Here is a 55655-nt window from a genome sequence, read left to right as displayed (position 1 = left end):
CCCGGAAAGCGATCAAAGAAGTCGGCGGTGGGGTTGAGGCTGACGCGGGCGAGCATGTCGTGGGCCTGTTTTTCAGCCTCGGCGACGGTGGCCAGCCCGTGGATCAGCAGCGGGTCGGCGATGCTTTTGCCTACGGTCATCATCGGGTTGAGGCAGGCGTGGGGATCTTGAAACACCATTTGCAGCTGCCGCCGCTGCTGCCGCATGGCTTCGCGCGACAGGGTGGTGAGGTCGGTACCGTCAAAAACTACCTGGCCCGCCGTAGGTTTCACCAGTTGCAGAATGGTGCGCGACAGAGTGCTCTTGCCGCAGCCGCTCTCGCCCACCAGCCCCACCACCTCGCCGGGGTAAATCTCTAGCGTTACCCCGTCCACCGCCTTGATCACCTTAGACGTTTGACCGCCCAACAGCCGAGCGATCGGGTTGGCCTCTAGGGTGTAGTGCTGTTTTACGTCTGTCAGCCGCAAGATGGGGTCTACTGCGCTAGCGGTGTAGGCCAACCCCTCGGCCTGCTGCATTTCCAGGGCCGACTCCACCAGCGATCGCGTGTAGTCATCCTGCGGGTCTTGAAACACCGCCGCCGCCGTGCCCTCTTCTACTATGCGGCCTTTGTACATGACGGCGACGCGATCGCAGTACTCCGCCACCAGCGACAGATCGTGGGAGATCAGCACCAGTGCCGTGCCCAGCTCGTCGCACAGCCGGGTCAGCTCATCGAGAATCTGAGCCGACACCGTCACGTCCAGGCTGGTGGTGGGCTCGTCAGCGATGATCAGCTTCGGCTCTAGAATCATCGCCAGGGCGATCGCCACTCGCTGGCGCATGCCGCCGCTAAACTCGTGGGGGTACTGGCCAAACCGGCTGGCGGGAATGTTGACCTTTTCTAACACCGCGATCGCCCGCGCCTTGGCCTCACCGTGGGATACCTCAGAATGGTGGGCTTGTAGGGTCTCGATGCAGTGATCGCCGATGGTCATCAGCGGGTTTAGCCGCGTCATCGGATCTTGGAAGATCAGGGCGATCGCCTCCCCTCGAAACCGCCGCAGCCGCTGGGGGCTAAAGTCGAGCACCGACTCGCCGTTAAACCACACCCGCCCCTGGAGCTCTGTCGCCTGGGGCAACAGCCGCAGCGCTGCCCGCCCCAGGGTGCTCTTGCCGCAGCCGCTCTCACCCACCAGGCCCAGCTTTTCGCCAGGCGATAGGTCTAGCGAGACCCGATCCACCGCGCGATCGCCCTGACCAGGGTAGGTGACCGAGAAAGATTCGAGGGCAAGGAGAGTATCGGGCATGGAGTGGTTGAGGGTAGGTGAGTGGGTGATGTAGGTGAGTAGGTGGGTTAGGTGGGTTGAGATTTGCTCTCCTACCCACCTACTCACCCACTCACTCACTGATCAACTCGTCGCATCAAATACGCCACCCCAAAATCCCCATTTGGGTGTTCTTCCAGCAGGTTGGCCAGCTCAAACACTCGCTGGGCAATGTCTGGGCCCAGTTTGTCAATGGTGGCCAGTTTTTCTCGCTCGCTGTGCTCTAGCTCGCGCACCTGGGCCTGCCAATCGGCAGAAAAAATATAGTCAATGTGGGCCTGCAGCTCTAGCTGCTGCAAGATCTCCCACTCGCCGCCATCGCACCAGATGCCGGTGCAGTTGGGGCAGCGCTCTACATAGAACGATCCCTGCTTGAGGGTAATGCGACCCCGCACCAGGTAGCTGCGGCAGTCGGGGCACAGGGCCGCCCGGTTGTCGAGGGCAGCGGGCTCAAAACCGGTGTGCAGCGACAGCGGCAGCACCGCCACTTGAATAGGGGCCTCGGGGTCAATCTGCTGCTGTTGCCAGGTGACATAGTTCTCCGGCGGAATCCACGCGCCGCCACAGCTCGGACAAGCCTTGACCGCCAGCTCTGGCGCTAGCTGACCGTCTTGCAGTTCAATTTCCCCTTCCTTTGGGCACTGATACAAAGCACCTACTCCCAACCATCAACCCAACAAGCCCCTAATATTAAACCACCTGGGCTGGGGCGTTAAACCTCATTGGCGATCGCCTGCGCCATGGCCTCGCAAAAGCTCAGCAATTGGCCCAGTTTTTCGACCATCTGCCGCTGCCGCTGCTGAGCCGTGGTGGACTGGCGGGCCGCCTGTAAAAAGGCCACATCCATCGCCAGCAGCCGCAGGGTGCGGTTCATTTCGGTCAGCACGGGCTGGGCGCTGGGCAGATCGTCTCCCAGAGGCAGCATCTGGTGCTGAAAGTGCTGCTGCGTCAGCAAAAACTGGGCCTGCAGAGCGCCCCCGTCCGGGTTAGCAGACTGTGCCAGGGCCATTAGGGTCTGGAGGTGCGATCGCAGCGTTTCCAGGGCCTTCTTCATCGATAAATCATCCCTTCAGGGCCGTATCGGTAGCGGCTTGCCAATGTTTTACGATAGCTAGAGATAAATTGCTGATTCCCCTTCTCGGGGACAAATGTTAAGGTTAATACATAACTATCCATCAACCCCCAGTCAGCCTTAAGTATTTATTGCGGCCTGGGCAGTAGATGGGATTTTTCTCAAAGTTATGGTGTAGGTTATCTCTATCTCGGCGCGCTGCTTTGTTGTAGCCCCGTTACCTGGGCCTATTGACAGAACGTTTGTACGATTTCTGTTTGCTTTTTAAGCCTAATTTATATAGACCGGTGGACGTCCTCCTCTGTCGGAGGGCGGTACTATTTTATCCACAATTCATCTCTATTGAGTCTTGCCGAGCACTCAAAGCGAGTGTTCAAATACAAATTCTCGTTTTTGGCGCTTTTCTGGTTCACCCGCAATCCCTGATAGGTCACTGGCACCCTTATGACTGCAACAGTTCATCCCCCCCTACCCGATGACTGCACCCTGCCCGGTTGGCTCGAAACCTGCGTGCTAACCCACCACGATGACAGTCATGATGACCCAGCCCACGACCCCGAAGATAAATCTAACAACCTGCTGGTGTGCCAGGCCTTTGAGTTTGCCTACACCCTACACAAAGGCCAGTACCGAGCCTCGGGCGAGCCCTACATTTGCCACCCCATCGCCGTAGCCGGGCTGCTGCGGGAGCTGGGCGGCGACAGCGCCATGATTGCCTCCGGCTTTCTCCACGATATTGTCGAAGACACAGACATCACCCCCGAAGAACTTGAGGGCCACTTCGGCGATGAGGTGCGACAGCTAGTGGAAGGAGTAACTAAGCTGTCGAAGTTTAACTTTGACAGTAAAACCGAGCGCCAGGCCGAAAACTTTCGCCGCATGTTTTTGGCCATGGCCCAAGACATTCGGGTGATTGTGGTGAAGCTGGCCGATCGTCTCCACAATATGCGTACCCTAGAGCACCTCAGCGACGAAAAACGCCGCCGCATCGCCCGCGAAACCATGGAGATCTTTGCTCCTCTGGCCAACCGCCTGGGGATCGGTCGCTTTAAGTGGGAACTCGAAGATCTCTCCTTTAAATATTTAGAGCCCGATGCCTACCGGCAGATGCAGCAGCACGTCACCGAAAAGCGGGCGGATCGGGAGGCGCGGCTGATGCAGGTGGCCGAAACCCTGCGGCAGCGCATGCACCAGGCCGAGATTCAGGTGGTCGATGTCAACAGTCGCCCCAAGCATCTCTACGGCATCTACCGCAAGATGGAGCGGCAGCAAAAAGTCTTCAGTGAAATCTACGACATCGCCGCCATTCGCCTCATTGTGGGCACCAACGAAGACTGCTACCGTGCCCTAGCCATCGCCCACGACGCCTTTCGCCCCATTCCAGGCCGCTTCAAAGACTACATTGGCCTGCCCAAGCCCAACCGCTACCAGTCGCTGCATACGGTGGTGATTGGCCCCAAGGGCAAACCCATTGAGGTGCAGATTCGCACCCTAGAGATGCACCACATTGCCGAGTACGGCATCGCTGCCCACTGGAAGTACAAAGAAACCGGCGCTTCCACCAACACCCGCATCAACGCCGACGACGAAAAATTTACCTGGCTGCGGCAGCTGCTGGAGTGGCAAAACGATCTCAAAGACGCCAAAGAATTTCTCGAAAATGTCAAGGGCAACCTGTTTGACGAAGATGTCTACGTGTTCACCCCCGATGGCGATGTGGTGCCCCTCAGCCGGGGGGCGACTTCCGTAGACTTTGCCTACCGCATTCACACCGAGGTGGGCAACCACTGCGCCGGGGCTCGGGTCAATGGCCGCATCGTCACCCTCGACACGCCGCTAGAAAATGGCGACATCGTTGAAATCATCACCCAAAAGAACAGCCACCCCAGCCTCGACTGGCTCAATTTTGTCGTCACTCCCAGCGCCCGCAACCGCATTCGCCAGTGGTATAAGCGATCGTACCGCGACGAAAACATCGCCCGAGGCCGCGACATGCTCGAAAAAGAGCTGGGCCGCAGCGGCTTCGATGCCCTACTCAAGTCTGAACCGGCCCAGATGGCCGCCGAGCGCTGCAACTACCAGAGCGTTGACGATTTTCTGGCGGGGCTGGGCTACGGCGAGGTGACGCTCAATTCCTTTGTCAATCGCCTGCGGGAGGCCGTCAAGGCCAAACAGCCCCTAGAGGCGCTGTCACCCGAGTCATCGCTGCAAGATTCTGACCAGTTTTTAGCGGAGGCTGTCACCAGCCGCCACCGCCCCGCTCCCTCCAAAGCCCCCATTTTGGGGATTGAGGGTTTGGTGCACCACATTGCCGGCTGCTGTAACCCGCTGCCCGGCGAGCCGATTACGGGCAGCGTGTCGCTGGGCAGCCGGGGCATTGCCATCCACCGCCAGGGGTGCCCCAACCTGGCGGAGATACCGGGCGATCGCATCATCCCCGTCAGCTGGAACTGTGGCGAGCACAACGGCACTCGCCAGACCTACCCGGTGGAGGTGCGAATTGAGGTGATCGACCGCGTGGGCGTGCTCAAAGACATTCTCTCGCACCTGTCAGACCTGCAAATTAACGTCCACAAGGCCCAGGTCAAAACCTTCCCCGGCCAAACCGCCGAGATTGATCTGGGGCTCGATGTCAAAGACCACGCCCACCTCGAGCAAACCTTCGGGCAAATTCGCAAAATGACCGACGTGCTCAAGATCCGCCGTATGAGCGGGGGCGGTTAGCCGCCGTGGGATAATGTGGGTTTGCACAACGGTACAAGCACCATGGAGCAGGCAACTCCCCAGGCCATTCAGCGAGTCGGCGTTATCGGCGGCGGGCAACTCGCCTGGATGATGGGGCCAGCGGCGCAGAAACTGGGCCTAGATCTACTGGTGCAGACGCCCCAGAGCACCGACCCAGCCGTGGCGATCGCCCAATCCACCATCCTTGCCCCCGTCGCCGACGTTGCCGCCACGGTTGCACTGGCGGCCCAGTGCGACGTGATTACCTTTGAGAACGAGTTTATCGACTGCGAGGGGCTAAAGGCTCTGGCCCAGCAGGGCACCGTCTTTCGCCCCGATCTAGACCTGCTGGCCCTGGTGCTCGACAAGCGCCACCAGCGAGAATTTTTTGAGCGGATTGGCCTCCCCAACCCCCGCTACGACTGGTTAGAGGGCGACGAAAACGAGGCCGAACTCGCCGCCAAGGCTGAGGCCATCGGCTTTCCCTTGGTGATGAAAACCCGCCGCCTGGGCTACGACGGCTACGGCACCGCAGTGATTCAAGCTGCCGCTCAGCTCAGCGCCACCTGGGCTAAGTTCAACCGCGCCCCGGTGCTGCTAGAAGAATTTGTGCCCTTTCAGCAGGAGCTGGCCATCATGGTGGCCCGTTCTGCCCAGGGCGATATTGCGGTGTACCCCACCGTAGAAACCCAGCAGGTTGACCAGATCTGCCGCCGCGTCTTTGCCCCGGCCAGGATTAGGGACGGGGTGGCCAGCCGCATGGAGGGCATTGCCCGCACCCTGGCCGAGGAGCTTGAGCTGGTGGGTATCGTCGGCATTGAGTGCTTTCTCACCCAAACGGATCGGGTGCTCGTCAATGAAATGGCGCCCCGCACCCACAATTCGGGCCACTACACCCTCAATGCCTGTGCGACCTCCCAGTTTGAGCAGCAGCTGCGGGCCGTGGGCGATCGCCCCCTCGGCCCCACCACGCTTAACTGTCCCCAGGCCGTCATGGTCAACCTGCTGGGGCTAGACGAGCCTGAAGCCAGCCACCACCAAAAGCTTGAGACCCTGAAACAACGGCCTGGGGCCACCCTGTACTGGTACAACAAAGCTATTCGCCCTGGCCGGAAGCTGGGACACATCACCCTGCGGCTCGATGCTGGCGCAGAACCCAGGGATGCCGCCGCAGCGATCGAGGCCATCTGGTACGGGGTATAACCCACCTCCCACCTACCCACCTCCCACCTACCCGCTCAGGACACCGTTCAGCGACCCATGCCCTACTCCCTAGACCAGCTCAACGCCATGGCCGAGGCCGACTTTGTGGCAGCCCTCGGCCCCGCCTTTGAGGAAACACCTGCGATCGCCGCTCAGGTCTGGCCCCTGCGCCCCTTTACCTCTGTGGCCGATCTGCACCAGCGCATGGTGGCTGTAGTGCGAACCATGGCTCCCGCAGACCAGCTGGCCTTAATCAACGCCCACCCCGATTTGGGCACGAGGGTTGCCATGGCTGAAGCCTCGGTATCAGAACAGAGCAACGCCGGGCTCACTAGCCTCACCGCCGAGGAATACCACCAATTTCAAGCCCTTAATCAGCAGTACAAAGTTAAGTTTGGCTTTCCCTTTATCTTGGCGGTAGCGGGGCACACCAAAACTTCAATTTTAGAGAACTTTATGGGGAGACTACGCAATTCTACGGATGTAGAGATGACTACCGCTTTACTGGCAATTGAGGAAATAGCCCTAGCGCGCCTCAACAGCTGGATTAACCCCGATTGAACCCCTGAAGGTCTGCGGAGCGCAACATAAGAGCTTTATAAAACGCTGAAGCCTTCCGAAAATGATTAAGATTGCGTTTCCTACGTAAGTACCACCATGGACTCACGCGGTAAGCATGATACCTTTGGCAGAGACTCAGGCAATCCTGTAGTAGTCATGGTGGCCGCTCGTGGTTACAGAGCTAATCTGTAATTTCGCCTTGGTCAAACAATAGGTTGACCCAGCCATCTGTGAATACATCTATGCATGCCTGTAGTAAACGTCATGCTAGTCGTAGGTTTTTGAAACCTTGTCTGGCGCTGTTCGGGAAGGTTTATTGATAAAACCTGAGCTTTCTCTGGCCCTGTAGTCAGACAAAGCATTTTGAGTGATTATGATTGCCCTCACGCTAAGGGTAGCAACTGAGTATCTTTGGAGGCACCGAGTCATGGGTTTTACTTTCTACGCTGGACTGGCGGCTGAAATACCTATTTATACAGCTGTAGACCATAGATCTTGGAAAGGCAATTTGATGTGTGCTCAGTCTCCAGGAGTTTTTTTGTGACAGGTCTAAAGAATCGCCTTTCTCAAGCTTTCAAACCTGCTTAGAAAGATGCGATCGCATTAATCGCATTAAATGCCGCTGTCCACTCTACAAATTTCTATGGTCAATCCACCATGACACCCTTAGATAGTCAAGCCAATACTTCAAAATTCCACATTTTAACCAGCACAAAGTTTGACTTTGAGCACTTCGTTACCCGTGCCGCCCTAGGCCATGGGCCACGACACACTATTTGGCAGCTCAAAGAAAGGCTCAATGCTCAGGTTCATCAGCCAGATTTTGACGATGACAGTCTGGTTAATGGCCTCGATAAATTCCTAGCTAAAATCATTGGTAGACCGCACCATTGGGCCTTGGCAAGACAGGTTTTAGCCCAGACCGGCTCCGATGACGTGATCTACTGCTGCGGCGAAGATAGTGGTCTACCCTTAGCCCTCCTCGCCTCGTTCAAGAAAGATCGACCCCGGCTGGTCGTGAACGTAATGTGTCCAGAACGGTGGCGGCCTAAGCTGCTGCTCAAATGGTTTCAGCTGTATCGCAGCATTAATGCATTCACCGTGAACACGGCTCTCAAGGCCCAAACCCTAAAAGACATGCTCAACCTGCCTGAGGATGGCGTAACTTGTTTGGCCGAGCAAACCGACAAGCAGTTCTTTTACCCCGAACCTGGCACGATAGAAAAGCATCGTCCACTGATCGCCAGCGCTGGGTTAGAGCAGCGAGACTATGTCACTCTCGCCAAGGCTACCCATCAGTTAGATCTAGACATCAAAGTCTGTGCTGTGTCGCCTAACGCCACCTCTAAGACGCGGTGTAGAATTCCTGAGCCACCGCCCCAAAATATGGAAATGCGGTATTTCGACTGGGTTGAACTGCGCGATCTCTATCGCAGCGCCGATATTGCCGTAGTCAGCTTAGTCAACAACACCTACTCCGCTGGCCTGACGGTGTTAATGGAAGCCATGGCCTGCCGCAGACCGGTGATCATCACCAAAACCATGGGCTTGGCCACAGAAATGGCTGAGCAGGGTCTCGTTTGGGGCGTACAACCCGACTCTCCTGAAGAGTTGAAGGCCGCTATCGTACATGTCCTGGGCCATCCTGAGGAGGCGAGCGCTAGAGCCGAGGCCGCTTACCAGCACTATTTGGAAAACCACACCAGTGAGCAGCATATTGAGCAGGTGACTCGCCTGCTGCAGCGGGTCGCTAGCAGCGTGACCCCAGACCAGCCTATGGTCATCCAGGCAAGACCCGTTTAGTGGTCGGCTTAGGCCGGTGGTCATCACCACAAACCCGCAAACCCGCTGACCTATGGCCAGCGCTAAGGTGCCTGGGTTAAGACAACACATCGACCCAAAGAATAGGGAATGTAGATCAATTTCTACATTCCCTATTTTCTATTTTTATCGGCAGACTGCCCTTAAAAAGCAGCATTTATCTAACCTAATGTGATCTGTAGCGGTCTTCAGATGGCTAGGGAACGCTATAGTGTTTAACGATAGACGCTAAGTAAAGATTTTGACCGGATCCCTAGCCTCTATCGCTTTGGAGCAGTCAGATAGATCGAGTAGGTACCGATGCAGGAGTGGAGTCTTCCCTTAACTCAGCCCTGTCACACCCGTGGAAAACCCATGATTAATGCTGTGATAACCTACACGACGCTCTGATATTGAACCGCCAATATCGGCCACCAGGGTCTAGCTCAAGCGTAACTTAACGGAAGGCTAGTCAGGTGTTTTCCCTGATCAGCTTAGGTCAATATCTTGAGAGTTATAGCTGAGTATCGATAAATTTTCTTGCTGCTTGCCAACGAGGTTGTGACCATGAAATGGGCGATCGCTGCACCATTTTTAGATATTGACAATATTGATACCGCTAACTGGCTAGAGCCCTTTGTGCCGGGAGGTGATCACACATTTCAGCTGATTCCGCGACAAAAACCGCTGCCAAAATGGCACGATCGCAAATCTAAATTTACGCCCATTGACGATTGGCTGGTCTATATGAGGCAGGCGGCTGACGCCCTCAGCTCCGACGCCGATGGCGTTATTACCGTCTTTCCTCAAGTGGCTTCGGCAGTGGGCTTGCAGCAAAAACTGAGATTTTCTCACAAGCCTGTGGTGGCCTGGCTGTTCAACGTGGGTACCTGTAAACCCGGTCTGCGGCAAAAGCTCGCCCAGATCAGCCTCAGCCAGATTGATTACTTTGTGGTGCACACCCGCAAGGAAATCGAGATCTACAGCCAGTGGTTAGGCCTACCCGTCGATCGCTTTGAGTTCGTGCCCTACCAGGTGCCCGACATTGCCATCGACTACGAAGAAGATCGCCAAACGCCGTTTATTGCATCTCTGGGGTCGGCCCATCGCGACTTTTTAACATTATTTAACGCGGTGCAAGCGCTCAACATTAAAACCGTAGTGGCCACCGGGAAAACCGCTGTGGAAGGCATGACGATCCCGCAGCAAGTTGAGCTGCCCTTTGGCATTAGTAAAGCCGAATGCCTGCGCCTGGCTCAGCAGGCCAGACTCAATATTGTGCCGCTCCAGCCCAAAGAGGGGGTTACGGCGGCGGGGCAAGTCACCCTGGTAGAATCCATGATGATGGGTCGTCCGCTGATTGTGACCAACGTCTACGGTGCTGAAGACTATATTATTCATGGCGAAACGGGGTGGCTGGTGGAGCCTAACTCCCTTGAAAGCATGACTGAGGCGATCGATCTCCTGTGGCATGACGAGGCGCTGCGCCAGCGTCTCGGTAAAAATGCCCGTGCCCACGCCCTAGAACACTTTTCTGACCCCTGTGCGGGGCGGCATTTAGAACGCATTCTCACCCAAATCAGCCAAACCAGAAAGCCATCGGCTGCCACGGCTTTGCAGTGGGCCGAATAAGGGTGGCGGAGACCTGAGGGCTGCAGGGGCGCATTGCTATTGAGTGCGCAGGGTGCGCAGCCGGTTGATAGCCGCCGCCAGCTCTAGGCCCCTGAAATTCACCAAGTCACCCATGGGCCACTCGGTCAAGCTATCTAGACCGTACTGGTCTAGGTCGGCCATAACGGCGGCGATCGCCTCAGCCAGAGGGGTTTTCGTCGTCATGTGGTAGCGCTGGGCGTAGACGATCGCCGCCGCGATCGCCCGCACCTGCCCCGGCTCCACCAGCTGCTCTACCGCCGACAGGTCGATGGCCTCGGTGCCGATCTGGAGCTGGTCAACATCCCGCACCCGTAGCTTGACGCTGCGCTTGCCCTGGCTGGGGTCAATGCTGGCGGGCTGAATGATGCGGGGTGTGGGGCGGCCAAAGCTGGAACCGCCCTCGCCCTCGCGATCGGTCTGGTACTCCGCTGCGATCGCCTTAGCCCGCTCGGTCACATCCTGGGGGCAAAACTCGTCCATGGCGATTACGGTGTCGGCCACATCGAAGTAGTCGCCGCTGCCCCCCATCACCAGCACCGCCGAGATGCCGTAATCGGTGTAGAGCTGCCGCACCTTGTCGATGAAGGGGGTAATCGGTTCGCGATCTTTGGCAATTAGGGTCTGCATGCGGCGATCGCGAATCATAAAATTGGTCGCCGAGGTGTCTTCATCGACCAGCAGGGCCGTCGCCCCGGCTTCCATTGCCTCGATAATGTTGGCCGCCTGGGAGGTGCTGCCGCTGGCGTTGGGCGTCGAGAATTGCTGGGTCGATTTGCCCTGAGGCAGACTGCCAATAAACGGTGAAATATCCACCCCAGCAATGCTGCGGCCATCTTCGGCCCGCACCTTGGCCGCTGCCAGCTCCGTCACCACCTGCTGCCGCCCATCGCCGGGAATGTGGTTGTACACCCCCGCCTCGATCGCCCGCAGCAGGGTCGATTTGCCGTGGTAGCCGCCCCCCACAATTAGCGTAATGCCCTGGGGAATGCCCATGCCCGTCACGGCTCCGGCGTGGGGGCAGTGCAGCGTCACCCGCAGCGACTCAGGAGATGTGAAGGGAATCGCCTGTTCCGCCAGGGGACGTTCATCGACGCCGCTGCGCCGGGGAAGGATTGCGCCATCGGCGATGAAGGCGATGAGGTTATTGGTGGAGAGCTGCGATCGCAGCGCCTCTGCATCCACCGCCGTATCGGCATGGTGCTGAATCTGCGCCCCATCCAGCGCCCTGTAAAACAAGGTCTTCCCAACCAGATCGGGAACAGCCTGACACAGCAACTCCGCCGCCTGTCGCCCGGCAATCCGCCGCCCAAAGGCCGGTAGACCCACGGTGAGCCGCAGCTCAACCGCGTCCGCCGTCACCCGCGCCGCACTGCGGTTAAGAATCGCCTGGCTGGGTCGCACAATGCCAATCAGGCCACTCTTTCCCGAGCCTGATGTGCGATCGCGTCCCTGAACTGTCCGATGAAACTTGCGGGTGAGGTAGTCGGCCAGAGCGATCGCCCGACAGGGCAATTCCCACAGATTCTTAGGAAACCCCGCCACCGCCTGGGGCACCACCACCCGCACCCGACTCGGAGCCGCAAAGGGATCCCCCTGCACATGGTCAATGTGCAGCACAAACTCCCCAAAGTCATATTCTCCCTGAAGCGACTTGTACGCCCCGTAGCCCTGACCATCCAGACGATGGAGTTGGTCATGGAGGTTGTTGGAAGTTGTCATACCCACCGCAGATACCATCAACCCCAGTACATTACCGCACGCTCCGTGGAAGATATGCCAAACAAACCAGTTCTAGGATCCAGTTCTAAATTTTGAATTTTGAATTCATACCCCGTATTAAAAACTCAACACTCAAAATTAATCACTCAAAACTCCCCCACCTTCCCCACCTCACCCTATCCCCCATGACCCTCGACTCTTCACCACCGCCACCGCTACCTCCATCGCCGCCACCATGCTGCTGGCATCGGCAATTCCCTTGCCAGCAATATCAAAGGCCGTGCCGTGGTCTGGGGAGGTACGCACAAAGGGCAGCCCCACGGTCGTATTCACCGCCCTGTCAAAGGCCATCAGCTTCACCGGAATCAGCCCTTGATCGTGATAAAGGGCCAGGTAGGCATCGTGGGCGGTTTCTAGGGCACGGCCATCGGTGCCAAACCAGGCCTGTCCAGGGCGCACCCACATCGTATCAGGGGGAATGGGGCCGTCGATCTGCACCTGGGGATAGCGCTGGCGCTGCTGCTCTAGCCAGGAAATTAACCAATCGGTTTCTTCGCGGCCTAGCTGCCCGCTTTCGCCGCTGTGGGGGTTGAGCCCGGCCACGGCAACGCGGGGCTGACCCAGTCCAAAGTCTTGCTTCAGGCTGTAGATCAGCAGGTCGAGCTTCTGGGTGAGCAGCGCTGGTGAAAGGGCCTTGGGCACCTGGGCCAGGGGAATGTGGGTGGTGGCCAGCAGGGCGCGCAGCCACCAGCCGGTGTGGGGCGACTGGGCCACAAAGGCCATACCGAAGCGATCGCACCCGGCCCCCTCCGCCAGCAGTTCGGTTTGACCAGGGTAATGGTGCCCGGCGGCTTTCCAGGCCGATTTAGCGATCGGGCCAGTGACGATCGCATCGTACTGCCCCGCGACGGCACCCTTAATGGCGGTTTGCAGGTAGGCAAAGCTGGCGGCCCCGGTGGCGGCACTGGGCTGGCCCAAGGTGACTTTATCTAGAGACAGCGGCGGCGGAATCTCCACAAAATCTAGGCGGTCTAGGTCTGGGAGCGGCCCGGCGTAAGGAGATGCCTGGATGGCCTTGGCGGTTTGGAGGAGGAGCGATCGCGTCCCCAGCACGGTGATGTCTGCGATTGCCGCCCAATCCTTGGCCCCCAGCGCCTTGAGGATAACTTCAGGGCCAATGCCCGCCGGATCGCCCAGGGTGATCGCCAGTCGGGGGCGGGGCAAAGATAGGCGAGACATGGAAGCTGTGGGGGCAGTCATAGCGCAGGGGGGTGATACCAAACTGGTCTAAAATGAGGGCGGCTAGGGGATAAGCCAATCCCCGGCGGGCTGGGCAACTGGCTCAATTACTATAGTGCTGTGGAAGGAGAGCGTATGGGCGGCGAAATTTTTAATACGGCGATCATTATCTTTACCCTGACCCTGGTGGGCCTGGGAATTGGGTTTCTGATGCTGCGAGTGCAGGGCGGCGAAGAGTAGATTTAACTCCGGGGGTGTATCTGGTGGAGCCATCTGATATTCTTAGAGGAAGTTAAACTTTTGTATCAATTCCCTCATGAAAGTATTGGTCGTTGGCGCTACTGGCACCCTTGGCAGGCAAATCGCCCGCCGTGCCCTGGATGAGGGGCACGAAGTCCGTTGCCTGGTGAGGAGCGCCCAGCGAGCCGCCTTTCTACGAGAGTGGGGGGTGGAATTGGTGCGGGGCAACCTCTCCAGGCCCGAAACCCTACCCCCAGCCCTTGAAGGTGTGGATGCGGTAATTGATGCTTCGACGGCCCGCCCCTCGGAGTCGGTCATGCAGGTTGACTGGCAGGGCAAGGTCAACCTGATCAACGCCACCCGCGACGCAGGCGTTGGGCGATTCATCTTTATCTCAATTCTTAACTCCGAAAAGTTTCCCCATGTGCCGCTGATGAACGTCAAGCGCTGCACCGAGAAATTTTTGGCCGAGTCGGGGCTCAACTATACCATTCTCCAGCCCTGCGGCTTTCTCCAGGGGCTAATCGGTCAGTACGCCATCCCCATTCTCGAAAAGCAGCCGATCTGGGTGATGGGCGAAGCCGCCCCCATCGCCTACATGGATACCCAAGACATCGCCCGGTTCGCGGTCAAGGCTCTGTCGGTGCCTGAAACGGAGAACTGCAGCTTTCCCCTGGCGGGCACCCGCGCCTGGGGTGCCTACGAAATTATGCGCCTGTGCGAGCGCAAGTGCGGCCAAGAGGCCCGAGTCTCCCGCATTTCTCTAGAGCTGCTGCGGGCGATTCGCAAAGTGGCGGGCTTTTTTCAATGGGGCTGGAATTTCGCCGATCGCCTCGCCTTTGTGGAGGTGGTCGCCGGTAGCCAGCCGCTGGATGCCCCCATGGATGAGGTTTACGAGGTCTTTGGCATTCCCAAAGATGAAATCACCACCCTCGAAGACTACATGCAGGAGTACTTCAGCCGCATTATGAAAAAGCTGAAGGAACTCGATTACGACAGCGAAAAAGCCAGCAAGAAAAAGCTGCCGTTCTAATACCGCTATGCGGAGTTCAAAATGCAAAATTAAAAGTGAAAAATCCTTAGGGCACAGGTATTTCAAGCATTCTGAACAGTAGGGTCATTTCTGCCGCAGCGTACTAGTCTGTGGTTGGGGAGTTCGCGAGGGCTTCTAAGAGGCTGTGGTAGGCAGGTTTAGCTCGGTAGTCGCGATCGAACAGTAGAGCTTCGCCCCAGCCATCGAAGTAACCGGGCACCCATGAGTAGCGATCGCTGAAGCCCCAGGTGACAAACGTGTTGCAGTTTTCGGCTTGCAGGCAGGTTTGCAGCATGGCTTGATAGACCTCAGCCTGTTGATCACCATCGCTGGCGGTGGCGGGCTGCTGAATCCGCACATCCATTTCAGTAATGTGCACCTGAAGGCCCAGGTCGGACAGCCGCGCCATATTGGCCGCGACCTCCTGAGAACTGGGGGAGGCGTTGGCTTGAACATGCATTTGTAGCCCCACCCCGTGAATGGGGACGTCTTTGGCCCGCAGCGACTGCACCAGATCATAGATGGCGTCAGACTTAGCGTTTAGCCCTTCGCCGCCGTAGTCGTTGTACATCAGCAGGGCATCGGGGTCGACCTCGTGGGCCCAGCGAAAGGCCATATCGATATAGTCGGGGCCGATGCCGCGCAGCCAGAGGGTGTCGCGCAGGGTGCCGTCATCGGCGATCGCCTCGTTTACCACATCCCAAGCCGCTATTTGGCCGCGATAATGCCCGACAACGGTTTTGATGTGGTTTTCTAGCAGCGCCACCAGCTGATCTCGGCTCCAGTCTTTTTGCTCTAGCCAGTCGGGTAAGGCCTGGTGCCACACCAGGGTATGCCCCCTGACCGCCATTTGGTGCTCGGCGGCAAAGGCCATCAGGCGGTCGGACTGGCTAAAGTCAAACTCGCCGGAGCGCGGTTGCAGCCGCTCCAGCTTCATATCGTTTTCGGCGGTGACCAGGTTAAACTCCTGGGCTAAACGGCGGCGATACCGGCGATCGCGCCCTAGAGCCTTGAGATTGACGGCTGTACCCACGTACAGATCTCGCTCTCGCGCTAGATCTGCCAGGGTCGGCCCGCCGCCTAACCTGAGCCAGCGGGCTAGGGCACAGTGATGGGTTCGAGGTGTTGATCCCTGAGCCAGCAGGCTGTGAGGTGCGATCGCCATTCCCCGGCCCAACCACAGTACAACGCAGGCAAAGACCGCGAGAAACATCAGCTTGGGGCGTACCATAGGGCGGATTTTCCCATATCTTCTAGAGCACGCGTCCTACAGCATCCGTCGGCATACCCCAAACAAAGAGCCGGTCATCACAGATTAGGGTTGCTTGGTATTCTGGTGTGGCTCCAGCAGCCCCGCTTCGCGCATGAGGCGAGGCCAGAGCAGCACGAAAAACCCCATCCAGGCCCCAATCGGCAGGGCCACCAGGGCCGTAAGCCAGAGGCGATGGAGAGATTAGCCAGCTACCGCCTACGATCGCCACCCCCGTCAGCACAATTGACCAGGGCTGACACCACCACGGTTTGAGCTGCCAGGGACTAGTGATGGGCGTCGATTCAGTCATAGTCTCATACCGATTTTGGATTTGTGATTTTGGAGCGGGTAGCTTCGGTATTCTAAGGCTTGTCGGGCAGCCGTTTGTAGCCTATACAGGTCGCTCGGGCCAAAATCCAAAATCGCAAATCTAAAATTGACCTACCCGGCTTGGCAGCGATCGCACAAGCCCCGCACCGTCACCTCATAGCCCTCGACCTGCCAGCGGGGACTGAGGGTTTGCAGGTTGAGGCTGGAGAGGGTCTCCCAGGGGATATCGGCGATCGCCCCGCAGCTCTGGCAGCGAAAGTGATGGTGAGGGCCAACATTGGCGTCGTAGCGGCAGACCCCCTCTTCGAGTAGCACTTCGCGGACGAGGTTTGCCCCCCGCAGAGCCTGTAGGGAGCTGTAAACCGTCGCCTGGGACGACGTCGGCGCGTCCTGGTTGAGGTCGTGAAGAATGTCGTCGGCGGTGGGGTGGTCGTAGCGACCCAGTAGATTGGCATACACGGCAAAGCGCTGGGGAGTGACGCGCAACCCCCGCGACTTCAGCATAGTGACGATTTGATCGGCTTGGGACGACATATTCCCTGGCTCCGGAACTTCAACGCAGCGGCAGCTTTGCTCAATCTAGGCGACAGCCCAGACGGTAGCTTGACATACTACGATAACCTACCCTTAACAGATTAGCATTCTCATCTAAGAATCAGTCTGGCTTTGCAATAATTCTAGATTTTAGGCTAGTATACCTATTGAAGATTTCTTAACTCGGAATTATTCTGAGCTAAGCAGCAATGGCTGAGACCGCAGTTAAGTTGTTGTAAGACCAAACAAAGAGGTAATTTATGGTTGCGTTTGTTGCTACTGGGCAGGTGCCCGACGTTACGTTTAAGACCCGTGTGCGAGATGAGTCAGTCGGTGGGCCTAACCCCTACCGCTGGCAAGATCTGACCACCAGCGATATCTTCGCTGGCAAGAAGGTTGTGGTGTTCTCTCTGCCCGGCGCGTTTACCCCCACCTGCTCCTCTAACCACCTGCCCCGGTACGAAGAGCTGTACGAAGAGTTTAAGGCCCACGGCGTTGACGCTATTGTCTGTGTCTCCGTAAACGATGCCTTTGTGATGTTCCAGTGGGGCCAAAAGGTCGGCGCTAAGAATGTCTTCCTGCTGCCCGACGGCAATGGCGAATTCACCCGCAAGATGGGCATGCTGGTAGACAAGTCCAACCTGGGCTTTGGCATGCGCTCCTGGCGCTATTCCATGCTGGCCAACGACGGCAACATCGAGAAAATCTTTGTGGAGCCCGACTTCGGCGACAACTGCCCCATCGACCCCTTCGAAGTTTCTGACGCCGACACCATGTTGGCCTACCTGAACGGTACCGAGTCTGCTGGTGTTTCCGAACCCCGTCTGGCCTTCGTGGGCTAATCGCCCTCTGTCTCACCCTCGGTGAGTGTTAGGCAAAGGGGGTTGTGCAATCCCCTTTGCCTTTTTAGATCGGGCCAATCGGAGCCAGGCACCGTCTACCGATTGCAATTGGTAGTCTCTGGGCCGGGCTCTCTCGACTGGGTTGATTCTTTAGAGATCGCCAGATCGCACTCAATAACAGAGATTGTTCAGACTCCTCAGCTACCGTCCGAATCAAGTTCTGGTACGGTACAGGCTGTGCTCATTAAGGTCTCTGTTAATTCTCATCTCGATTTTGGCAAAACCTTTTAGCCTAGAGGTGTGGGCCTTTCGCCGCCTAGGCTCTATTGCAGTCCTTTCGCTCTATTGCCACTATGAAACTCTCTCGCAAAAACCTCCACGAACGCACCGACCAGGTCTATGACGCCATCGTTGTCGGCGGTGGGATGGGAGGGTTGTCGGCGGCTATCTATTTGGCCCGCTACGGTCTTAAGTGCCTGGTGATTGAAAAGGGCAAGGGGCGATCGCTGTGGATGCAAGAGGTGCGCAACGTGGTCGGCTTTGACCCCGACACGCCTGGACGCGAAATTCTCAACCACGGCGTTCAGCAGGCGGTGGACTGGGGCGCAGACTACCTGCGTGGCTACGTCGAAGATGTCGTCGATGAGGGCGACCAGCTAGCGGTGCAGGTCAAAGTGGGCAAAACCGACAGCATGTACCCTGTGTTTCGCACCAAGTACCTAATCGCGGCCTCGGGCGTGATCGATGTACTGCCTCAGCTCGACGACATGCAGAACGTCTATGACTACGCAGGCTACACCCTGCACGTCTGTATGATCTGCGACGGCTTCGATATGTGGGATCAAAAAGCGGTGCTGATTGCCGGCAAAGAGTCGCAAATTAACGCCGCCTTTGTGCTCGACTGGTTTACCCCCTACATTTCGGTACTCACCCACGGCCTCTGTACCGTTGGCGACGAAATGCGGGCTAAGTTAGCCGATTACGGCTATCCCCTCTACGAAGCACCGATCGCTAAGTTCCTCGGCGAGCACCACAAGATGAGTGGTGTAGAGCTGACCGATGGCACCGTCATCGAAGCCACCACCGGCCTGATCAACATGGGCTCGGTCTACCATAACCACTACCTCAAAGGCATCCCCAACCTGGAGTGGGATGGCGAGAACCTGGTGACCAACAATATGTGCCAGACCACCCACGATCGCATCTTTGCGATCGGTGACCTCAAGCAGGGCGTCAACCAGGTAACCGTGGCCGTGGCCGACGGCACCCTGGCGGCCACCCAGATCTGGCGCACCATTCGCCGCGCCAGCCCCCCCCGCAAGTGGGAAGAAAATTTGGTCAAAGAAGCGATCGCCTCCTAGTACCGCTATGCGGAGTTCAAAATGCAAAATGCAAAGTGAAAAAGCCTTAGGGTATAGGCATTTCAAGCATTCTGAACAATAGGGTCATTTCTGCCGCAGCGTACTAGGCCGTTCTCACCGATTTAACTTGCCCCACCGCCCGCCCCTTTCCTAGGTGGAAAGGGGTTCTCATTGAGTGCGAGAGCTTAACCCATGCAGGCAATCAAAGGCTATCTCAAGGCGCTGGTGACCCCCCAGATGGCAAAGCGAGCGGTGCGAGTTGCCCTGCTGATTGGCACCCTGCTGTTTGTGATCAACCACGGGGCGGCGGTGCGATCGGGCACCATGACCCAAGCCCGCTGGATCTCCGCCGGATTGACCTATCTGGTGCCCTACGGAGTGAGTGTTCACGGGCAATTTATGGGACGAGGGGGCAGTAGAAGTACCGAAAAGTAGGCAAGGATCGGCATTTCTAACCGACACCCATGGAAATACGATCCCTAAAGAGTTTTTCGGCAAAGAAGATACGCCCAGGTAAGGGCGCAGGGCCTGCGCCCTCGAAAAGCATCGAAATTCTCAGTTATTTTCGTTACCAGAATCTTTCTAACCTTTCAAAATGTCACGACCAATGGATCATTGATCCGCAGGGCAACAACAGTTGCTCGTCCCCAAACACCTTTACCCAACACTTCATTCTCGCTCCAGACAACGTGCCCATGCCAACCGCACCGCCTCACACGGACGTGTCCAGGAGTTGGGGGAGTCCCACAATAAAAATAGTGAGGTAATTTTCTGTGCTGGTCATAGAGTACTCAAGTTTAAATTCAAGGGGAATCTAAGTCTTAGATTCCCCTTGAATTTAGCTGGCTACAGCAGCGTGGGCATGCTGTCGTCGTGGGCCGAGTTGGGTTTGTTGGTAATCCATACTGACTGGTAAGGTTTCAAAATATAGGCCATATCTAGATCAGGAAATCTGTCGTCACTGATCAGGTCATACCAGTCGTCGGTGCTGACTAGGTTGAGGTCGCTGAGGCGCAGTTCTTGGGGTTGGTCGCTGAGGTTGTGCACCGAGAAAATGCTCTGGTCGCGGGTCAGGCTCTGCCGCCAGAAAGCAAACAGGGCGGAATTCATTGGGTGCAGCGTGTACTGAGTGGCGTTGGGATGAAACGCCGTCTGCTGGCGGCGAATCTTGATCAGCCGCTTGAGTTCCGTCAGAACCTTAGCGTGGGGAGTGGTTGGGTCGGCTAGGGCGGCTTCTAGCTCCTTCAAATCCCACTTATAGCGGTTGATGGTGCGGTTGTGGCCGGTTTCGTCTACCCCTTCGGCGTAGTTGTGGGTAGCTAGCAGGCTGTGGATATAGAAGGCCGGAATCCCCTCCAGGGCCAGCATGATGGTCTGGGAGCAGAGAAAGCGCTCTACCTGCCACTGGTCTTCACCTTTCACCGTGCCCTTGAGGGCATCAAACAGCGAAATGTTGATCTCGTAGGGCGACTCGGTGCCGTCGGGGCGGCTGCGCATGCTAATTTTGCCGCCAAAATTGCGCATGGCCGCGATCAGCTGCTCGTACTCATCGGCAGCCAGCAGCCCCTCGGCGGGGCGCATGCCAATGCCGTCATGGGAGGCGGTGAAGTTGAAGTAGGCGCAGCCGATGGGGGCGGGCGGCATGCTCATCATCCAGGTTTTGAGGTGGTCTGAGCGGCCCTGCATGAGCGCATTCAGCAGCAGCGGCGGCAGGCTGAAGTTGTAGATCATGTGGGCTTCGTTGCGGTTGCCGAAGTAGCTCAGATTCTCGCGGTTGGGCACATTGGTCTCGGTGATCAGCGAAATGCCGGGGTCAACTAGCTGCAAAATCTCGCGGAACAGGCGCACCATGGCGTGGGTTTCGGGCAGGTGCATGCAGTTGGTGCCGTGCTTTTTCCACAAAAAACCCACCGCATCGAGGCGAATGTAGCGCGCTCCGGCCTCAACGTAGGCCAGAATAATTTTGACGTACTCAATCAGCACATCGGGGTTCTCAAAGTTGACATCGACCTGGTCGGCGCTGAAGGTCGTCCAGACATGCTTTTCCCCTTCTGTAGTTTCTACAGGGGTCAGGAGTGGCGAACTGCGGGGCCGCACCACCTGGGACAGATCTTCGCTGGGATCGGCGGTAATGAAATAGTTGCGGCCAGGAAGTTCGTTGTGCTTAAACTGCTCAAACCACTCGTGCTGACTGGAGATATGGTTGATCACCAGATCGGCCATCAAGTTGAAACTGGTAGCAATGCGCTTAATGTCGTCCCAGCTGCCCAGTTCGGTGTTGACCTTGAGGTAGTCGATGATGGCAAAGCCATCGTCAGAGCTGTAGGGAAAAAAGGGCAGAATGTGGACGCCGGTAATAGTGTCGTACAGGTGGGTTTCGAGAAACTCGGCCAGTACCGACAGGGGGGGGCGATTCCCGTAGGGATCGCTCCGCGAATCGCCATCGATGATGGTATCGCCATAGGTAATCAGCAAAACATTATTGTGGTTCCACTTTTTCAGATCTTCGCGGCCTGAGGGGCACAGAGTGTCTTTAATCAGGGCAAAGATTTCGGTGGTCAACCACTCGGCGGTTTCTGGGGGGTAAACTCTTTCGAGCAGGGGTTTAATATTGTTGGTCACGCGGCAAAAAGGTGGGCTATCTACAGGAATATCTAGCTTACTTATAGAGTAATTTTGAGGGGGCGTCTGGGCCGCAGTGTTCTGCGGATGGACAGGGGCAGATTGTTTAGTACGATTTTTAGCGACAGTCATATTAACCTACAGTTTTCAGTAGTGGTTTACGGTAGTCTCGGCAGCAAAAAGCAGTCGCCGCCGAGGAAATATCTTCCTCGAACAGCACATATCGGCAAGCATTGATCGCCTATCTAACTGAGCTAACGGGAGCCAGCTCAGGGGGTGTGCGGCCCAAAGCATGGCGGGTAACGGCAGCTCCATCCCTTTGCCCCGTCGTAACAGCTAGGGGAAGTGGATGGCGCGCCCGTCTTGGCTATCTCTGGCGCAAGAGCTGTGGCCTAGGGCGTGAGTTACCGCCCGGTGAACTCAGAGAATTCCCGCTGTCAGGTCAGATCGGCCATGGAGTAACCGTGGCCCTGGAAGATTCCATCTAAAAAAATATCCGCTTAGGGGCGAACTCGACCCACTGGGCTGGTCGCAGTGAAACCCTGGACAGGTTTTAGGTGGAAACCTGCTGATCTCGATACCAGATCTCGATAACAGAATTTGAGTGACGACTTTTCAGACTAGAGGTTGCCTTTATATCGGCGCGAAGGAGCAGAGTGCCTCTCCCGCTTTTTCTTCCCTGGGATAGTTCTGATGGTGGCATAGGTTACCGAGCACCGTCGGCGCTAAGCCGTGAAGTTCATCGCTTTTTAGGTATATCTTCGGAGTCTTCACAAAGCCTTAAGCACAGGGCTTCAAGTGGACGGTGTACTGTACACTGCTGGGGTGTTTGCGCTGCGAGTGATCTATGGATGCAGTTGAGATTGTAGAGCGTTACCGCAGGGGCGATCGCACCTTCTCGGGCCTTAGGCTCGTAGACATTGAGCTACTACAAGCCAATCTCAGCGGGGCCGACTTTAGCCACAGTGACCTACGCCAGGCTCGCTTGGGCCGCACCCACTTTACCCACAGCAGCTTTATTCAGGCCGACCTCAGCGAAGCCCTGCTGTGGGGAGCCGACTTTACCAAGGCTCAATGTGCCCAGGCTCAACTGCGCGATGCCGACCTCAGCGGGGCCGTGTTTGTCAACGCCAACCTGAGGGGCGCTAACTTAATCAAAGCCATTCTCTGCGGCGTCAATTTTCAACACGCCGATCTATCTCAGGCGCTGCTTATTGACGCCGACCTACGCCCCACCTCTGACCAGCAAACTAATTTAATTGGAGCCAGCTTGCAGGGGGCTAATCTGAGCTACGCCCACCTCAGTGGAGCTCAGTTGGCCCAGGCCAATTTGAGCGGGGTCAAACTCTGTCGTGCTCATCTGGGGCAAAGCTTTCGGCCCGATGCCCCCAAGACTGACCTCAGTGAGGCCAACCTGCAAGGGGCGGATCTGAGCTACGCCGACCTAACTGGCGCAATTTTGCGCGGGGCCAATCTACAGGGAGCTGACCTAATGGGGGCAACCTTGACCCACGCTGATCTAACTGGAACCATTCTCCCGGATGAATTAATACAGGACTAATTGACATGGGTTGTCGCCGAAAGATTTTGGCAGTAGACTTAACCCAAACCCTCTGTCTTGCGCGTAATTGAGAGCTTAACAATTACGCAAAGCTTGTATGAAGTTGATGTATGTTCATGCCAATTCTTAACAAGTCATACTTCTACACCGATATCTATCAGCCTTTGCTGAAGGGGTTGCGCTTGGCCCGCTTAAGCCGAGTTTGCCTGCCGGTCATGGCGGTGAGAATCCCAGGCGGCTTGACTCCCCCCTAAACAAGTAATTTTTCAGAAGTAATGCGATCGCACTGATTGATTAAGCGCAACATTCCCAGCATTTCAGAATGTTCCGTTCAGTTTCTCTCCAGTAATTGACGTTAGCTAAGCCAAGCAATATCAGCTTTTTGCCTGGCTGATGTTAGTTTTGCCACTGGCTAAATTTATCAGTGCTGTAGTCGCCTCTATTTTTAACAGCCAAATTGACTTGCGGTAGCAGATTGTCTGCTCTTTGGGATGCGGTTAGCACAGGAATGAACATTCTCGTGCTGTACGTCCAAAATCTGCATGTCAATGAACCAGGGGCTTAAATTCCTTGCCTGAGCTGACTCTGACAGGCCAAATTTATGCCGTTGAGGACTAGTACTTTGATGCGGAAATCATGCCTGCGGCAAGCCAATGGCTGGCGCAATGGTGAACAAATTTACGCCGCGAAGTACTGGCATTGCTCAGATATGTATACCTAGATTTTCTGGGAGCAAAGAATTACGAGTAAGCCTATTTTGATAGATGAATTTGAAAGGTTAAACCCCCTTATTAGGCTACATCTGTCTCTTGAAATCTAAAACTTAAGAAGACCCGAATAACCTTCCATGGTAGAGGAGTCTCGGAATTTAACATTTTTCAAAGCCTTTGATTTGCAAGTCTCTATCGACTAAAACTGAGAAGAATGTTCCTCAACTAGGTTAACGCATACATTAACAGGAAAACTGAGTAAGACAGGAGGACTGAAAATGAGCATCCGCAGAATACATCAGCGCAATCATGACGAGTCAATTTATAGAGAACTTGAAGCATGAGTTATTTAAGACGAGGGCTTGAGTCGGTCATAACGGGAAGCTTGAGTGCCTTTCCAACAAAAGCTGGAAAGGTGATAAGAGTCATAGGGTTTCGGCCTTTATTTAAGCAATTAGATAGTTCTGTAACAATCGGATCGAGAGTTCGATTCAGCGGCACAAGCCGTATTTCTATTGAAAAAGGTGCTTGGATCAATCAATACGCTGAGATTCATAGCATGGGCAATCTCATTCAGATTCGGGCCAATGCGTCTATCGATCTCGGAGTGAGCATTAGAGATTGTGGACATCAGGGTCAATCAAGCGGCGTTGTAATTGGAGAAAACTCGGGGTTGGGGCCTTACTGCTGTTTAGCAGGGCCTGGAGCAATCAATATTGGCAGCAACTGCATGATTGCATCGCACTGCTGCATATATGCCAATAATCACGGGTTCGATGATTTAACAAGACCTATGCATTCTCAGCCATTAACTACGTTAGGCATAACGATTGAAGATGACTGCTGGCTAGGTACGGGAGTTAAAGTGCTTGACGGAGTAACCATTGGCACAGGGAGTGTGATTGGAGCTGGGGCCGTTGTTAGCCGTGATATTCCCCCATACTCGATAGCAGTGGGGGTACCCGCTAGAGTAATTAAAACCCGTAAAGAACAGTGTTCTACTAGCCCAGATAAAGGATGAGAACTCATTGCGTTAAGAAGCCGATTGCTAAAAGCCTTGCCGTCAAAGCTTCGCAAAGTTGTTTTTTGTCACAATGAATCACAGCTCATTTGTTGATGCGTACAAGACTTACTAAGTTTGCAAAGAGAACGGAGTTCCTGCAATGAAAATTGAAATCAGCGAAGGGCCTAGATCTGAAGATATTAAGCCTCAGAACACAGAGATCGTCAGCTCCAATAATTCAAAAAAACATGTGCTCAGGAAACTCATATTTTCCCTGCTTGAGCCAATTCCTCGCCCTTTGGGAACAGTAGCAAGAAAGCTTCTTTACCCTCTTCTATCTAAGACCTGGGGAAAAGACCCTTATATTCAGGCATGGGTTGAAATTCTTGGTGCCGACCATGTTATTGCTGGCGATAATATCCGTATCCTCAGATATTCTATTTTGAACTGCGATTTTGAGAATAGCCTACTGAAGTTGGGTAAAGATGTTTCCCTAGACCGAAATGTTAGCATTCGTCTAGGAAATAACTGCACCATTGATATTGGTGAGAGAACTTATATAGGCCCCTTTACCTGTGTGTCTGGGCCTGGCAACATTACCATTGGTCGTGAATGTATGATTGCCTCTATGGCCGGTATTTATGCCAAACAACATCGCCATGTGGGCTCTAGGACAAAAGGCATTACGATTGAAGACAAATGCTGGATTGGTACCGGGGCCAAAATCTTAGATGGGGTGACGATTGGTTACGGCAGTGCCATTGGCGCTGGGGCTGTGGTAACAAAAGATATTCCGCCCTACTCGGTAGCGGTAGGGGTGCCTGCTAGGGTTCTAGAAAACCGCAGAACTAGCCCTGATGGCTAGCCTCTTTAAATCAGAGAATCAGGGATCTTAGGGGCTGGGCAGGGCGAAGTGTGCCTTCATGGCAATAGGTTTTGTGGGTTTTGCGATTCCGGCACGGATACCCGTTCCGAGTCGGCTCCCATTTCTGGGATGCTGCAGGCTATAGGCTTCGCGAATCGCCCCAGCCAACCTGCGGCGTTGCTCGATCATCGAATCGTACCGCGCAAGGCTTCTGCATTTAGTGGCTTAATTAGATAAAGTCGCAGCAGGTCGTCCACAATTCCAATCACCAGGGGCAGTTTGCGGATCTGCTTGAGCCATTGAGGAGCAGCGCTTTCTGCCAGCTGCTTAATTTTTAGGTTGCGAGCGGCGGCCCGTTCCAGACGCGGAAAAAATTCGGGGTGTTCGACATTGAGATAGACGGGGAAGGCGCGGGCGGCGGTGTCGTTGGTCTTGCGGACGACTTCTTTGTCGAATTCGGTGGCGTCTAGACCCAGCATTTCGTAGAATTTGGCCCGTTCGTGCACCGTCAGGCTGTGGGTGGCAAAGACCGAGAGCAAGAAGAAGCGGCTCCAGAGGCGGCCCTGCCAGGTTTGCCACATGGCAGGCTGCGATCGCACCAACGCCTTAAAGATATCCCCATGGCGGTTTTCATCCTGACACCAGCTCTCGAAGTAGTTGAACAGCGGGTAGAAGCTGTTCTCGGGATGCTGCTCTAGGTGGCGGTAGATGAGAATATAGCGCCAGTAGCCAATTTTCTCAGACAGGTAGACGGCGTAGACAATCCACTCCACCGGGAAAAAGGTGTATTCGCGGGTTTTGGTCAGCTTGGCCAGGTCGAGGGAAATGTGGAAGTCCTGCATACACTTGTTGAGAAACCCGGCGTGGCGGGCCTCATCGCGGGCCATGAGGCTGAAGATTTCACCCAGCACCGGGCTGCGATCTTTGATGCGCCGCGACAGTTCCTTGAACAGCAAAAAGCCCGAAAATTCTGAGACGCACGATCGCTCCAGGTAGTCGATAAACGCCTGCCGCTCTTCCCCTTGTATCTGATCCCACCCTTGCTTGAAGGAATCGTCGCGGCTGAAATGGTGTCGGTTGTAGTCGGCCCGCATCTCCTCCAGCATAGTCTGGAGTTCTTCTGCCTGTAGCGACAGATCCATCGTGGCGGCTTTGTCAAAGTCGGTGGTGTAGAACCGGGGCGATAGCAGGTTTTCTTCAATAGCGGCTTTGACCGAGTTGTCACCGGGCTGGGGTGCGGACTTGGGGAGGGCAGTCACCATGGGAATTTACGGGTCTAAAGGATTGAAAGACACTTTATCACTAGCTAGTGATTGATTGTCAATGGGCGATTGACAGCAGATTAGGACAGGCCCAAGCTCAGAATTGACGTTCTATATCCCAAGAGGCTATAGAGTCAGAGCTCTTGCTGAAAGGGAGAAGTAGGCGACACTCGAAAGACACAAAACTTAAAGCAGAAAAGTTGACTATCCGCTTCATAGCTGTATAGTGATGAAAAGATTTTTAACCGCTCACCCAGGTAAATTCCTATGACTGACCTAGCTCAACGGCTGCGCGAAGGTACCCAAATCTCCCATACCCTGTCTGAAAACACGGCGTTTATGAAGTGCTTTTTGAAGGGTGTGGTCGAGCTAGAGCCCTTTCGCAAGCTCACCGCCGACCTCTATTTTCTCTACAGCACCCTAGAAGCTGAGATGGCTAGCCATCAAACCCATCCCGTGGTGGGGCCGATGGTGTTTGCCGAACTGCTGCGCACCCGGCCACTAGAGGGCGACTTGGCCTACTACTACGGCGATCGCTGGCAGCACGAAATCAGCGCTACCCCAGCGGGCCAGCGCTATGTCAATCGCATCCTTGAAGTTTCGGCCACCAATCCGGCCTTGCTGGTGGCCCACGCCTACGTGCGCTATATGGGCGATCTCTCGGGGGGGCAGGGGCTGCGGCACATCGTGCGATCGGCTCTGAATCTGCCGCCGGATAAAGGTACCGCGCTCCACGAGTTTGATGACCTGCCCACGATCGAGGCGAAGCGCGACTTTAAACTCAAGTACCGCGAAGCGCTGAACGCTCTGCCGGTGGATGAGGCGCTAATTCAGCAGCTAGTGGATGAGGCGAACCTGGCCTTTGCGCTGAATCGCGATGTGTTCCATGAGCTGGAGCCGGATGTGCGATCGGCGGTGGGCGATCACGTGTTTGACCTGATTACCCGACAAGATCGGCCCGGCAGCACTGAGCCGCACCCCCACCACGGCATGGTCGCCCTGGTGGCGACAGAGTAGGCGAACGTAGGGTGCATATCGCTCGGGCGAGGCTAACGCCAACGCGAAGCAATGCACCATTTCCACAGCTGTATCAAGACCGTAGCGTAGGGGCGTAACATGCTACGCCCCTACAAATCAGGGGTATTCATTCGGGATTTGGTATTACCCCCTTCTATCCACCCCCTACCCTTTTGCCCTTAACGCCCCGTCACGACGCCCCACATGTAGTCTTCAAAGGAGCCTTCGCCCAGGTCTACGGAGATAAACCTCCCCCAGCTGTAGCACTTAAAGCGAATGTGGCCGCTGTCGTGCTTATACCAAACGCCGTTGTCAATGCTGAGATCGCCTTGGTAGGCGATCCAGTGGTTGGGGTAGGCCACGGTGGGTGCACTGCCGCCGAGCATGGCGGCGTCGATGAGGACAAAGGCCACACCCCCCTGGCGGTGGGCGGCGTCTGCGCTTTTCATGGCGTCAAATTCGCCGTAGACAAAGGTGGATTCAAAATCGACTTGGCTGTAGCCCAAAATTTCGGAAATCCAGCCCTTCATTTCCCAGGGGGTGGTGATGCCAGCGACGTTGTTTTCGAGGCTGCCAGAGTCTCCCGTCACCGGAAAGATCAGGTTCTCGGCATCGCGCAGGGTGGCAATCAGCATCCAGTCGGCGGCGGACATGCCGGAGCGAATTTTGCTCTGGCGCAGACCATCGGAGGGGCGCACGGTTTTAGTGCGGCCACGGAACTGGCCGGTTTCGTAGAGAGAGCGGCAGAAGTCAACATAGCGGACGGGCTGTTTAGACACCAGCTCAAACACAATGGCGGTGGGGCCGCAGAAGGGGGTGTAGTTTTGGTTGATGTTGAGCGGGTTGGCCACCGTAGCGCGAAGGTCTTGAATTAGCTCGGCTTTGCTAATCTGGGGCCATACCCCCGGCTGGGTGGATTGCTCAAAGGCGGCGATCGCACTGGCAACCGGGTCGACATCGGGTATATCGACGACCTGGTAGCGCAATTGGTAGTTGGCCCCATCGCGGGTAAACGTGGCGGTAGCGCCCGAGGTTAACCCAGTGGTGATGCGCGCAGAGCCCAAAAAATCGTCGGCGTCGGGAGAATCTTCGTCCCAGAGCTTGATTTCTACACCATTGTTAAAGGTGTAGGTCTGGTTGAGAGCCCAGGTGTGGCCATCGTTGAGGCTGCGTTTGAGGTGGGGCTGTAGCGTGCCGTCAACGATAACTTCGAGGCGGCACTCGTCGGCACCCCAGTCTTCGGTTTCGTTGCACTTGAGCTGGCCCAAAATCAATTGACGCATAAAGGAAGTTCCTTAGGGTGAATAAGTTGACTCTAAAAACTTCACCCTGGCCCCGTAAATTTACTGACCCAGCCCGCAATTTAGGGTCAGAGAAAAATTTGGCATAACGCTATCTAGACAGCCAGCCCTAAACGGATTAAACAGCTCTACACAACGCGTTCAGCCTTTGAGAGAGCTGGACATCGCTGCTAGTTAAGCCTCTCGATGCGTTCAGGCAAGCACCATAGGCTATGCCGCTGTCCTGGATTCAATCAAGCTGAGGAGCAGAACTCGAAGTCGGCACAGGATCGGCAGATTGCAGCAGTTGATTTAGTTAGGACATTTTGATAAGCGGAATCCTCTGTTAAGGAGACTTCTGAAAAAGAGTTTCCCTAATGGTGGGCAGTGCCCACCCTACAGCGGCTATAGTCGCTGGATTGAAGCTGGTATCTTCTTTCCTGGAAATCTCCTAAGAGCACATTGCACGGTGTCACGCACTGTAAAGTTGCCCCCAAGGCGACATTCCTACGTCAAACCCGTCCTACCCGAATGGACGTCTGCAATAGCTTCAAAAGACCGACCAGCTGCTTGTATTTCATCCATTAATCACTTTATAGTCATTAAAGCTTTTGCCTCGGTATGTGCTCACCCCCCACAAGAGGTTCAGTGAGCTCCAGCAGTTGTCTTTAACATTCAGTCTATGAGGTTGCGCTCTGATGACGTCTTTACTCCCCCTAGCGATTGGTATCCATGCAGCGCCCTATCCCATCGTTCAAGGCGGCATGGGTATTCGCGTTTCTGGCGCTGGTTTGGCGGCGGCGATCGCCAATGCTGGCGGCATCGGTGTCATCTCTGCCGTCGGCCTGGGGATGAATTCTTCCTACTTTGATATGGAAGAGAAGAATCCTAAAACCCGCCAAACGCAGTTCTTTAAGGCCAACCGCCTGGCGCTGATTGACGAGCTACAAAAGGCCCGTGCCCTGAGTCCAGAGGGCATTCTCGGGGTCAACATCATGGTGGCGGCGCGAGACTATGAAACCCTGGTGCAGACCGCTATAGAGAACGGCGTCAACCTGATTTTTTCTGGCGCAGGGTTGCCCTTGACCCTGCCTGCCCTCACCGCCCATCATCCTGAGGTGGCCCTGGTGCCGATCATCTCCAGCGTGCGCGCGGCTCAGGTGATCTGTAAAAAATGGCAGCGTCAATACAACCGTCTGCCTGACGCCTTTGTGGTCGAAAATCCTCAAGCGGCGGGGGGCCATCTGGGGGCCAAAGCTGAGGAATTGGGCGATCCGGCGATCGCCCCAGAAACCGTGATTCCAGCGCTGGTGAGCTACCTGGCGGAAAATTTTGAGCAGCCCATTCCGGTGATTGCGGCGGGGGGAGTGTGCGATCGCCCCTCCCTCCTCCACGCCCTATCGCTGGGAGCCAGCGGCGTCCAAAGGAGTAGTGAAATTTAATCTACTTGGCCGCAGCACCGGCGGCGGCCAAAAGTTGGGGCAGGCCAATTTCGCTGCACACTTCATAGAAGGAGGTGACCGGCGGCGTCTCAAACAGGTGGGCAATTTTGCCCAGGGTTTGCTGATAGAGATCGCTCTGGTGGTCGTCCATATCCTCAATGCTGTCCCAGAGAATGATGGCGATGCCGCGATCGCTGCCGGGTTCTTGGAGCAGGTAAGCTCCTTGAAACCCTTTGGTGTAGGTTGAAACCGCCTTTTCGTAGAGCTGGCGGGCTTCGCTAAAACAGCCGGGTTTAAATTCACCAATGGCCACGTAGGCGTACTTGTGGCGGAGAAAATCGTCGAAGTCGGTCATAAATGGAAACGATCCTTGGTCTTGTCGTAGATCTAGTGTCGATCAAATGGTGGCCACCGACACTTTTTCTTACCCAGGCTTTAGATTCTGTTACCGATCTTCTAATAGGCGCTGGCCCCAGGCTTTGAGTGCCTGCCCCAGGCGCACTCGGGTGTGCTGCCAGCCCTGCATCAGGCGCTGGCCCCAGCCCTTGGTCTTGGGCAGCGTCACCACGATCGCCCCTGCTCTATAGGCAACCTGCATCTGGCGATCGATCACCGTTGCGGGCAGCGGCACCGTCTGCTGAAAATAGTTAATGCCCAAGCTCTGAATCAGCGGGCTGCGATAGCCCGACTGCCGCTGACCCGAAAAGGTAAGCGACTTTTTGGTGGCCCGCACCTGCACAGCCTGGGGTTCGACCCCAGGCAAAAAGGCCGTGACCACCAGGGCCTCGGCGGTGTCTTCAATTTCGACCGAGGGCACCTGCACCCGGCCTGAGGGGGCTAGGCCCAGGGGCATGAGGGCAGCGGCGATCGCATCCATCTGGGCCTGGGCCGCACCCAAATTCCACATCGACTGCTGAAACGGCGATTGGTGAGATGACTGCCCGGCGACCATAGCTCTAACTCCCTGTTTTCTATACTTAAATCATCGCGGTAAAGCCGCTGTTCGACAGGTTGGGAAAGCCCCCAGACCCGGTGGGGTATAACCGCCATGTCTCCTACTGCGCCCAGGCTGTTCCATGAAAGGCGGTTCCATCAAAAAAATCCTCCACATCGACATGGATGCCTTCTACGCCTCCGTGGAGCAGCGCGACTTTCCCCAGTACCGGGGCAAGCCCCTGGTAGTGGGCGGACGGCCTGAGCAGCGGGGGGCCGTGGCCGCCGCCAGCTACGAGGCCCGCCGGTACGGCATTCACTCGGCCATGCCCGCCCGCATTGCCCAGCAGCGCTGCCCCGAGCTGATCTTTGCCCGCCCCCGCTTCGAGGTCTATAAAGAAGTGTCGGGGCAAATTCGAGAAATCTTTCACCGCTACACCGACCTGGTCGAGCCGCTGTCCCTCGACGAGGCCTATCTGGATGTCACCACCAACGCCCTGGAGGAACCCTCTGCCCTGGTACTGGCCCGCGCTATCAAGGCCGATATTCAGGCCGCTACCCAGCTCACGGCGTCTGCTGGCGTATCGGTCAACAAGTTTCTGGCCAAAATGGCCAGTGGGCAGAACAAACCCGACGGTCTGACGCTGATTTTGCCCGACCAGGCCGAGGCCTTTGTCGCCGCCCTGCCCATCGAGAAATTTCACGGCATTGGCTATGTGACCGCCCGCAAAATGCACGCCCTGGGCATTGCCACTGGGGCCGACCTGCGCGACTGGGCCGAGGCTGACCTGGTGCAGCACTTTGGCAAGGTGGGTCACTTCTACTACCGCGTCGCCCAGGGCCAAGACGATCGCCCCGTCAACCCCAACCGCATTCGCAAGTCGATCGGGGCCGAGCGATCGTTCTCGCCCGACCTGACCCAGCTGGTGGATATGCTGACCGCCCTAGATCGGGTTGCCAACGAGGTCATTACTCGCCTGCAAGAGCAGCCCCGCCGGGGCCACACCCTGACCCTCAAGATCAAGTACGCTAACTATCGGCAGATCACCCGCAGCCGTACATTTGTAGCGGCGATCGGCCCCGAGTCGCCGATTTTGCCCTGGGCGGAAGAGATGCTCTTGGCTCACCTGGATCGCGATCGGCCCGTGCGCTTGCTGGGGCTGACTCTCTCAAATCTAGAACCGATCGGCGAACCCAATTATGTGCAGCTTTCGCTCGGAGTCTAGCCCCCCGAGAGCCAGAGACCCTGTAGATACAGGCCAAAAGCTAGGGAATTGCTGGTTCTGGAGAAGATCGACAGAAACAGCCCAGATCCTAAGACCTGGACTGTTTGGCGAGCGGGGCAAGTTAGCGATTAAAGACGATCGCTAATTGCCCCGCTGGTCGCGGTTGTAGTTGATCAGTTCGCCAATGGTGACGACGCCATCGCCATTGTGGTCGGCGGCGAGGTCATTGAGGTGAGTCTGCCCGGCACTGGCCGCAGAAACCATGGCTAGAGTGGACAGTACAATCGTCAAACCAGATAGTAAATAGCGTTTCATTAGGGTTCTCCTTTAGCAAAGCGGCTAGGCTTTGCTGGCTTGTGGTCTACGGTTTCTATGGTGCAGACCCAGGCTGAGAGCCAAATAAATGTAGCCTAAAATACTATTAGTACTGCCTGAGAAAGAAATTAAGCGGCTTTTATTGGCTAATCTTTTTGGCCCAACCCCTGCCAGAGCATGGCTTCGCTGGGTATGACGGGCGCTTGGGCTGAGGTTTCGGCCCGCTCGATCGCAACCAGGGTAGACGCGGCACCGACAAAGGTGGCGGCGGCAAAAACAGCGGCAGTCGTGGCGACGACCTCTAGGCGGTGAAGGGCGATCGCCACTCCAGGATCTTGAAATCTCATCGGTTAGCCCAGGAAATAATCTCTTCTTAGTCTATCATTTTGTAGCTAAAGATACAGAAATATTTGAAATCTATCGGTTTGCCCCCTGGTGGGCCGTATTGCAGTAAGCGCATCGCGGCAGCGCAGAAAAGCCATCGGAGCGAGTGTTTTGTAAACACTTACACAGAGCACCTTTGGGTTCGCCATTAGTCTTTGTTTATGAAAAAGATTTATTTGTAGGCAACCCGTTTTATCAGTGATTTCAGCTTGCTGGTTTTAGGCTTGCCTGCGTTTAAGTTTTCCAACGCGGATGAAAATGTTCTGATTTTTCATTCATAGGTAGTCTGTTTGCAAGGGGATGTAGGCCTGCGATCGCGCCAGCTCATTGCAGGTTTTACTGCGGCCAAATCAGGCTTCCGAAGTGATTATCTAATTTTTGGAGTTGAGTCATCATGGCTGGATTATGGTCGTTTAGCGGCAGGTATAAAATCCTGCACATGACGTGGTTTGCCTTCTTTCTAACGTTTGTGGTCTGGTTTAACTTTGCCCCCTTGGCCTCGGCCATCAAAGCTGACCTGGGGTTGAGCGATCCACAAATGCGCACCATCGCCATTTGCAACGTGGCGCTAACGGTGCCCGCCCGCATTATTGTTGGCATGGTGCTCGATCGCTTCGGGCCGCGCATTACCTATTCCTGCCTGCTGATCTATGCGGCGTTTCCCTGTATGGCCTTTGCTCTGGCCCAAAACTTTGAGCAGATGGTCTACTCGCGCCTGGCGCTGAGCATTGTCGGCTGCGGCTTTGTGATCGGCATTCGCATGGTGGCCGAGTGGTTTGAAGATAATGAAATTGGCCTGGCCGAAGGTATTTATGGCGGCTGGGGCAACTTTGGCTCGGCGGGGGCAGCGTTTACGCTCCCCTCGATTGCGGTAGCTCTCGGCTTTTTGACGGCGGGCCAGGTGAACTGGCGACTGGCGATCGCCCTGACCGGCATTGCCGCCGCCTGCTACGGCGTTGTTTACTACTTCAATGTCACCGATACGCCGCCGGGCAAGGTCTACCAGCGCCCCCCCAGCAGCGCCGGTATGGAAGTCACCAGTCAGCGCGACTTCTGGTTTTTGCTGGCCACGAATATTCCCCTGGTGGGAGTCCTCGGGCTGATTGCCTGGCGCTTGACCAAGGTGGACTTTATTGGCAGTCAAGCCCTCGTGGTGATTGGGGTGCTTTTAGTTGGGCTCTACCTGTTTCAGTCCTACAACATTTGGCAGGCCAACAGACCGCTGATGACCGGGGCCAAGCGCTATGCCCCCGAAGATCGCTACAAATTTTCCCAGGTGTTTAACCTAGAAATGGCCTACGTGGCCTGCTTTGGGTCTGAGCTAGCGGTGGTGTCGATGCTGCCCACCTACTTTGAGCGCGGCTTTGGGCTCACCGCCGCCGCTGCTGGGGCCGTTGCCGGTATGTACGCCTTTATGAACCTGGTGGCCAGGCCTGGGGGCGGCCTGCTGTCAGATAAGCTGGGCAGCCGTAAGCTGACGCTGGTGGTAACGATCGCGGGCACGGGCCTGGGCTACCTGCTGTTCAGCATGTTTGGCCAGGGCATTCCCATTCTCTTTGTAGTGCTGATGACCATGGTGGCGTCGTTCTTTGTGATGGCCGCTGAGGGGGCCACCTATGCCATTGTGCCGCTGGTCAAGCCCCGCATTACCGGGCAGATTGCCGGCAATGTGGGAGCCTACGGCAACGTCGGCGCGGTGGTTTACCTGACGGTGTATAGTCTTTTGCCCCAGGGTGTCGCAGGAGACAAGCTGTTCTTTCAAATGCTGGGCTGTGTAGCGCTGATTGTGGCCTTTTTGAACGCCTTCACCCTGAAGGAGGTGGTCGGTTCCCATGCCGAGCACGGGGTATCGATACCCGCAGGTGTGCCGGTGGAGCAGGGCGATCGCCTGTAGCCATGAACTCCGTAGGGGCGTAGCATGCTACGCCCCTACCCAGCCTGCACATCTAAGTCTTGGTGTGTTCGCGCAGCGTCCCCGGAGGGGAATCGCGCTGGCAAACGTGTGATTGCACCCCGTCAAATACTCATGAGGGCACGCCATGACGGCATCTGTAGATTTTGAAAGCGCTACTTCCCCCGTCGAGATTGCCCCCCGTGAACTCGACTACGCCCAGACCATGCTGGCCGCCGCCGCCATTGGTATTGTGGGCGGCATCGTCGCTACCACCTACTATGTGGTGCTAGAGGGGTTTATGCACCTGGTCTGGCACACCCTGCCTGAAACGCTCGAACCTTTTTTTACCGAGAGCTTTCCCGCCACCAACTACGTGTGGATTGCGGCCAGCGTGGGCGGACTGCTGGTGGGTCTCACCCTCTACCTAATGGGCCTGCCCGGTGAGGTTTCCTTTGTTGTTGAGAAGGTGCACGACCCTGGCCGCATCGACATTAAGCAGAGCCCGGCCATGGTGGTGGCGTCGCTGTTTTCGATTGTGGCGGGGGGCAGTGCGGGGCCAGAGGCCCCGTTGGTGCAGGTCAACGGCAGCGTCGGCGGCTGGATGGCCCAAAAGCTGGGCCTCACCCTACGCACCACGCGGATTTTTACCTTCTGCGGTATGGCGGCAGCGCTCGGGGCCTTCTTTGGTGCGCCCCTGGGCGGGGCGCTGTTTGCTCTAGAAATTCCCCATCGGCGGGGGTTGGAGTACTACGAGGCGCTGATTCCGGCTACCCTGGCGGCGATTCTGAGCTTTGTGGTGTTTCGCCTCACCACGGGGCTTTCCATCGGCGGCATGTACCACTTCACGTCGATCCCGCCGCTAACGCTGATGAATTTGGCCGAAGGGGCGGTGCTGGGGGCGATCGGAGCGGCGGTGGCAGCGCTGTTTGTGCTGATATTTCGTGCCGTAGGATTGCTGACTCGCCCGCTGGAGCACCGCACTATTTTATTGGCTACCCTGGGGGGGCTTTCCATTGGGCTAATTGCTCTGGTGTTTCCCCAAACTCTGTTCTTTGGCGAGCGCGAAATTGAGACGATTATCGAAACCGGCTCGACCTTTGGCATTACTATGCTGCTGCTGATTGGTCTGGCGAAAATGCTGGCGATTAGCTGCACGCTGCACTCGGGGTTTCGCGGCGGGTTTATCTTTCCGCTGTTTTATATTGGGGCGGCGGTGGGGCTGGCGATCGCCCTCGGCTTTCCCCAGGTGCACCCCACCATTGGCATGGTCTGCATGATGGCGGCGGTGAATGTGGCCATCACCAAAACCCCGATCAGCACCACGGTCATTCTCAGCGTGCTGTCGGATACGGCCATGGTGCCAGTAATTGTGATCGCCAGCCTGACCAGCTTTTTGCTGACGATTAATTTGAATATGATTAAAACCCAGCGGGCTCGCCCGCTGAATGACCAGGGCGATCGCATCCCAGAGAGTGCCGCGCCGCAGCTCCAACCTCAGGGATAACCCGCTATTGCCCAGCGAGTTAGTCTTAATCGTGCGACCTACTCCTCAAAGCGGCTTGTGGCGTCGCGATCGCGATCGTAGCGTCGCGTGAGCGGAAACGGCGGCAGCCAAGCCTCGCGACGGATGATCCAGTTTTCGTAGGTGGGCATCAGTTGGTCAGGGGCATCTAGGGAGCCTAGATTTACTTCAATTTCGTCTGCGGTGCGGGCAAAAATCGACGAGCCGCAGCGGGGGCAGAAAAACCGCCCCTCGTAGTCGCGGGTTTCGCCAGCGATGGTTACCGCATCCTGAGGAAATATCGCCGCAGCGTAAAACAGGGCACCATGGTGCTTGCGGCAGTCGAGACAGTGACAAAGGCCAACCCGGTACGGGCGTCCCATGGCCACAATGCGGACGTTGCCGCACAGGCAACCGCCGGTGAATTGCTCCATTTTGTTAGGTGTCACTTGGCTTTGCTCCGGGAAACCACTCTGTATGCTGATCCCCTTGCCGACCGAAATAGGTGACTCGCTGGCCTCGAAGATAAGCGATATATCCCTGCACCCCAGCCTGCATGGCACGCTCGCAAAAGGCCCGAAACGTTTGTCCGTGCTGTTGACTGTCGAGAATTGCTGCCTTGAGTGCAGCCACATCAAAGTCTTCAGCTATTGAGGGAAGTGCCTCAAACTCGATAGGCGCTATAACGGCTGCCCCTGAGGGGCTGTAGAACGTGAATGAGCTAGTTGCATAGTCCACATGGTAGTACTCGACGCCATTGGCAATCAGCTTGCCTACAATCTCAGGAAACGGCATTGATCCATCCAGCGTCGCCTTGGCCAAGCCGGTAATATCGTTTGCATTCATTTCTGACCTCTAATTGATAATTCGGCAGTCATTAGTGATTGCTAGTAAGGACTCTGGGCAGGTTCTCCCATGCCGTTAGTCCAAATGTCGTCTGGCAGCGATCGGTCGCGGTAACAAACCCGATCAAGGTCAGGATACGTAACTGTGTCTACTGCCGCTCGGGTGTCGACTACCAGGCATCGCGTTACCTGGGTGCTGCGATTCTCAAGCAAGTGACCCACCGGCACGCCTGCTTGAAACGTTGCGGCATCGCCAGGATGCAAGACAGTCTCCGACTCTCCTTCAATCAGCGTGATTTCGCCTTCGAGAACATAGACCAGTTCATCTTCAGCGCTGTGCCAATGCTTGATCGATGAACAAGCGCCAGGTTGCAAGACTTCAATAAACGCGCCGAACTGGGTCAGCCCTCCGGCTTCACTAATCCAGAGCAGACGATTGGGCTCATGGGCAGCGTCAAAAGGGCTTTCCTCCACGAGGAAACAGTCAGGCGTGATAACCGGCATACTGGCACCTCCAGGGATTTTGGCACAGTGGTTACTCCATTGTGCCTAGTTATCGTGTAGCCAGAAAATCTAGCACTCTCTGCATCAGCAGGGCAGATGCCGTCTCGTCATAGGAGGGCAGTGAGCTATCGGCAAAAATATGTTGGTTACCAGGGTAAAGGAACAGCTCGGCTTCCTCCGCTTCCCCAAGCAGGGAGCGAGCGGCGTCAATGTCACCGTCGGTAACGAAGAACGGATCGGCATCCATCGCGTGAACTTGTACTGGAACTCGCTTTGGCCATGCCGAGCCAAATTCTGAGACTGGCACACAGGCATAGAAGAGCAGTGCACCCTGAGCTCCATGGCGGGTTTGAGCCAGCTTCTGGGCTGGGAGAACTCCCAGAGAGAATCCGGCGTAGATCAACTCGGACGGCAATTTATCCGCCGCTCGCTCTCCGCGCTCCCTCACCTCGCCAAACCCCAGTTCTTTGACAAATTGCATACCGCGATCGAGGTCGTTGAAGGTGCGGCCATCAAATAGATCGGGTGTGTGGACGAGGTGCCCGGCACGACGCAACCGATCTGCGAAGGCAACAACGCCGGGGGTCAACCCTTGGGCATGGTGATACAAGATAACCTCTGCCACTTCAGATCCTCCTGAGGAGATTTCCAGGAAAGAAGATACCAGCTTCAATCCAGCGACTATAGCCGCTGTAGGGTGGGCACTGCCCACCATTAGGGAAACTCTTTTTCAGAAGTCTCCTGAGGGTAATCGCCATGGTAACGGGCACCTAATGGTGGAGCTGTGCAGCGGCGGCCAGCAGCTGGCGGCGGTCGTTGATGATGAAGTATAGCTTGAAGCCGAAACACTACTTTTCTTAACCCCTGGGATGGGGCTCAAAGGCTTGGGCAAGCTAACGGTACGATGCCGTTTTTGAGGACTTGCCCATGGGGGTACTGATACTGCTGGTGGCCGTACTGCTGATTGCAGCGGTCTTTTTCGTCAATCTCTACAACCGATTAGTGACCGGGCGCAATCGCTACCAAAACGCCTACGCCCAGATCGATGTACAGCTGCGCCGCCGCTACGACCTAATCCCCAACCTGGTGGAAAGCGTTAAGGGCTATATGGCCCACGAGAAAGAAACTCTGGCGGCGGTAATCAGCGCCCGCAACAGCGCCATGAGTGCCAGTCGTCAGGCGGCCCAGGCTCCCGGCGATCCGCAAGCGATGACTCAGCTGGCTGCCGCCGAGGGCATGCTCGACAGCACCCTGGGTCGGTTGTTTGCGCTATCGGAGGCCTACCCCGACCTCAAGGCCAACCAAAATATGGCCCAGCTAATCGAAGAACTGCGCTCTACTGAGAACCGCATCGCCTTTGCTCGCCAGGCGTTTAATGACGCTGTTACCCTCTACAACACCCAGCGGGAGATGTTCCCCGGCAACCTGATCGCGGGGAGCTTTAACTTTAACCCTGCCCAGCTGCTCGAAGAAAGCGCCCCCGAGGTCAAAGAAGTTCCCCGCGTGTCGTTTAGCTAGCCATGAATTTCTTCGAGCATCAGGACCAGGCCCGCCGCAACACCACCAAGCTGCTGCTGCTGTTTGGGCTATCGATCGCAGTGATGATCGCGGCCTTCTACGGGGTGGCGATCGCAATTTTATCCTTCGAAGCTGTGGGGCCGTCACCGCTGTGGCAACCCGGCATCTTGTTTTGGGTGGCCAGCGGCACCCTGGCCTTTATGGTGGTGGGCAGCTCGACTAAGCTGGCCCAGCTCGGCCAGGGGGGCCACAACCTAGCCAAAGGGCTGGGCGGGCGAGAGCTGAACCCCCTCACCGACGACCCCGACGAACAGCGTTTAATCAACGTGGTCAGCGAAATGGCCCTGGCCTCGGGCACCCCCATTCCCGCCGTGTATCTGCTGGATGACGAGCCCGGCATCAATGCTTTCGCGGCAGGCTTTACCGCTGATAAAGCCGTAATTGGGGTGACGCGCGGCTGCCTCGACCAGCTCAGCCGCGACGAGCTGCAAGGGGTAATCGGCCACGAGTTTAGCCACATTCTCAACGGCGATATGGGCCTCAACCTCAAGCTGATTGGGGTAATCCACGGTCTGCTGTTAATCTACATTGCCGGGCGCGTGGTGCTGCGCTGGAACTACTACCCCAGCGGGTCGCTGCGCCGCTCAAAGGATGACAAGGGCGGCGGGGCCATACTGGCGGCGGCCTTGGCCATGGTCGTGATTGGCTACCTGGGGGTGCTGTGCGGACGGCTGATCAAAAGCGCCGTATCGCGGGAGCGAGAGTTCTTGGCCGATGCCTCGGCGGTGCAGTTTACTCGCAACCCCGAGGGTCTGACCGGGGCGCTGCGTAAAATTGGCCAGATTCCCTCGGGGTCTACGATGGTTTCCCCCATGGCCGAAACCGCCAGCCATTTGTTGTTTGGCGAGGCCAACAGCAATCTGTCGTTTCTAGGGGGCTGGTTTGCTACCCATCCGCCCCTGGGCGAGCGGCTGCGTCGCCTGGGCCAGGTACCGATTCCCCAGGGAGCCGCTCCCCTATCAGCCGGGGCATCGGTTGGTTCTTCCTCAGAAGGATCGCTGGTGATGGGGCTGCACGGGGGCACCAGCACCGCTGTGCAGCAGGGGATCGCGGCGATCGCCTCCACCGCTCCCAGCCAGTTTATAACCGCCATCGGCACCACCGATGGGCGGCGGTTAGAACAGGTGCGATCGCTGCTCAGCGATCTGCCCCCCGAGGTCAAGGCTGCCCTGCAAGACCCCACGGCGGCGACCGAAGTCGTGTATGCCCTGCTGGTGCGCACCAAGCCCGCCCTCCAAACTCAGCAGATCGAGTATTTGTCCAACACCTATGGCCCCGATTGCAGAGGGCGTGTAGGACAACTTTACAATCAGGTTCGAGCCCTCAAGCCTGGGCAAGATCTGCTGTTGCTAGAGGCGCTAGTCCCCGCCCTTCAGCAGCTCGACCCCGAGGCAGGGCGAAAGTTTATTCAAACGGCCCAGGCCCTGAGCCAGCCAGGGGGCCGCCTGCTGCCTTCAAACTATCCGCTGCAGTTGATTCTGCGCAAACGGCTGTCGAGTGGTTCAGGCCAACCGGCGGCCATCACCGACATCAACGATCTCTGGGGCGACGCCTTGGTGGTGCTGGCCCTGCTGGCGCGGGTTGGCCACACCCGCCCAGAGGATGCCCTCTACGCCTTTAAACTGGGCCTTTCGCAACTGCCAGGGGCCAAAACGCAAACCTCTCCAAACCAGCTGCCGCCGGTCAATAGCGCCGATATCAACGCCAGTCTGGGTCGCCTAGAGCAAGCGGCTCCCAAACTCAAGCAGGCTATTGTCGATGCCTGTGCCCATACGGTGCTGGCCGACAACGATGTTACCCCCGCCGAGATGAGTCTCCTGCGAGCGGTGGTGATTACCCTTGACTGCCCGGCCCCACCCTTCCTCCGGTAGCCCATCCTAGGCTGACGTTGACAGGGGATGGATGCAGGGCCCCAATGACTATTAGAGATGATCCGCTGGATTGGGCCAAGGTAACTGATACAGCGCATGGTCTGGACTGGCTCGCCGCTGCCCTAGGATCCTTTATCAGAACATCCCCCATTCCAAGGGAGTCGCAGCTGTAGAATCTCGTTAATTGGCCGAAAAAACTGCTAGGGATGCGGTCAATTCTGCTATTATTAGAAGCTGCGCTATTGTGCCGTTTGATTACCGTCGGAGAATATCTATGGCTCGTCATTGTCAACTCACCGGAAAGAAGGCTAACAACGCCTTCTCGATCTCTCACTCCCACCGCCGCACCAAGCGCATGCAAGAGGCCAATCTGCAAGAAAAGCGTGTCTGGTGGCCCCAGGGCAAGCGCTGGGTAAAGCTGCGTCTCTCGACTAAAGCCATTAAGACCCTTCAAACCAAAGGTCTAGATGCCATGGCCAAAGAAGCCGGTCTCAATCTGAACAAATGCTAGTTTGACCTCTAGTCAGCTAGCTTCGGCGGCGCAGTAGCGCCAGCCCCGCCGCCACAATACCAACAGCAAAGGTCGTTCCTGGTTCAGGGACGGCCTTTGCCGTAGCTTGGCGCTGCACTTCCATCACAAACTTAAACACTACCGATTCGCCGGGGGCCAGAGAGCGATCAAACTGAACGGCGGCGGTGGTGTCGGCATCGACTAGGGGGCCGGGAGTATTTTGCAACCCCGTAGCCGGGACGTTGTAGAGCTGAGCCAGTAGCGGCCCGTAGGGACTAATCTGCACCGCCGTCGGCGTCTGGTCGACGGAGAGGGTAGCCTGGGCACCGCTGGGGTCGGTTTGGGTGAGGGTGTTGCCCGCAAAAAAGGCGGTGTTATTGGTGAGCGCGCCGTCAAACTGAAGATCGTAGTCGATGTACTTAAACAGGCTGACATCGAGCCAGTCGCTGCCCGTATTGGTCAGGGTCACGGTTTCGTGGCGAGCAGCGCGGTAGCTATTGGGGGCACCCCCCAACAGCACAGAATCGAGGGAAAAGACCAGGTTAGCCCCAAAAAAACTAGCGCTGAGGCGATCGGCGCTGGGCTGGCTAAAGGCCACTGGCTGTAAGTCTTCGAGCCGCAGCTCCTTTGGGGCGGCAAGGCTGCTGAGGTTGAGAAAGTAGAGATCTGTAAACAGCGTTTCAACGCCGTCAATGAGCCATGACTGGTCGTCGCTGAAGCGCAGCAGATCGGTTCGGTAGGTCGAGTTGCCCTGGTTGAGTTCTACCAGCCCGGCGGGCAGAGGGTCTGCGATCGCAGGCAGACCGGGGCTAGCCAGCGCCAGGGCCAAACCCAGGCATGGAGCGACGATAGCAGGCCAATGGGTCATAACGTGGGGAAATGGGGCGACAGGATCCTGATGCTTGATTATCGGTTGGAAGCAGGAGGAGTCTGCTGGTGCGATCGCACCAACAAGTATTTACCCAGGCTAGCCGGGCAACCCCACCTCTGAAATCACTCCTCTAGGGATATTTACGGAATCCTTAATCGAACTTTACGGACTTAGTGCCAGTACCGCTGCTCTTTAGGAACCGAATGACCAACCTCACTGTGTCCATAATTGCCCCTGCCGACGCAGGCAAAAGCGCCGCAGACCCACCCCAGGGCAGTAAGGTAGACCTAGGAACGGCCTGCTATGTTCCTGTTACGGTGTACTGCGTTCCGTCTGCTCGGCGGTGTGTCTAATGGTTGATCGCCCCCTGCCCTCTGTTATCGACAACCGCCGGGCCGTACAGCGGGTACTGCTGATTACCCTCGCTTTAAATTTGGCGGTGGTAGCCCTCAAGGCCACCGTGGGCTGGATGACGGGGTCGCTAAGCCTGCTGGCCGATGCCCTGCACAGCGTCACCGACAGCGCCAACAACGTGCTGGGTCTAGCCACCAACCGCCTGGCCAATCCCCGGCCCGATCGCGACCATCCCTATGGCCACCAAAAGTTTGAGGCAATTGGTGCCTTGGGTATTGCGGCATTTTTGGGCATTGCCTGTTTTGAGATTCTCAAGAGCTCGGTGGAGCGGATTATTTCGGGGGGCAACCCGGTCACCATGAGCGCCACCGCCCTGTGGATTATGCTGCTGGTGCTGGGCATCAACATCTTTGTGGCGACCTACGAGCGGCGGGTGGGGCTGGCTCTGAACAGCAAGATTTTGGTGGCCGACGCCCACCACACCATGAGCGATATTTGGACCACCATTGTGGTGATCGCCGGCCTGATTGGCGTGTGGCAGGGGCTGACCTGGCTAGATATTGCGCTGGCGTTTCCGGTGGCGCTGCTGGTGTTTAAGAGCGGTTGGACGGTGCTGCGCGACAACCTGCCCTGGCTGGTGGATGAGATGGCGATCGCCCCTGAGGCCATTCACAAGCAGGTGATGCAGGTGCCGGGGGTGGTCAACTGCCACAGCATTGCCTCGCGGGGGCTGCTGGGGCGGCAGGTGTTCATCGACATGCACCTGGTGGTGCAGCCCACCGATATTCGCGCCGCCCACACCGTCACCGAGGCAGTGGAAGATCGGCTGGAGGAGCTCTATGGCCCCGCCCGCATCACCATTCACCTAGAACCGAGGGAGTACACCGAAGAGGCGATTACCTACTGAGGCCAGGGGCGAGGAAAGAGGCCAAAAGCGCTAACTTCCCCATTACACTGGGAAAGGGGCTAAGGCCTTTAATTCCGTTACGCAGCAACCATGAACTTTTTGGCAAACCTGATTCCCGGCCGGGCTGACCAGGCCACCCTGCCCAAGCGCAGCCGCCGGGTGCGGGGAGTAGAGCTTAAAACTGAGGCCGAGATTGAGATTATGCGCGGGGCGGCTCGCATTGTGGCCACGGTGCTCAAGGAAATCGAGGCCCTGGTGCAGCCGGGCATGACCACCGCAGATCTAGATGCCCATGCCGAGCAGCGGATTCGTGAGCTGGGCGCGACCCCGAGCTTTAAGGGCTACCACGGCTTTCCGGCGTCGATTTGCGCCTGCGTTAACGATCAGGTGGTACACGGCATTCCCAACAAGCGCCAGGTGATTCGGCGGGGCGACCTGCTCAAGGTCGATACGGGAGCCTACTACAACGGCTTCCACGGTGACTCCTGCATCACCATTGCGGTGGGTGAGGTGTCGGCCCAGGCCCAGCAGCTGATGACGGCGGCGGAAGCGGCTCTCTATGCGGGCATTGCCCAGGTGAAGCCGGGGAACACGCTGCTGGATATTGCGGGGGCGATCGAAGACTGTGTCGCCAGCTACGGCTTTACGGTGGTCGAAGATTTCACCGGCCACGGGGTGGGGCGTAACCTACACGAGGCTCCGTCGGTGTTTAACTTTCGCACCCGGCAGTTGCCCAACATGAAACTGCGACCGGGCATGACGCTGGCGATCGAGCCAATTCTCAACGCTGGGTCCAAGCAGACCCGCACCCTTAAGGATCAGTGGACGGTGGTGACGGTGGATCGATCGCTGTCGGCCCAGTTTGAGCACACGGTGCTAGTCAGCGAAACGGGGTATGAGATTTTGAGCGATCGCAGCTCAATCCCCGTGGCCCTGGCCTCCTAGGCGTCTGGGTTGGGGTTTAGGCAGGGTCGTCCGCCGTAGTCAACGCTGGTGTCTAGGGTGAGAACGTAGGCTTTGATGCCGTCGCTGGCGGCAAAGCGGTGGCGCTGAATTTCTTGCAGGGCCTTGCGATCGAGGGCACCGTAGCCAGAGCTGCGCAGCAGGGTGGGTGCCCCTCGCCAAGACCCGTCGGGGTTAACCACGGCCCCAACGGCAATCTCCCCGGGGGCGTCGGTGAGACACACTCGCTGGGGATACACCGTCGAGAACTCAGAGCGGTTGATTTCTGGAGATAGATCGCCTAGGCCAGGCTCCTGCCGCAGGGCGCTTATCCACTCGTTCTGGTTGGTGGTGAAGGCGTCGCGAGTAACAGCAGCGGCGTTAAAACTAAAGCGGTTTTGAATGTACTCCGCCGCCCGGTCAACTTTGGCCTGGGGCAGGTTGAGGGCAGCCACGTAGGCCAGCAGTTGGGGGCCAATCTCGCCGTCAAACAGGGGTTGGGTGGATGACGGGGGCGAGGGGGGTGGGGTTGCCGGGGCGGCGGGGGCAGCGGGGGGATTGGCCGGGGCGGTGGGGGGCTGGGCGGATTGAGAGCGGGCAGATGGGGCAGCCGAAGGACGAGGACGAGGCTGCGACGATCGCGGCTGGCTGCGGCTCTGGGTTACGGCTGGGCGAGGGGCGGCAGTGGTCGATGGACTTTGGGCGGCGATCGCTGGCCGTCCCTGAAGCGGAGTCGGCGGGAGGGCTGTGGTTCCGGCTGCGTCTGGCTCGCCCGCCGGGGGGACACGGGTGATGGCAATGCTGTCTTGCTCTGGGTCGGGGGGGGGCACCAGGGCGTCATCGCTGGTGCCCGCTGGCAGCATTAGCACCAGCGCGTGCAGCCCCAGCGACGCTAACAGCATGGGGGCCAATAGCAACTGCCACAGGGGCCGCGACCGCTCAGAGGGAGCAAAACGAGTCGTCATGTCAAATCTACAGGGGGAACTACGCTATCTACTATTCAGCCACAGAACTGGATCGCCGTGGGCCAGTTCTGTGGCTAGCCCGCGCGCGGGTCATCCGCCCAAATAAGCACCAGTCCCGAGGCCTGCTGCCCGGATGCCCCCACGCCGATGCCCACCAGGGAGATAAACAGGTAGGGCTGCCCCTCTCGCACCACCTGAAACAGTGGGCGGTTGCAGTAGCCGTCGGCCACGCGATTCACCTGGTACTGCGGCGGCGGAAAGGTGCGGGGAATATCCTGCTCTTCAATCAATTGAACATTGCGGGTCAGGTAGCGCAGCGATACTACGCTGGGCTGGGTGCTGTAGGTGGCGTCGTCAATCTGCGTAAAGAAGCAGGCCTGATCCTGGGGTGACCAGGCCGCAATGCCCTGGGGGATCAGGTAGGCGATCGCCGGAAACGAGGTTGCCGTAGAGTCAAAGTCACTCTCTCCCGATCCACGGGAGAGGCGGGTAAAGATTTCGACCACCTCCTCATCGGGTACGGCGGCAGTGGCAGGCTCGGGTTCGGCAGTAAACGCAGGCTCGGGCGGAGGTGGCGTATCGGTTGCGATCGGGGCGGCGGCAGGAGGGTTCGGGGAACGGGTGGGTGCGATCGGTTGACTGGGGGGCGGTGGGGCTGTCGCTGCTGGGGGCGGTGGGGCAGCTTCCGGAGGGGGCGAGACGGTTTCAGGCTCAGGACGGCTGAGGGTGCCAATGCTGAGCAGATCGACAAATTCGTCTTCGGCGGTGTCTTCGGTTTCGGTCTGTGGAGCCGGGCGCGACGAGGGGGCCGGAGCCAGCAGCAGTAGCCCGTGGAGCACCAAGGATAACCCTAGCAGCGGGGCCAGCAGCAGCTTCAGTCGGCGGCGCTGCGGTGGGCGGGCGGGTGGCGCAGGAGGTGGTGCTACAGGCTGAGGCGACTTTACAGATTCCCCAATCGGCATAGGTTCTAAGGGATAACGGTGGTAGAAAAAAGCCCTTGGGATGAGCTGTCTTCCCAAGGGCTTGCGGCAGGGCGATCGCGCTAGGTCAGGCGCGATCGCCAAGCTCTACAGCTCAGCCAAAAGGTCGGCGTAACGCTGCTCAGACAGCGGCACATAGCCCACTTCGGGCACAATCTCAGGGCCGTTTTCGAGCATAAACTCGACGAAGGCGCGCACCTCGGGGCGGCTCTCTAGGCTGCTCGTCTTGACATAGACGAAGATCGGCCGAGACAGGGGAGCGTAGGTGCCGTTCTCAACATTCTCGGGGGTGGGCTCAACGCCGTTGACGGCAACCGCTTTGAGAGTGTCCTGGTTTTCCAGGTAATAGGCCAGGCCAAAGTAGCCGATGGCGTTAGTCTCGCGGCCGACGCCGATCACAAGAATGTTGTCATCTTCGCTGGCGGTGTAGTCGGCGCGGCTAGAGCCCGACTCACCGACAATGACTTCAGTGAAGTAGTCAAAGGTGCCCGAGTCGGTGCCGGGGCCATACAGGTCAATGGGCTCGTTGGGCCAGCTGGGGTCGATCTGATTCCAGCTGGTGATAGTGCCCTGGGCCTCGGGGCTCCACAGCGTTTGCAGCTGCTCTACAGTCATTTCGTCGGCCCAGGTGTTTTCGGGGTTGATCACCACCGTCAATGCGTCGGTAGCCACAGGCACTTCGATATACTCAATGCCAGCGGCGGCACAGGCTTCGACCTCAGAGTCTTTGATCGGGCGTGAAGCGCCAGTGATGTCGAGTTCACCCGCACAAAACTTGCTGAAGCCACCGCCGGTACCCGACACCCCCACGGTTACCTGGGTGCCACGGTTGGCGGCCATAAATTCTTCAGCCATGGCCTCAGAAATAGGATAGACGGTGCTAGACCCATCGATCTGAATGATGGAATTTTGAGAAACTGCACTGGGAGTGCTAATTCCTAAGACCACTGCGGTGGTTAAAGCGCCAGCCAGGGCATAGCGATTGAAGGTCTTTCTGCTCAATTTCATACAACACTCTCCGTTGCGTCTTAAACATGGTCAAATCCGCCATAGTAGACGCTACAGACTCAACCCTAAGAGAGCCTGATGGCAACAATAAGCCTGGGGGAGAAATGAATTAAGAACCCTTTAAGCAGCCGCTAAAACCATCTTCCAACGGGTAATTCAAGCGCCATTAGATGGGGGGATAAAATGATTTTTTTCGAGGGCGCGATCGCCCCCTGCAAACCCCACAGCCAATCTCAGGCCTAGCTGAGGCAATTTAAGAGTCCCTGTCCCTATCCGGTTTATTCCACCGCCAGCGATACTCGGTTGCCGCCGATCGCCCGTAAATCTGTCAGCAGACCGGCAACTTCGCTGTAGCTGAGTTCGCGATCGGCTTTGACAATCAGTTTGCCGTCGGGGTTTTGAGCAAAGTAGGCGCGCACCTGCTGAGTCACCTGGCTAAACGTTGCCAACTCATTGTCTAGCACCAGTTCGCCGTCGCGGTTGAGCCCGACCACCATAGCGTCAATGGCCACTATTTCTGCCTCGGGCTCGGCATCCCCCGCTACCGACTGGGGCAGGCGCAAATTTGAAATCTGCTGCCCGGTGAGGCTCATAGAAATGATGATGAAAAAAGTTAGCACCGTCATTAGCACGTCCATCATAGGGACGAGGTTAACTTCGGGAATTTGGGAGTTGACTTGGCGGCGGCGAGAACGCATAAAACCCATGAAAACCAGAATCCTGAGGCGATCTGAAGTGGTTTGTAAAAGCCGTCGTCCGACTTAGGCGAATGACACTAGTATAGGGGGCTAAACCGGGGGTGGTAGGGTGCAGCTTTTGGCGATCGCCCTTGGCCATCGTCCACGCTCAAGCGGGGGGCTAGCCAACCGATGATATCCAAAGATCTCCACAAATTCGTGTATCGCGGTGTACATAGCCTGGCCCAGCAGCCCTGGCTGTGGCTGCTGCTGTGGGTGGCTCCGCTGCTGGCGTTCAACAGCCCCCAGCAAAGTTTGATGGCCCCCACTGAAGCCCTCTATGCTCAGCAGGCCTGGGAAATGTTGAGCAATAACGACTGGCTCACCCTGAGCTGGTGGGGCAGCCCCCAGTTCGATCGCCTGCCGGGGTTGCCCTGGCTGATTGCCCTGAGCTACCACTGGTTGGGCCGCAGTGAGCTGGCGGCACGGCTACCCAGTATAGCGGCGGCAGCAGCTGCGATTGTGCTCACCTGGCGAATTGGGCGACGGCTGGGGCTACAATCCCTTGGCCTGTGGGGGGCGGGTATTTTTGCCGTCATGCCCCTGTGGATGCAGGCGGCCAAGCTGGCCACCCCCGACGCTCTGCTGGTGAGCCTTACCCTGCTGGCGATCTGGGCGCTGCTGCACAGCGAAGCCCACCCAGCCCAGCGGGTGGGCTGGGGTCTGGTGGCGGGCCTGGCCTTTAGCCTGGCCTTTTTGGCGAAGGGAGCGCTGGTGGTGCTGCCGCTGGTGGCGCTGCTGCCCTACCTGGTGCGGGGCCACAAAACCCACCGCCACCTGAGCAATATTGGCCTCTATTATGGACTGGCCTTTGGGGCCATACCCACCACAATCTGGCTAGGGCGCAGCGTGGCCCGCTACGGCCAGTTGCCCCTGCACCAGCTCGGGGATCATTTAGCGAGTCAGTTAGGACAATCCACTGTGCAGGCGCTACCCCAGGGAGTGTTTCAAGCACCTTGGGCTGCCACCTCCGGGGCGACCTACTATTTGTGGCATCTACCCCTCGCGACCTTTCCGTGGGTGGGGTTTGCCCTGGTGGGGGCATGGCTGGTGGGCCGCAATTGTTCCCTAGGTCGCCGCACACTGTGGCTGGGGTATCCGGCTGTTCTAGTCCTGACCCTTAGCCTGCTGAACATTCACACGGGCTACGACGCGCTGCCAGCGTATCCCTTTGTGGCGCTGCTGGCGGCGGTGGGCCTCAACTATGGGGGGCGGCTGTTTCGCTCTCGGGCACCCCGGCGCTACCGGGTGGCGGTGGGCCTGAGCTGGGCCGCTGGGGTGCTGGGCATTTTGCTGCTGTCGGCGGGGGCGGCCCTGCTGATTACCCCCGGCGAGCTGATTGCCGCCGCCCTGCGCCCCTACGGCTGGCTGGGGGTGGCGGGCGGTCTGGGGCTGCTCTTGCCCTGGCTCATGGCCCTCAACCGCTGGGGACGGGTAAGCCGATCGCAGCAGCGGCTCTGGCAGTGGGGCTGGCTGCTGGGGCCGTGGCTGGGGGTATTGGCGGCCTTGGCTACGGGAATCGTGGGCGACTACAGCCCGGCCCTGAAGCTGGTGCTGCAAACACCGCCCGTTGCTGCCATTTTGGCGAATAATCCGGTGCATATGGTGCAACCGGGGCGCGATCGCATCCCCAGTCTGCTGACGTTCTACACGCCCGATCGCGGCAAACCTCTGGGCAACTGGAGCCAAATTCCCCCAGAGGGCTACGCCTGGGGCAACCCCGATGAGGTATTGCTGGAGGATAGCTATGAGGTAATTGCCACCGTGGAGGGCTGGCAGCTGGTGCGATCGCCCCTGGTGCCGACGGCGGTGCCGAGGGGCTAGACCGTGGCGATTAGCTGCTTTTTGACCCAGATGTCTGCTTTGGCGTGGATGTAGATGGGGTCGGCCTCAAGGGCGATCGCGCGGTTGTACGACTCCACCGCATTGCCGTAGGCACCCATTTCGGCCAGCAGCTTGCCCCGGTTGAACCAGGCCTGGTGATACTGGGGGGCGAGGGCTACGGCTCTGTCGTAGGCGGCTAGAGCCTCGGCCTGGCGCTTAAGGCCGCAGAGGGCATTGGCGCGATTGTTCCAGACGGTGCAGTAGGTGCTGTCTAGGGCTAACGCCTGATCAAAGGTTTCTAAGGCCTGGGCGAACTGGTTCTGTTCACAGAGGGTGCAGCCTTGGGCATTGAGGGCGGCGGCGCTGTGGTCGTGGGTGTGGATGGGGTTCATGGGCTGTTTTTTGGGGCAACAGTCCCATTGTGAGGGGGGCAAAGGAGGGTGCTCAGGGGGGGTGTTACCCGCTGGGGGTACGGGTTTACAATCCCTTAGGAAACGTTGATCTGTCTATCTTCTGTCTATCTACAGTGCAGCCTATGCCACAGGTATCTTTACTGGAACTGGTTGAGGCGGTGCGAGCGGGGGAGCTGGTGAGCTTCCCGACCGATACGGTGCCAGCACTGGCGGCGCGGCCCGAAGCAGGCGATCGCATCTACACCGCCAAAGACCGCAGCCCCGACAAGCCGCTGATTCTGATGGGGGCCAGCCTCGACGATCTGCGGCCCTACATCGACGGCAGTGATGCAGACCTGGCCCAGTGGAGCGCGATCGCCGCTCAGCACTGGCCCGGTGCGCTGACCCTGGTGCTGCCCGCCAGCGATCGCCTGCCCCCGGCCATAAATCCTCAAAATACGGGCACCGTGGGGCTCAGAGTTCCCGACCATGCCCTGGCGCGACACCTGCTGGCACGCACCGGCCCCCTGGCCACCACCAGCGCCAACCGTTCGGGGGAGCCGCCCCTAGAGACTATGACGGCGATCGAGGCCAGCTTTCCCCAGGTGTTTACCCTGGGTGAGACGGCCCGCGCCGAGATCTACGCCCTCCTTAACGCCGCAGATCCCCCCCCCGATCAGCCCCAGGGCTCGGGACTGCCCTCGACGGTGGTGCGCTGGCGGGCGGGCGGCTGGGAGATGCTGCGATCGGGCATGGTCTTTCTTGCCCAGGGTGAACCCGAGGGCGAAACGGCTTAAAAACGGTTTTGCCCGGTTGCCCAGGGTTAGGCTAACAGTGGCGGACTCATCTCTCGCAATTCTCTCAATGGACGGCGATCGCAATGGACTATCCCCAGGGTAAAGACTTCACCGATCTCGAGACGCTACAGCTCGCCTACGATCGCCTGCGGCACCAGGCCCAGCACCAGGCCGCCTTCTTGGGCACGGCCTCCCATGAGCTGCGGTCACCCATCAATCAAATCATTAGCCTGCACCAGCTAATTCTCGAAGACCTGTGCGAAAGCCCCGCCGAAGAGCGGGAGTTTATTGCCCAGGCCAACCAGGCCATTCAAACGGTGCTCAAGAACCTCGACCTGCTGATCACCCTCTCCAAGCTCGATATTGGTGCCCTGCACCCCCAGCTTGCCCCCACCCTGCTTCAGCCGCTGATCACCCGCGTACAGCGCATGATCGAAATGCAGTGCATCAACCGCCACTGCCGGTTAATGGTGGGGCCAGTGGAGGCCACCCTCCAGGTTCAAACCGACTCAGCCTGGCTCGAACAAGCCCTGGTGATGCTGATCGAAGCTGCCCTGGCCCAGGGGAGTCCGCAGATTAGCCTAACGGTGTCTGAAGACCCCACCACCGGCAGCGTTGCCCTGCATGTGGGGACAAATCCTGGCGAGGCGCCACCGTCTGCTACGGCCACCCTATCGCCCGAGTTTCGCTATCAACTCGCCGCTCGCCTAGCGCCGCACCTGGGGGCTGTCCTAGAGTTCTTAGGGCCTGCCGAAACTCCCCGAAATCTCTTGTGCCTGAAGCTACCGCGCCCCGCTAATTAACGCCCGGCACCGCCATTTCATTGAACATTTGAATTGACCGTTCCATTTCAGAATCTTTCGATATAGTTTGGGCTAATCGATTCCGGAATTAACCGCTGTTTTCCTGTAGCTGGCTGTACGTCAGTGCCCTGTAGATGTCAAATCGCAGCCTGCCGGATTCGGATCCCTGAAACTAAGTCACAGTAATAACTATGGAATTTGCTATCGTGCTCATTCTGGTCTTCATCGTATGGACCAATGAGGCTCTATTGGGGAAGCCATTAGTCAAAGAGATTAAGCCCAAAACCGCAGAAGAAGAATTTACCGCTGCCCTCACTAAGTTTTTGGATAAAGGCATTCCGGTGCGGATTGTCGAAAAGGGAGACGATAAAAAATAGAATAGGCCTGAATCTCGAATCCTGTTTATCCCTTGCCAAAAATAATGACCCCAGATACAAATCCTGCCGCCTCAGTTCCCAACGCTGCCGAACCTGCTCCTGCCTTTGGTTGGAACCGCTACGCCGAGCGCATCAATGGGCGGTTTGCCATGGTGGGCTTTGTGGCGCTGCTGCTGCTAGAACTGGTCACTGGGCAGACGTTCTTTAGCTGGCTAGGCCTGCGCTGAGCCCAGATCCAGCCCCGCTATGCTTCGCCCTCTAGCCCTTAGAAATGGTAGGCTTAGGGGTGGATTTTTGGCATGGTGTGACTTTGGTTAACCCCAATGCAGAGATTGGGCGGCTGCGGGAGCTGATGCCCGCCACCGCCCGCATGAAGACTAAGCTAATGCTCAGCGATCGCCAGCTGAACGTCATTAAGGCCGAATTTCCGCGTCCCTGGCGGGCAACTCACACTGTCTCGATCAATCTCGACCTGTGGCATCGGCTGGCCGTGGCCGAGCGCGATCTGCTATTTTTGCGCACCGTGAGCTGGGTAACCATGGCTAACGTGCTCAAACCAAACTGGTACCAAGCCATGGCCGGGGCGGGGCTCGCCGGGGGCGTGGTTGAGCTGCTCCAGGGCGATGCCGTGGGCGTGGTGGCCGCCGCTGGGGTTACGGCCCTGGCTGGCTGGCAAATTTGGCGCGGCGTCACCGGCCCCCAAGTTGAGACTGCCGCCGACGACAAGGCCGTGCAGGTGGCGCTGCGACGCGGCTACGATCAGGCCGACGCCGCTGCTGCCCTGATTCGCGCCATTGAGGCGGTGCCCCACCTCGAGGGCCGACGGGTGCTCACGGTCAACGAGCTGCTGCGCTGCCAAAATCTGCGGCGGCAAACCGGGCGTTCAGAATTTTCGGTGCCCGAAAGCTACCTGCGTTAGAGTGTTCCAGCTAAATACTTATCCAGAGTTTTATGGCAACAGGCCCAATGGGCCGAGTTTGCGACCTCAAAGGGGACGTCCTATTTAGATGGAACACTCTTAGACATCTATGGTTCAGTCATCGGTTTCGGCCCCTAAGCCTCATCCTGGCTGGCAGGGGTTAGCCCATCTCAGCTACGCCATGGAGTTAGGACGATGTGTGCCGACCCAGACCTACACCCGCGCTCCCCTGCGAGTGCAGCGCCCCCTGTATCCCGAAGGGGAAGGGCTGTGCCATACCGTGCTGGTGCATACCGCCGGGGGGCTGGTGGGGGGCGACAGCCTGAGGGTTGAGCTGGCAGCCGCCCCGCGAGCCCAGGCTCTGGTCACCACCGCTGCCGCCAGCAAGGTCTACGGCAGCGCAGATACCGCCAGCAGCAGCCAGCGGGTGGAGATCACCCTGGCTCCAGAGAGCTGCTTAGAATGGTTCCCCCAGGAAACCATTGTGTTTAACCAGGCCCACTACAGCCAGAGCCTGCGGGTTAATCTGGCTCCAAAAGCCGTCTGGGCAGGCTGGGAGATAACTCGCTTTGGCCGCAGCGCTCGGGGAGAAACCTTTGGGCAGGGCCAGTGGCGATCGCGCCTTGAAGTCTGGCAGGCTGACCAGCCCCTGTGGCTCGATCGCCAGCACCTGATCGGGGGCAGTGCGCCCCTCCACAGCCCCAACGGTCTGGCGGGGCACCCGGTGGTGGGTAGCTTTGCCGTGGTAGGGCACCAGTTTGAACGCGACGCGGTGGCGGCCCTGCGCCAGCTGTGGCCCACAGACCAACCGGGTGATATGGGTGTCACCCGGCTGCAATCGGGGTTGTTGTGCCGCTACCGAGGCCCTTCGAGCCAAGCGGCGCGGCGATGGTTTGTGTCGGCCTGGCAGCACCTGCGCCCGCTCTATCTGGGCCGTCCGGCTACTGTGTCGCGGCTGTGGCCTCGGTAAAGACTGCTGCCCGCTCAAAGAAGGCCAGTTCTGTGGTGTAGGCAATAGCCGACAGCAGGACTTTAGCCGCTCCTTCCGGATGGAGGCTGGACGCCAGTGAAAGGATAAAAAATCATAAGACGTCTTAAAGGTGCTATGAAGACCCCTCACTTCTCTGGCTCTAAGCTACCCCCCGCCTCAGAATACGCGCTGATTATTGGGGCCGGGGCGACGGCGGCCATGTCGATGGCGGCGCAGCAGGTGGCGGTAGCCACGCTGCCCGTCACTACCCTGGTAGCCCTGGGCCTGCTCAACCGCTACCGGCTTGACCAGCGACTGCAAGACAGCGAGCCTGGGGGGCCTACCCTAGAAGAAGCTACCCCTAAACAGGCTCCTGCTGCACCCCAGCGAGTTACCGCTCAACCGCGGCCTGACGCGATTTCGGCCCGACCCCAGGCGGCAACCACGCCGACCACCTCAGCCCGCTTTTCTGACCAACGCGCCTATATTCACGACACCTTGGCCAAGAAGCTGCAGGCTAAGACTGATTTCGCGGCTGTACAGCGGGCCAGCCTGCAGAAGCTTGGGGCTGTTCTCCAGCAGGCTCGGCAAGAACAGACGCTATCGCTAGAGGAT

Annotated in this window: 56 protein-coding genes and 1 pseudogene (2 of these 57 cut by a window edge); 31 read left to right on the top strand and 26 right to left on the bottom strand. The window is 57.5% G+C overall.

Going from position 1 to position 55655, the window contains the following annotated elements; translation table 11 throughout:
* The 3 genes from VB780_RS20135 to patD all read right to left on the bottom strand — a co-directional run.
* On the bottom strand, nt 1-1289 hold the 5' portion of the coding sequence (locus VB780_RS20135; RefSeq protein ID WP_323352963.1) for an ABC transporter ATP-binding protein. Its footprint begins 340 nt before the window's first position; the window shows 1289 of its 1629 coding nt (coding positions 1-1289); it begins with the start codon at nt 1287-1289; its stop codon lies off the left edge, out of view.
* 95 nt (nt 1290-1384) lie between these two features.
* Nucleotides 1385-1957 carry a zf-TFIIB domain-containing protein gene (locus VB780_RS20130; protein WP_323352962.1) on the bottom strand — a complete coding sequence of 191 codons (573 nt, stop codon included), beginning with the start codon at nt 1955-1957 and terminating at the stop codon, nt 1385-1387.
* A gap of 62 nt (nt 1958-2019) precedes the next feature.
* Nucleotides 2020-2361, bottom strand: coding sequence for a heterocyst frequency control protein PatD (patD, locus tag VB780_RS20125; protein WP_323352961.1), 342 nt, complete (start codon nt 2359-2361; stop codon nt 2020-2022).
* Between the two features lie 462 nt (nt 2362-2823).
* Here patD and VB780_RS20120 point away from each other — a divergent pair, with 462 nt between their 5' ends.
* The 5 genes from VB780_RS20120 to VB780_RS20100 all read left to right on the top strand — a co-directional run bounded on the left by VB780_RS20120 (nt 2824) and on the right by VB780_RS20100 (nt 10299).
* The gene (locus tag VB780_RS20120; protein ID WP_323352960.1) at nt 2824-5103 is read left to right on the top strand and encodes a bifunctional (p)ppGpp synthetase/guanosine-3',5'-bis(diphosphate) 3'-pyrophosphohydrolase; all 2280 of its coding nucleotides are present in this window, start codon (nt 2824-2826) and stop codon (nt 5101-5103) included.
* Nucleotides 5104-5145: 42 nt separating this feature from the next.
* Complete coding sequence (locus tag VB780_RS20115) at nt 5146-6306, top strand: 5-(carboxyamino)imidazole ribonucleotide synthase (protein WP_323352959.1); 1161 nt, start codon at nt 5146-5148, stop codon at nt 6304-6306.
* A 57-nt stretch (nt 6307-6363) separates the two neighbouring features.
* Nucleotides 6364-6867 carry a 2-oxo-4-hydroxy-4-carboxy-5-ureidoimidazoline decarboxylase gene (gene uraD, locus VB780_RS20110; protein ID WP_323352958.1) on the top strand — a complete coding sequence of 168 codons (504 nt, stop codon included), beginning with the start codon at nt 6364-6366 and terminating at the stop codon, nt 6865-6867.
* A gap of 657 nt (nt 6868-7524) precedes the next feature.
* Nucleotides 7525-8670, top strand: a complete 1146-nt coding sequence (locus VB780_RS20105) for a glycosyltransferase family protein (RefSeq protein WP_323352957.1) — start codon at nt 7525-7527, stop codon at nt 8668-8670.
* Nucleotides 8671-9234: 564 nt separating this feature from the next.
* On the top strand, nt 9235-10299 hold the full coding sequence (locus tag VB780_RS20100) for a glycosyltransferase family 4 protein (RefSeq protein ID WP_323352989.1): 1065 nt from the start codon (nt 9235-9237) through the stop codon (nt 10297-10299).
* 36 nt (nt 10300-10335) lie between these two features.
* Here the strand turns inward: VB780_RS20100 and VB780_RS20095 are convergent, their stop codons facing one another.
* On the bottom strand, nt 10336-12039 hold the full coding sequence (locus tag VB780_RS20095) for an ABC-ATPase domain-containing protein (RefSeq protein WP_323352956.1): 1704 nt from the start codon (nt 12037-12039) through the stop codon (nt 10336-10338).
* Between the two features lie 171 nt (nt 12040-12210).
* On the bottom strand, nt 12211-13299 hold the full coding sequence (pdxA, locus tag VB780_RS20090) for a 4-hydroxythreonine-4-phosphate dehydrogenase PdxA (protein WP_323352955.1): 1089 nt from the start codon (nt 13297-13299) through the stop codon (nt 12211-12213).
* A gap of 114 nt (nt 13300-13413) precedes the next feature.
* Here pdxA and VB780_RS20085 point away from each other — a divergent pair, with 114 nt between their 5' ends.
* Together VB780_RS20085 and VB780_RS20080 are read left to right on the top strand one after the other, a co-directional pair.
* On the top strand, nt 13414-13518 hold the full coding sequence (locus VB780_RS20085; RefSeq protein ID WP_194055660.1) for a PetM family cytochrome b6-f complex subunit 7: 105 nt from the start codon (nt 13414-13416) through the stop codon (nt 13516-13518).
* Between the two features lie 76 nt (nt 13519-13594).
* On the top strand, nt 13595-14551 hold the full coding sequence (locus VB780_RS20080) for an SDR family oxidoreductase (protein WP_323352954.1): 957 nt from the start codon (nt 13595-13597) through the stop codon (nt 14549-14551).
* A gap of 103 nt (nt 14552-14654) precedes the next feature.
* Here VB780_RS20080 and VB780_RS20075 read toward each other — a convergent pair whose 3' ends face one another.
* From VB780_RS20075 to VB780_RS20060, 4 genes and pseudogenes are all read right to left on the bottom strand, one after another.
* Nucleotides 14655-15782 (bottom strand): endo-1,4-beta-xylanase, encoded by a 1128-nt coding sequence (locus VB780_RS20075; RefSeq protein WP_323352953.1) that lies wholly within the window; start codon nt 15780-15782, stop codon nt 14655-14657.
* An 84-nt stretch (nt 15783-15866) separates the two neighbouring features.
* Nucleotides 15867-15974 (bottom strand): hypothetical protein, encoded by a 108-nt coding sequence (locus VB780_RS20070; RefSeq protein ID WP_323352988.1) that lies wholly within the window; start codon nt 15972-15974, stop codon nt 15867-15869.
* A 67-nt stretch (nt 15975-16041) separates the two neighbouring features.
* Nucleotides 16042-16113: pseudogene (locus tag VB780_RS20065) on the bottom strand (hypothetical protein); the annotation flags it as partial.
* A gap of 131 nt (nt 16114-16244) precedes the next feature.
* Entirely contained in the window at nt 16245-16667 is a 423-nt protein-coding gene (locus VB780_RS20060; protein WP_323352952.1) for a Fur family transcriptional regulator, read from the bottom strand.
* Between the two features lie 260 nt (nt 16668-16927).
* On the opposite strand from VB780_RS20060, the gene VB780_RS20055 reads away from it, so the two are divergent.
* The 3 genes from VB780_RS20055 to nrtS all read left to right on the top strand — a co-directional run bounded on the left by VB780_RS20055 (nt 16928) and on the right by nrtS (nt 19305).
* The gene (locus tag VB780_RS20055; protein ID WP_323352951.1) at nt 16928-17509 is read left to right on the top strand and encodes a peroxiredoxin; all 582 of its coding nucleotides are present in this window, start codon (nt 16928-16930) and stop codon (nt 17507-17509) included.
* Nucleotides 17510-17862: 353 nt separating this feature from the next.
* Nucleotides 17863-18870 (top strand): NAD(P)/FAD-dependent oxidoreductase, encoded by a 1008-nt coding sequence (locus tag VB780_RS20050; RefSeq protein ID WP_323352950.1) that lies wholly within the window; start codon nt 17863-17865, stop codon nt 18868-18870.
* Nucleotides 18871-19062: 192 nt separating this feature from the next.
* Nucleotides 19063-19305, top strand: coding sequence for a nitrate/nitrite transporter NrtS (gene nrtS / locus VB780_RS20045; protein ID WP_323352949.1), 243 nt, complete (start codon nt 19063-19065; stop codon nt 19303-19305).
* A 411-nt stretch (nt 19306-19716) separates the two neighbouring features.
* Here the strand turns inward: nrtS and VB780_RS20040 are convergent, their stop codons facing one another.
* A complete protein-coding gene (locus VB780_RS20040; protein ID WP_323352948.1) occupies nt 19717-21492 on the bottom strand; it encodes an alpha-amylase family glycosyl hydrolase in 1776 nt (591 codons plus the stop codon).
* An 847-nt stretch (nt 21493-22339) separates the two neighbouring features.
* On the opposite strand from VB780_RS20040, the gene hetL reads away from it, so the two are divergent.
* From hetL to VB780_RS20025, 3 genes are all read left to right on the top strand, one after another.
* A complete protein-coding gene (gene hetL, locus VB780_RS20035; protein WP_323352947.1) occupies nt 22340-23053 on the top strand; it encodes a heterocyst differentiation pentapeptide repeat protein HetL in 714 nt (237 codons plus the stop codon).
* Nucleotides 23054-24103: 1050 nt separating this feature from the next.
* Nucleotides 24104-24784: an acyltransferase gene (locus VB780_RS20030; RefSeq protein WP_323352946.1), complete on the top strand. Its 681-nt coding sequence runs from the start codon at nt 24104-24106 to the stop codon at nt 24782-24784.
* A 142-nt stretch (nt 24785-24926) separates the two neighbouring features.
* The gene (locus tag VB780_RS20025) at nt 24927-25631 is read left to right on the top strand and encodes an acyltransferase (protein WP_323352945.1); all 705 of its coding nucleotides are present in this window, start codon (nt 24927-24929) and stop codon (nt 25629-25631) included.
* A gap of 185 nt (nt 25632-25816) precedes the next feature.
* Here VB780_RS20025 and acsF read toward each other — a convergent pair whose 3' ends face one another.
* Complete coding sequence (gene acsF / locus VB780_RS20020) at nt 25817-26893, bottom strand: magnesium-protoporphyrin IX monomethyl ester (oxidative) cyclase (protein ID WP_323352944.1); 1077 nt, start codon at nt 26891-26893, stop codon at nt 25817-25819.
* A 267-nt stretch (nt 26894-27160) separates the two neighbouring features.
* On the opposite strand from acsF, the gene VB780_RS20015 reads away from it, so the two are divergent.
* Nucleotides 27161-27910, top strand: a complete 750-nt coding sequence (locus VB780_RS20015) for a heme oxygenase (biliverdin-producing) (protein WP_323352943.1) — start codon at nt 27161-27163, stop codon at nt 27908-27910.
* 179 nt (nt 27911-28089) lie between these two features.
* Here VB780_RS20015 and VB780_RS20010 read toward each other — a convergent pair whose 3' ends face one another.
* On the bottom strand, nt 28090-29193 hold the full coding sequence (locus VB780_RS20010; RefSeq protein WP_323352942.1) for a hypothetical protein: 1104 nt from the start codon (nt 29191-29193) through the stop codon (nt 28090-28092).
* 695 nt (nt 29194-29888) lie between these two features.
* On the opposite strand from VB780_RS20010, the gene VB780_RS20005 reads away from it, so the two are divergent.
* Nucleotides 29889-30632 carry an NAD(P)H-dependent flavin oxidoreductase gene (locus VB780_RS20005; RefSeq protein ID WP_323352941.1) on the top strand — a complete coding sequence of 248 codons (744 nt, stop codon included), beginning with the start codon at nt 29889-29891 and terminating at the stop codon, nt 30630-30632.
* 1 nt (nt 30633) lies between these two features.
* Here VB780_RS20005 and VB780_RS20000 read toward each other — a convergent pair whose 3' ends face one another.
* Nucleotides 30634-30987 (bottom strand): antibiotic biosynthesis monooxygenase, encoded by a 354-nt coding sequence (locus VB780_RS20000; protein ID WP_323352940.1) that lies wholly within the window; start codon nt 30985-30987, stop codon nt 30634-30636.
* A 90-nt stretch (nt 30988-31077) separates the two neighbouring features.
* Nucleotides 31078-31584: an Hsp20/alpha crystallin family protein gene (locus VB780_RS19995; protein WP_323352939.1), complete on the bottom strand. Its 507-nt coding sequence runs from the start codon at nt 31582-31584 to the stop codon at nt 31078-31080.
* A gap of 124 nt (nt 31585-31708) precedes the next feature.
* Between VB780_RS19995 and dinB the strand changes: the two genes are divergently transcribed.
* A complete protein-coding gene (gene dinB / locus VB780_RS19990) occupies nt 31709-32791 on the top strand; it encodes a DNA polymerase IV (RefSeq protein WP_323352938.1) in 1083 nt (360 codons plus the stop codon).
* A gap of 141 nt (nt 32792-32932) precedes the next feature.
* On the opposite strand, the gene VB780_RS19985 is transcribed toward dinB, so the two are convergent.
* Together VB780_RS19985 and VB780_RS19980 are read right to left on the bottom strand one after the other, a co-directional pair.
* Nucleotides 32933-33106, bottom strand: a complete 174-nt coding sequence (locus tag VB780_RS19985) for a hypothetical protein (protein WP_323352937.1) — start codon at nt 33104-33106, stop codon at nt 32933-32935.
* A 146-nt stretch (nt 33107-33252) separates the two neighbouring features.
* Nucleotides 33253-33453, bottom strand: coding sequence for a hypothetical protein (locus VB780_RS19980; protein ID WP_323352936.1), 201 nt, complete (start codon nt 33451-33453; stop codon nt 33253-33255).
* 431 nt (nt 33454-33884) lie between these two features.
* Here VB780_RS19980 and VB780_RS19975 point away from each other — a divergent pair, with 431 nt between their 5' ends.
* Nucleotides 33885-35384, top strand: a complete 1500-nt coding sequence (locus VB780_RS19975; RefSeq protein ID WP_323352935.1) for a NarK family nitrate/nitrite MFS transporter — start codon at nt 33885-33887, stop codon at nt 35382-35384.
* Between the two features lie 145 nt (nt 35385-35529).
* Complete coding sequence (locus VB780_RS19970; RefSeq protein WP_323352934.1) at nt 35530-36888, top strand: chloride channel protein; 1359 nt, start codon at nt 35530-35532, stop codon at nt 36886-36888.
* A gap of 38 nt (nt 36889-36926) precedes the next feature.
* Here the strand turns inward: VB780_RS19970 and VB780_RS19965 are convergent, their stop codons facing one another.
* The 4 genes from VB780_RS19965 to VB780_RS19950 are packed head-to-tail and all read right to left on the bottom strand — an operon-like array spanning nt 36927 to nt 38859.
* The gene (locus tag VB780_RS19965) at nt 36927-37334 is read right to left on the bottom strand and encodes a GFA family protein (protein ID WP_323352933.1); all 408 of its coding nucleotides are present in this window, start codon (nt 37332-37334) and stop codon (nt 36927-36929) included.
* On the bottom strand, nt 37324-37731 hold the full coding sequence (locus VB780_RS19960) for a DUF1398 domain-containing protein (RefSeq protein ID WP_323352932.1): 408 nt from the start codon (nt 37729-37731) through the stop codon (nt 37324-37326). The genes VB780_RS19965 and VB780_RS19960 overlap by 11 nt, the downstream gene beginning before the upstream one ends.
* A gap of 41 nt (nt 37732-37772) precedes the next feature.
* Nucleotides 37773-38234 carry a cupin domain-containing protein gene (locus VB780_RS19955; protein ID WP_323352931.1) on the bottom strand — a complete coding sequence of 154 codons (462 nt, stop codon included), beginning with the start codon at nt 38232-38234 and terminating at the stop codon, nt 37773-37775.
* A gap of 49 nt (nt 38235-38283) precedes the next feature.
* Nucleotides 38284-38859 carry a dienelactone hydrolase family protein gene (locus tag VB780_RS19950; RefSeq protein ID WP_323352930.1) on the bottom strand — a complete coding sequence of 192 codons (576 nt, stop codon included), beginning with the start codon at nt 38857-38859 and terminating at the stop codon, nt 38284-38286.
* Between the two features lie 302 nt (nt 38860-39161).
* On the opposite strand from VB780_RS19950, the gene VB780_RS19945 reads away from it, so the two are divergent.
* The 3 genes from VB780_RS19945 to rpmB all read left to right on the top strand — a co-directional run bounded on the left by VB780_RS19945 (nt 39162) and on the right by rpmB (nt 42194).
* On the top strand, nt 39162-39752 hold the full coding sequence (locus VB780_RS19945) for a LemA family protein (protein WP_323352929.1): 591 nt from the start codon (nt 39162-39164) through the stop codon (nt 39750-39752).
* Between the two features lie 2 nt (nt 39753-39754).
* Nucleotides 39755-41683, top strand: a complete 1929-nt coding sequence (locus VB780_RS19940; protein WP_323352928.1) for a M48 family metallopeptidase — start codon at nt 39755-39757, stop codon at nt 41681-41683.
* A 274-nt stretch (nt 41684-41957) separates the two neighbouring features.
* Entirely contained in the window at nt 41958-42194 is a 237-nt protein-coding gene (rpmB, locus tag VB780_RS19935) for a 50S ribosomal protein L28 (protein WP_323352927.1), read from the top strand.
* Between the two features lie 16 nt (nt 42195-42210).
* On the opposite strand, the gene VB780_RS19930 is transcribed toward rpmB, so the two are convergent.
* Entirely contained in the window at nt 42211-43062 is an 852-nt protein-coding gene (locus VB780_RS19930; protein WP_323352926.1) for a PEP-CTERM sorting domain-containing protein, read from the bottom strand.
* A gap of 355 nt (nt 43063-43417) precedes the next feature.
* Here VB780_RS19930 and VB780_RS19925 point away from each other — a divergent pair, with 355 nt between their 5' ends.
* Nucleotides 43418-44326, top strand: a complete 909-nt coding sequence (locus tag VB780_RS19925) for a cation diffusion facilitator family transporter (protein ID WP_323352925.1) — start codon at nt 43418-43420, stop codon at nt 44324-44326.
* A 90-nt stretch (nt 44327-44416) separates the two neighbouring features.
* Nucleotides 44417-45271, top strand: coding sequence for a type I methionyl aminopeptidase (gene map / locus VB780_RS19920; RefSeq protein WP_323352924.1), 855 nt, complete (start codon nt 44417-44419; stop codon nt 45269-45271).
* Here the strand turns inward: map and VB780_RS19915 are convergent.
* The 4 genes from VB780_RS19915 to VB780_RS19900 all read right to left on the bottom strand — a co-directional run bounded on the left by VB780_RS19915 (nt 45268) and on the right by VB780_RS19900 (nt 48928).
* Nucleotides 45268-46233 (bottom strand): TonB family protein, encoded by a 966-nt coding sequence (locus VB780_RS19915; RefSeq protein WP_323352923.1) that lies wholly within the window; start codon nt 46231-46233, stop codon nt 45268-45270. The genes map and VB780_RS19915 overlap by 4 nt on opposite strands.
* A 74-nt stretch (nt 46234-46307) precedes the next feature.
* Nucleotides 46308-47195, bottom strand: coding sequence for a hypothetical protein (locus tag VB780_RS19910; protein ID WP_323352922.1), 888 nt, complete (start codon nt 47193-47195; stop codon nt 46308-46310).
* Nucleotides 47196-47300: 105 nt separating this feature from the next.
* Nucleotides 47301-48221, bottom strand: coding sequence for a PstS family phosphate ABC transporter substrate-binding protein (locus VB780_RS19905; protein ID WP_323352921.1), 921 nt, complete (start codon nt 48219-48221; stop codon nt 47301-47303).
* A gap of 278 nt (nt 48222-48499) precedes the next feature.
* A complete protein-coding gene (locus VB780_RS19900) occupies nt 48500-48928 on the bottom strand; it encodes a biopolymer transporter ExbD (protein ID WP_323352920.1) in 429 nt (142 codons plus the stop codon).
* A gap of 162 nt (nt 48929-49090) precedes the next feature.
* Between VB780_RS19900 and VB780_RS19895 the strand changes: the two genes are divergently transcribed.
* Complete coding sequence (locus tag VB780_RS19895; RefSeq protein WP_323352919.1) at nt 49091-50782, top strand: ArnT family glycosyltransferase; 1692 nt, start codon at nt 49091-49093, stop codon at nt 50780-50782.
* Here VB780_RS19895 and VB780_RS19890 read toward each other — a convergent pair.
* Nucleotides 50779-51174 carry a tetratricopeptide repeat protein gene (locus VB780_RS19890; protein WP_323352918.1) on the bottom strand — a complete coding sequence of 132 codons (396 nt, stop codon included), beginning with the start codon at nt 51172-51174 and terminating at the stop codon, nt 50779-50781. The two genes, VB780_RS19895 and VB780_RS19890, sit on opposite strands and share 4 nt — an antisense overlap.
* Before the next feature lie 143 nt (nt 51175-51317).
* On the opposite strand from VB780_RS19890, the gene VB780_RS19885 reads away from it, so the two are divergent.
* The 7 genes from VB780_RS19885 to VB780_RS19855 form a co-directional block, all read left to right on the top strand.
* Entirely contained in the window at nt 51318-51971 is a 654-nt protein-coding gene (locus VB780_RS19885; RefSeq protein WP_323352917.1) for an L-threonylcarbamoyladenylate synthase, read from the top strand.
* 83 nt (nt 51972-52054) lie between these two features.
* Nucleotides 52055-52774 carry a sensor histidine kinase gene (locus VB780_RS19880; protein ID WP_323352916.1) on the top strand — a complete coding sequence of 240 codons (720 nt, stop codon included), beginning with the start codon at nt 52055-52057 and terminating at the stop codon, nt 52772-52774.
* Between the two features lie 191 nt (nt 52775-52965).
* Nucleotides 52966-53151 (top strand): hypothetical protein, encoded by a 186-nt coding sequence (locus tag VB780_RS19875; protein ID WP_323352915.1) that lies wholly within the window; start codon nt 52966-52968, stop codon nt 53149-53151.
* A 44-nt stretch (nt 53152-53195) separates the two neighbouring features.
* Entirely contained in the window at nt 53196-53378 is a 183-nt protein-coding gene (locus VB780_RS19870; protein WP_323352914.1) for a chlorophyll a/b-binding protein, read from the top strand.
* A gap of 83 nt (nt 53379-53461) precedes the next feature.
* Nucleotides 53462-54070, top strand: a complete 609-nt coding sequence (locus tag VB780_RS19865) for a DUF3318 domain-containing protein (protein WP_323352913.1) — start codon at nt 53462-53464, stop codon at nt 54068-54070.
* A gap of 109 nt (nt 54071-54179) precedes the next feature.
* Nucleotides 54180-55040 carry an urease accessory protein UreD gene (locus VB780_RS19860; RefSeq protein WP_323352912.1) on the top strand — a complete coding sequence of 287 codons (861 nt, stop codon included), beginning with the start codon at nt 54180-54182 and terminating at the stop codon, nt 55038-55040.
* 135 nt (nt 55041-55175) lie between these two features.
* Nucleotides 55176-55655, top strand: partial view of a helix-turn-helix domain-containing protein gene (locus VB780_RS19855; protein ID WP_323352911.1) — the 5' portion only. Its footprint extends 165 nt past the window's final position; only the first 480 of its 645 coding nucleotides appear in the window; it begins with the start codon at nt 55176-55178; its stop codon lies off the right edge, out of view.

This window comes from Leptolyngbya sp. CCNP1308, from assembly GCF_034932455.1.
Classification (GTDB): domain Bacteria; phylum Cyanobacteriota; class Cyanobacteriia; order Phormidesmidales; family Phormidesmidaceae; genus Nodosilinea.
Note: the sequence above shows the minus strand (reverse complement) of the source record. Positions and strands in the feature narration are given on the sequence as shown.

What these genes read in the sequence shown, in the direction of transcription:
- patD (WP_323352961.1), bottom strand. Translation starts at nt 2,361, where the DNA reads ATGAAGAAGGCCCTGGAAACGCTGCGATCGCACCTCCAGACCCTAATG.
- VB780_RS20120 (WP_323352960.1), top strand. Translation starts at nt 2,824, where the DNA reads ATGACTGCAACAGTTCATCCCCCCCTACCCGATGACTGCACCCTGCCC.
- VB780_RS20115 (WP_323352959.1), top strand. Translation starts at nt 5,146, where the DNA reads ATGGAGCAGGCAACTCCCCAGGCCATTCAGCGAGTCGGCGTTATCGGC.
- uraD (WP_323352958.1), top strand. Translation starts at nt 6,364, where the DNA reads ATGCCCTACTCCCTAGACCAGCTCAACGCCATGGCCGAGGCCGACTTT.
- VB780_RS20105 (WP_323352957.1), top strand. Translation starts at nt 7,525, where the DNA reads ATGACACCCTTAGATAGTCAAGCCAATACTTCAAAATTCCACATTTTA.
- VB780_RS20100 (WP_323352989.1), top strand. Translation starts at nt 9,235, where the DNA reads ATGAAATGGGCGATCGCTGCACCATTTTTAGATATTGACAATATTGAT.
- VB780_RS20095 (WP_323352956.1), bottom strand. Translation starts at nt 12,039, where the DNA reads ATGACAACTTCCAACAACCTCCATGACCAACTCCATCGTCTGGATGGT.
- pdxA (WP_323352955.1), bottom strand. Translation starts at nt 13,299, where the DNA reads ATGACTGCCCCCACAGCTTCCATGTCTCGCCTATCTTTGCCCCGCCCC.
- VB780_RS20085 (WP_194055660.1), top strand. Translation starts at nt 13,414, where the DNA reads ATGGGCGGCGAAATTTTTAATACGGCGATCATTATCTTTACCCTGACC.
- VB780_RS20080 (WP_323352954.1), top strand. Translation starts at nt 13,595, where the DNA reads ATGAAAGTATTGGTCGTTGGCGCTACTGGCACCCTTGGCAGGCAAATC.
- VB780_RS20075 (WP_323352953.1), bottom strand. Translation starts at nt 15,782, where the DNA reads ATGGTACGCCCCAAGCTGATGTTTCTCGCGGTCTTTGCCTGCGTTGTA.
- VB780_RS20060 (WP_323352952.1), bottom strand. Translation starts at nt 16,667, where the DNA reads ATGTCGTCCCAAGCCGATCAAATCGTCACTATGCTGAAGTCGCGGGGG.
- VB780_RS20055 (WP_323352951.1), top strand. Translation starts at nt 16,928, where the DNA reads ATGGTTGCGTTTGTTGCTACTGGGCAGGTGCCCGACGTTACGTTTAAG.
- VB780_RS20050 (WP_323352950.1), top strand. Translation starts at nt 17,863, where the DNA reads ATGAAACTCTCTCGCAAAAACCTCCACGAACGCACCGACCAGGTCTAT.
- nrtS (WP_323352949.1), top strand. Translation starts at nt 19,063, where the DNA reads ATGCAGGCAATCAAAGGCTATCTCAAGGCGCTGGTGACCCCCCAGATG.
- hetL (WP_323352947.1), top strand. Translation starts at nt 22,340, where the DNA reads ATGGATGCAGTTGAGATTGTAGAGCGTTACCGCAGGGGCGATCGCACC.
- VB780_RS20030 (WP_323352946.1), top strand. Translation starts at nt 24,104, where the DNA reads ATGAGTTATTTAAGACGAGGGCTTGAGTCGGTCATAACGGGAAGCTTG.
- VB780_RS20025 (WP_323352945.1), top strand. Translation starts at nt 24,927, where the DNA reads ATGAAAATTGAAATCAGCGAAGGGCCTAGATCTGAAGATATTAAGCCT.
- acsF (WP_323352944.1), bottom strand. Translation starts at nt 26,893, where the DNA reads ATGGTGACTGCCCTCCCCAAGTCCGCACCCCAGCCCGGTGACAACTCG.
- VB780_RS20015 (WP_323352943.1), top strand. Translation starts at nt 27,161, where the DNA reads ATGACTGACCTAGCTCAACGGCTGCGCGAAGGTACCCAAATCTCCCAT.
- VB780_RS20010 (WP_323352942.1), bottom strand. Translation starts at nt 29,193, where the DNA reads ATGCGTCAATTGATTTTGGGCCAGCTCAAGTGCAACGAAACCGAAGAC.
- VB780_RS20005 (WP_323352941.1), top strand. Translation starts at nt 29,889, where the DNA reads ATGACGTCTTTACTCCCCCTAGCGATTGGTATCCATGCAGCGCCCTAT.
- VB780_RS20000 (WP_323352940.1), bottom strand. Translation starts at nt 30,987, where the DNA reads ATGACCGACTTCGACGATTTTCTCCGCCACAAGTACGCCTACGTGGCC.
- VB780_RS19995 (WP_323352939.1), bottom strand. Translation starts at nt 31,584, where the DNA reads ATGGTCGCCGGGCAGTCATCTCACCAATCGCCGTTTCAGCAGTCGATG.
- dinB (WP_323352938.1), top strand. Translation starts at nt 31,709, where the DNA reads ATGAAAGGCGGTTCCATCAAAAAAATCCTCCACATCGACATGGATGCC.
- VB780_RS19985 (WP_323352937.1), bottom strand. Translation starts at nt 33,106, where the DNA reads ATGAAACGCTATTTACTATCTGGTTTGACGATTGTACTGTCCACTCTA.
- VB780_RS19980 (WP_323352936.1), bottom strand. Translation starts at nt 33,453, where the DNA reads ATGAGATTTCAAGATCCTGGAGTGGCGATCGCCCTTCACCGCCTAGAG.
- VB780_RS19975 (WP_323352935.1), top strand. Translation starts at nt 33,885, where the DNA reads ATGGCTGGATTATGGTCGTTTAGCGGCAGGTATAAAATCCTGCACATG.
- VB780_RS19970 (WP_323352934.1), top strand. Translation starts at nt 35,530, where the DNA reads ATGACGGCATCTGTAGATTTTGAAAGCGCTACTTCCCCCGTCGAGATT.
- VB780_RS19960 (WP_323352932.1), bottom strand. Translation starts at nt 37,731, where the DNA reads ATGAATGCAAACGATATTACCGGCTTGGCCAAGGCGACGCTGGATGGA.
- VB780_RS19955 (WP_323352931.1), bottom strand. Translation starts at nt 38,234, where the DNA reads ATGCCGGTTATCACGCCTGACTGTTTCCTCGTGGAGGAAAGCCCTTTT.
- VB780_RS19945 (WP_323352929.1), top strand. Translation starts at nt 39,162, where the DNA reads ATGGGGGTACTGATACTGCTGGTGGCCGTACTGCTGATTGCAGCGGTC.
- VB780_RS19940 (WP_323352928.1), top strand. Translation starts at nt 39,755, where the DNA reads ATGAATTTCTTCGAGCATCAGGACCAGGCCCGCCGCAACACCACCAAG.
- rpmB (WP_323352927.1), top strand. Translation starts at nt 41,958, where the DNA reads ATGGCTCGTCATTGTCAACTCACCGGAAAGAAGGCTAACAACGCCTTC.
- VB780_RS19930 (WP_323352926.1), bottom strand. Translation starts at nt 43,062, where the DNA reads ATGACCCATTGGCCTGCTATCGTCGCTCCATGCCTGGGTTTGGCCCTG.
- VB780_RS19925 (WP_323352925.1), top strand. Translation starts at nt 43,418, where the DNA reads ATGGTTGATCGCCCCCTGCCCTCTGTTATCGACAACCGCCGGGCCGTA.
- map (WP_323352924.1), top strand. Translation starts at nt 44,417, where the DNA reads ATGAACTTTTTGGCAAACCTGATTCCCGGCCGGGCTGACCAGGCCACC.
- VB780_RS19915 (WP_323352923.1), bottom strand. Translation starts at nt 46,233, where the DNA reads ATGACGACTCGTTTTGCTCCCTCTGAGCGGTCGCGGCCCCTGTGGCAG.
- VB780_RS19910 (WP_323352922.1), bottom strand. Translation starts at nt 47,195, where the DNA reads ATGCCGATTGGGGAATCTGTAAAGTCGCCTCAGCCTGTAGCACCACCT.
- VB780_RS19905 (WP_323352921.1), bottom strand. Translation starts at nt 48,221, where the DNA reads ATGAAATTGAGCAGAAAGACCTTCAATCGCTATGCCCTGGCTGGCGCT.
- VB780_RS19900 (WP_323352920.1), bottom strand. Translation starts at nt 48,928, where the DNA reads ATGGGTTTTATGCGTTCTCGCCGCCGCCAAGTCAACTCCCAAATTCCC.
- VB780_RS19895 (WP_323352919.1), top strand. Translation starts at nt 49,091, where the DNA reads ATGATATCCAAAGATCTCCACAAATTCGTGTATCGCGGTGTACATAGC.
- VB780_RS19890 (WP_323352918.1), bottom strand. Translation starts at nt 51,174, where the DNA reads ATGAACCCCATCCACACCCACGACCACAGCGCCGCCGCCCTCAATGCC.
- VB780_RS19885 (WP_323352917.1), top strand. Translation starts at nt 51,318, where the DNA reads ATGCCACAGGTATCTTTACTGGAACTGGTTGAGGCGGTGCGAGCGGGG.
- VB780_RS19880 (WP_323352916.1), top strand. Translation starts at nt 52,055, where the DNA reads ATGGACTATCCCCAGGGTAAAGACTTCACCGATCTCGAGACGCTACAG.
- VB780_RS19875 (WP_323352915.1), top strand. Translation starts at nt 52,966, where the DNA reads ATGGAATTTGCTATCGTGCTCATTCTGGTCTTCATCGTATGGACCAAT.
- VB780_RS19870 (WP_323352914.1), top strand. Translation starts at nt 53,196, where the DNA reads ATGACCCCAGATACAAATCCTGCCGCCTCAGTTCCCAACGCTGCCGAA.
- VB780_RS19860 (WP_323352912.1), top strand. Translation starts at nt 54,180, where the DNA reads ATGGTTCAGTCATCGGTTTCGGCCCCTAAGCCTCATCCTGGCTGGCAG.